The organism is Variovorax sp. Soil_C_26 (genome assembly GCF_057657075.1).
On record NZ_JBDGJC010000006.1, the window covers coordinates 276,176 to 330,242 of the forward strand.

Annotated in this window: 54 protein-coding genes; 32 read left to right on the plus strand and 22 right to left on the minus strand. The window is 69.4% G+C overall.

Features of this window, described 5'->3' with window-relative positions:
- Positions 1-116: 116 nt before the first annotated feature.
- The 4 genes from yajC (at position 117) to AC3A6G_RS19085 (ending at position 5,923) form a co-directional block, all read left to right on the plus strand.
- The gene (yajC, locus tag AC3A6G_RS19070; RefSeq protein ID WP_487860904.1) at positions 117-452 is read left to right on the plus strand and encodes a preprotein translocase subunit YajC; all 336 of its coding nucleotides are present in this window, start codon (positions 117-119) and stop codon (positions 450-452) included.
- Positions 453-539: 87 nt separating this feature from the next.
- Positions 540-2,423: a protein translocase subunit SecD gene (gene secD, locus AC3A6G_RS19075; protein ID WP_487860905.1), complete on the plus strand. Its 1,884-nt coding sequence runs from the start codon at positions 540-542 to the stop codon at positions 2,421-2,423.
- 18 nt (positions 2,424-2,441) lie between these two features.
- The gene (gene secF / locus AC3A6G_RS19080; RefSeq protein WP_487860906.1) at positions 2,442-3,401 is read left to right on the plus strand and encodes a protein translocase subunit SecF; all 960 of its coding nucleotides are present in this window, start codon (positions 2,442-2,444) and stop codon (positions 3,399-3,401) included.
- A 128-nt stretch (positions 3,402-3,529) separates the two neighbouring features.
- Complete coding sequence (locus AC3A6G_RS19085; protein ID WP_487874343.1) at positions 3,530-5,923, plus strand: DUF1631 family protein; 2,394 nt, start codon at positions 3,530-3,532, stop codon at positions 5,921-5,923.
- A 4-nt stretch (positions 5,924-5,927) separates the two neighbouring features.
- Here the strand turns inward: AC3A6G_RS19085 and AC3A6G_RS19090 are convergent, their stop codons facing one another.
- The 3 genes from AC3A6G_RS19090 to AC3A6G_RS19100 are packed head-to-tail and all read right to left on the minus strand — an operon-like array spanning position 5,928 to position 8,895.
- Positions 5,928-6,446 carry a Smg family protein gene (locus tag AC3A6G_RS19090; RefSeq protein ID WP_487860908.1) on the minus strand — a complete coding sequence of 173 codons (519 nt, stop codon included), beginning with the start codon at positions 6,444-6,446 and terminating at the stop codon, positions 5,928-5,930.
- A gap of 57 nt (positions 6,447-6,503) precedes the next feature.
- Positions 6,504-7,652 (minus strand): DNA-processing protein DprA, encoded by a 1,149-nt coding sequence (gene dprA / locus AC3A6G_RS19095; RefSeq protein ID WP_487874344.1) that lies wholly within the window; start codon positions 7,650-7,652, stop codon positions 6,504-6,506.
- 25 nt (positions 7,653-7,677) lie between these two features.
- Positions 7,678-8,895, minus strand: a complete 1,218-nt coding sequence (locus tag AC3A6G_RS19100; RefSeq protein ID WP_487860910.1) for a LysM peptidoglycan-binding domain-containing protein — start codon at positions 8,893-8,895, stop codon at positions 7,678-7,680.
- Positions 8,896-9,055: 160 nt separating this feature from the next.
- Here AC3A6G_RS19100 and def point away from each other — a divergent pair, with 160 nt between their 5' ends.
- From def to AC3A6G_RS19125, 5 genes are read left to right on the plus strand one after another with little or no spacing between them, the layout of a single operon-like run.
- Positions 9,056-9,577: a peptide deformylase gene (def, locus tag AC3A6G_RS19105; RefSeq protein WP_487860911.1), complete on the plus strand. Its 522-nt coding sequence runs from the start codon at positions 9,056-9,058 to the stop codon at positions 9,575-9,577.
- On the plus strand, positions 9,574-10,077 hold the full coding sequence (locus AC3A6G_RS19110) for a hypothetical protein (RefSeq protein ID WP_487864577.1): 504 nt from the start codon (positions 9,574-9,576) through the stop codon (positions 10,075-10,077). The genes def and AC3A6G_RS19110 overlap by 4 nt, the downstream gene beginning before the upstream one ends.
- A gap of 5 nt (positions 10,078-10,082) precedes the next feature.
- Positions 10,083-11,033, plus strand: a complete 951-nt coding sequence (gene fmt / locus AC3A6G_RS19115) for a methionyl-tRNA formyltransferase (protein WP_487874398.1) — start codon at positions 10,083-10,085, stop codon at positions 11,031-11,033.
- A complete protein-coding gene (locus AC3A6G_RS19120) occupies positions 11,033-11,773 on the plus strand; it encodes an AzlC family ABC transporter permease (RefSeq protein WP_487860914.1) in 741 nt (246 codons plus the stop codon). Before fmt ends, AC3A6G_RS19120 begins: the two co-directional genes overlap by 1 nt.
- Positions 11,770-12,114, plus strand: coding sequence for an AzlD domain-containing protein (locus tag AC3A6G_RS19125; protein WP_487860915.1), 345 nt, complete (start codon positions 11,770-11,772; stop codon positions 12,112-12,114). Before AC3A6G_RS19120 ends, AC3A6G_RS19125 begins: the two co-directional genes overlap by 4 nt.
- A 19-nt stretch (positions 12,115-12,133) precedes the next feature.
- Here AC3A6G_RS19125 and AC3A6G_RS19130 read toward each other — a convergent pair whose 3' ends face one another.
- The 6 genes from AC3A6G_RS19130 to AC3A6G_RS19155 are packed head-to-tail and all read right to left on the minus strand — an operon-like array spanning position 12,134 to position 17,699.
- Entirely contained in the window at positions 12,134-13,114 is a 981-nt protein-coding gene (locus AC3A6G_RS19130) for a Bug family tripartite tricarboxylate transporter substrate binding protein (RefSeq protein ID WP_487874345.1), read from the minus strand.
- Between the two features lie 56 nt (positions 13,115-13,170).
- Complete coding sequence (locus AC3A6G_RS19135) at positions 13,171-14,133, minus strand: MBL fold metallo-hydrolase (protein ID WP_487874346.1); 963 nt, start codon at positions 14,131-14,133, stop codon at positions 13,171-13,173.
- Positions 14,130-14,336, minus strand: coding sequence for a DUF2783 domain-containing protein (locus AC3A6G_RS19140; protein ID WP_487874347.1), 207 nt, complete (start codon positions 14,334-14,336; stop codon positions 14,130-14,132). The genes AC3A6G_RS19135 and AC3A6G_RS19140 overlap by 4 nt, the downstream gene beginning before the upstream one ends.
- Positions 14,336-15,988, minus strand: coding sequence for an FAD-dependent oxidoreductase (locus AC3A6G_RS19145; RefSeq protein ID WP_487874348.1), 1,653 nt, complete (start codon positions 15,986-15,988; stop codon positions 14,336-14,338). The genes AC3A6G_RS19140 and AC3A6G_RS19145 overlap by 1 nt, the downstream gene beginning before the upstream one ends.
- Positions 15,989-16,003: 15 nt before the next feature.
- Positions 16,004-17,134, minus strand: coding sequence for an alpha/beta hydrolase family protein (locus AC3A6G_RS19150; RefSeq protein ID WP_487874349.1), 1,131 nt, complete (start codon positions 17,132-17,134; stop codon positions 16,004-16,006).
- Entirely contained in the window at positions 17,127-17,699 is a 573-nt protein-coding gene (locus AC3A6G_RS19155) for a VOC family protein (RefSeq protein WP_487874350.1), read from the minus strand. The genes AC3A6G_RS19150 and AC3A6G_RS19155 overlap by 8 nt, the downstream gene beginning before the upstream one ends.
- An 86-nt stretch (positions 17,700-17,785) precedes the next feature.
- On the opposite strand from AC3A6G_RS19155, the gene AC3A6G_RS19160 reads away from it, so the two are divergent.
- From AC3A6G_RS19160 to pyk, 3 genes are all read left to right on the plus strand, one after another.
- Entirely contained in the window at positions 17,786-18,691 is a 906-nt protein-coding gene (locus AC3A6G_RS19160) for a LysR family transcriptional regulator (protein ID WP_487874351.1), read from the plus strand.
- Between the two features lie 63 nt (positions 18,692-18,754).
- Positions 18,755-19,948 carry a phosphoglycerate kinase gene (locus AC3A6G_RS19165; protein ID WP_487874352.1) on the plus strand — a complete coding sequence of 398 codons (1,194 nt, stop codon included), beginning with the start codon at positions 18,755-18,757 and terminating at the stop codon, positions 19,946-19,948.
- A gap of 87 nt (positions 19,949-20,035) precedes the next feature.
- Positions 20,036-21,484, plus strand: a complete 1,449-nt coding sequence (pyk, locus tag AC3A6G_RS19170; protein WP_487860924.1) for a pyruvate kinase — start codon at positions 20,036-20,038, stop codon at positions 21,482-21,484.
- A 141-nt stretch (positions 21,485-21,625) separates the two neighbouring features.
- Here the strand turns inward: pyk and AC3A6G_RS19175 are convergent, their stop codons facing one another.
- Positions 21,626-22,642: a 1-aminocyclopropane-1-carboxylate deaminase gene (locus tag AC3A6G_RS19175; protein WP_487874353.1), complete on the minus strand. Its 1,017-nt coding sequence runs from the start codon at positions 22,640-22,642 to the stop codon at positions 21,626-21,628.
- Positions 22,643-22,779: 137 nt separating this feature from the next.
- Between AC3A6G_RS19175 and AC3A6G_RS19180 the strand changes: the two genes are divergently transcribed.
- The 5 genes from AC3A6G_RS19180 (at position 22,780) to AC3A6G_RS19200 (ending at position 27,663) form a co-directional block, all read left to right on the plus strand.
- On the plus strand, positions 22,780-23,289 hold the full coding sequence (locus tag AC3A6G_RS19180; protein WP_487864585.1) for an Lrp/AsnC family transcriptional regulator: 510 nt from the start codon (positions 22,780-22,782) through the stop codon (positions 23,287-23,289).
- 26 nt (positions 23,290-23,315) lie between these two features.
- Positions 23,316-24,245, plus strand: a complete 930-nt coding sequence (locus AC3A6G_RS19185; RefSeq protein WP_487874354.1) for an alpha/beta hydrolase — start codon at positions 23,316-23,318, stop codon at positions 24,243-24,245.
- A gap of 66 nt (positions 24,246-24,311) precedes the next feature.
- Positions 24,312-25,376, plus strand: coding sequence for a class II fructose-bisphosphate aldolase (fba, locus tag AC3A6G_RS19190; RefSeq protein WP_487860928.1), 1,065 nt, complete (start codon positions 24,312-24,314; stop codon positions 25,374-25,376).
- 23 nt (positions 25,377-25,399) lie between these two features.
- Entirely contained in the window at positions 25,400-26,695 is a 1,296-nt protein-coding gene (locus tag AC3A6G_RS19195; protein WP_487874355.1) for a DUF2254 domain-containing protein, read from the plus strand.
- Positions 26,696-26,757: 62 nt separating this feature from the next.
- On the plus strand, positions 26,758-27,663 hold the full coding sequence (locus AC3A6G_RS19200; RefSeq protein ID WP_487874356.1) for a phosphoribosylaminoimidazolesuccinocarboxamide synthase: 906 nt from the start codon (positions 26,758-26,760) through the stop codon (positions 27,661-27,663).
- A gap of 18 nt (positions 27,664-27,681) precedes the next feature.
- On the opposite strand, the gene AC3A6G_RS19205 is transcribed toward AC3A6G_RS19200, so the two are convergent.
- The 4 genes from AC3A6G_RS19205 to AC3A6G_RS19220 form a co-directional block, all read right to left on the minus strand.
- Positions 27,682-28,119, minus strand: a complete 438-nt coding sequence (locus AC3A6G_RS19205) for an META domain-containing protein (RefSeq protein WP_487860931.1) — start codon at positions 28,117-28,119, stop codon at positions 27,682-27,684.
- 69 nt (positions 28,120-28,188) lie between these two features.
- Positions 28,189-29,484: a type II toxin-antitoxin system HipA family toxin gene (locus tag AC3A6G_RS19210; protein ID WP_487864685.1), complete on the minus strand. Its 1,296-nt coding sequence runs from the start codon at positions 29,482-29,484 to the stop codon at positions 28,189-28,191.
- 118 nt (positions 29,485-29,602) lie between these two features.
- Entirely contained in the window at positions 29,603-29,911 is a 309-nt protein-coding gene (locus AC3A6G_RS19215; protein ID WP_487864587.1) for a helix-turn-helix domain-containing protein, read from the minus strand.
- A gap of 127 nt (positions 29,912-30,038) precedes the next feature.
- Positions 30,039-30,959: a tetratricopeptide repeat protein gene (locus tag AC3A6G_RS19220; protein ID WP_487874357.1), complete on the minus strand. Its 921-nt coding sequence runs from the start codon at positions 30,957-30,959 to the stop codon at positions 30,039-30,041.
- A 36-nt stretch (positions 30,960-30,995) separates the two neighbouring features.
- On the opposite strand from AC3A6G_RS19220, the gene purE reads away from it, so the two are divergent.
- Genes purE through AC3A6G_RS19235 form a run of 3 tightly spaced genes read left to right on the plus strand, consistent with a single transcriptional unit; the run spans position 30,996 to position 33,732 of the window.
- A complete protein-coding gene (purE, locus tag AC3A6G_RS19225; protein ID WP_487860934.1) occupies positions 30,996-31,538 on the plus strand; it encodes a 5-(carboxyamino)imidazole ribonucleotide mutase in 543 nt (180 codons plus the stop codon).
- Complete coding sequence (locus AC3A6G_RS19230; protein WP_487874358.1) at positions 31,535-32,734, plus strand: 5-(carboxyamino)imidazole ribonucleotide synthase; 1,200 nt, start codon at positions 31,535-31,537, stop codon at positions 32,732-32,734. The genes purE and AC3A6G_RS19230 overlap by 4 nt, the downstream gene beginning before the upstream one ends.
- The gene (locus AC3A6G_RS19235; RefSeq protein ID WP_487874359.1) at positions 32,731-33,732 is read left to right on the plus strand and encodes an L-threonylcarbamoyladenylate synthase; all 1,002 of its coding nucleotides are present in this window, start codon (positions 32,731-32,733) and stop codon (positions 33,730-33,732) included. Before AC3A6G_RS19230 ends, AC3A6G_RS19235 begins: the two co-directional genes overlap by 4 nt.
- Before the next feature lie 9 nt (positions 33,733-33,741).
- Here the strand turns inward: AC3A6G_RS19235 and AC3A6G_RS19240 are convergent, their stop codons facing one another.
- Positions 33,742-35,304 (minus strand): alpha/beta hydrolase family protein, encoded by a 1,563-nt coding sequence (locus tag AC3A6G_RS19240; RefSeq protein WP_487874360.1) that lies wholly within the window; start codon positions 35,302-35,304, stop codon positions 33,742-33,744.
- Positions 35,305-35,425: 121 nt separating this feature from the next.
- Positions 35,426-36,889, minus strand: coding sequence for a D-alanyl-D-alanine carboxypeptidase/D-alanyl-D-alanine endopeptidase (gene dacB / locus AC3A6G_RS19245; RefSeq protein ID WP_487860938.1), 1,464 nt, complete (start codon positions 36,887-36,889; stop codon positions 35,426-35,428).
- A 103-nt stretch (positions 36,890-36,992) separates the two neighbouring features.
- Here dacB and AC3A6G_RS19250 point away from each other — a divergent pair, with 103 nt between their 5' ends.
- The 5 genes from AC3A6G_RS19250 (at position 36,993) to pyrF (ending at position 41,001) form a co-directional block, all read left to right on the plus strand.
- On the plus strand, positions 36,993-38,006 hold the full coding sequence (locus tag AC3A6G_RS19250; protein WP_487860939.1) for a DMT family transporter: 1,014 nt from the start codon (positions 36,993-36,995) through the stop codon (positions 38,004-38,006).
- Positions 37,999-38,718 (plus strand): tRNA (adenosine(37)-N6)-threonylcarbamoyltransferase complex dimerization subunit type 1 TsaB, encoded by a 720-nt coding sequence (gene tsaB / locus AC3A6G_RS19255; protein WP_487874361.1) that lies wholly within the window; start codon positions 37,999-38,001, stop codon positions 38,716-38,718. Before AC3A6G_RS19250 ends, tsaB begins: the two co-directional genes overlap by 8 nt.
- A gap of 3 nt (positions 38,719-38,721) precedes the next feature.
- On the plus strand, positions 38,722-39,264 hold the full coding sequence (gene rimI, locus AC3A6G_RS19260; protein ID WP_487860941.1) for a ribosomal protein S18-alanine N-acetyltransferase: 543 nt from the start codon (positions 38,722-38,724) through the stop codon (positions 39,262-39,264).
- Positions 39,265-39,286: 22 nt separating this feature from the next.
- Positions 39,287-40,069, plus strand: a complete 783-nt coding sequence (locus tag AC3A6G_RS19265) for a uracil-DNA glycosylase family protein (RefSeq protein ID WP_487874362.1) — start codon at positions 39,287-39,289, stop codon at positions 40,067-40,069.
- Between the two features lie 107 nt (positions 40,070-40,176).
- A complete protein-coding gene (pyrF, locus tag AC3A6G_RS19270; RefSeq protein WP_487874363.1) occupies positions 40,177-41,001 on the plus strand; it encodes an orotidine-5'-phosphate decarboxylase in 825 nt (274 codons plus the stop codon).
- A gap of 101 nt (positions 41,002-41,102) precedes the next feature.
- On the opposite strand, the gene AC3A6G_RS19275 is transcribed toward pyrF, so the two are convergent.
- Positions 41,103-41,837 (minus strand): helix-turn-helix domain-containing protein, encoded by a 735-nt coding sequence (locus AC3A6G_RS19275; protein ID WP_487874364.1) that lies wholly within the window; start codon positions 41,835-41,837, stop codon positions 41,103-41,105.
- 144 nt (positions 41,838-41,981) lie between these two features.
- Here AC3A6G_RS19275 and AC3A6G_RS19280 point away from each other — a divergent pair, with 144 nt between their 5' ends.
- The 6 genes from AC3A6G_RS19280 to AC3A6G_RS19305 all read left to right on the plus strand — a co-directional run bounded on the left by AC3A6G_RS19280 (position 41,982) and on the right by AC3A6G_RS19305 (position 47,820).
- A complete protein-coding gene (locus AC3A6G_RS19280; RefSeq protein WP_487874365.1) occupies positions 41,982-42,839 on the plus strand; it encodes a hypothetical protein in 858 nt (285 codons plus the stop codon).
- A gap of 14 nt (positions 42,840-42,853) precedes the next feature.
- Positions 42,854-44,821 carry an MFS transporter gene (locus AC3A6G_RS19285; protein ID WP_487874366.1) on the plus strand — a complete coding sequence of 656 codons (1,968 nt, stop codon included), beginning with the start codon at positions 42,854-42,856 and terminating at the stop codon, positions 44,819-44,821.
- A gap of 116 nt (positions 44,822-44,937) precedes the next feature.
- Entirely contained in the window at positions 44,938-45,435 is a 498-nt protein-coding gene (locus AC3A6G_RS19290) for a YiaA/YiaB family inner membrane protein (protein ID WP_487860947.1), read from the plus strand.
- Between the two features lie 17 nt (positions 45,436-45,452).
- A complete protein-coding gene (locus tag AC3A6G_RS19295; RefSeq protein ID WP_487860948.1) occupies positions 45,453-45,920 on the plus strand; it encodes a hypothetical protein in 468 nt (155 codons plus the stop codon).
- Complete coding sequence (locus AC3A6G_RS19300; protein ID WP_487864598.1) at positions 45,917-46,714, plus strand: DUF2145 domain-containing protein; 798 nt, start codon at positions 45,917-45,919, stop codon at positions 46,712-46,714. Before AC3A6G_RS19295 ends, AC3A6G_RS19300 begins: the two co-directional genes overlap by 4 nt.
- 44 nt (positions 46,715-46,758) lie before the next feature.
- Positions 46,759-47,820, plus strand: coding sequence for a serine endopeptidase (locus tag AC3A6G_RS19305; RefSeq protein ID WP_487874367.1), 1,062 nt, complete (start codon positions 46,759-46,761; stop codon positions 47,818-47,820).
- Positions 47,821-47,829: 9 nt separating this feature from the next.
- On the opposite strand, the gene AC3A6G_RS19310 is transcribed toward AC3A6G_RS19305, so the two are convergent.
- Genes AC3A6G_RS19310 through queA form a run of 5 tightly spaced genes read right to left on the minus strand, consistent with a single transcriptional unit; the run spans position 47,830 to position 51,528 of the window.
- The gene (locus AC3A6G_RS19310) at positions 47,830-48,621 is read right to left on the minus strand and encodes an SDR family NAD(P)-dependent oxidoreductase (protein ID WP_487860951.1); all 792 of its coding nucleotides are present in this window, start codon (positions 48,619-48,621) and stop codon (positions 47,830-47,832) included.
- Between the two features lie 46 nt (positions 48,622-48,667).
- A complete protein-coding gene (gene tgt / locus AC3A6G_RS19315; protein ID WP_487874368.1) occupies positions 48,668-49,840 on the minus strand; it encodes a tRNA guanosine(34) transglycosylase Tgt in 1,173 nt (390 codons plus the stop codon).
- On the minus strand, positions 49,840-50,235 hold the full coding sequence (locus AC3A6G_RS19320; protein ID WP_487874369.1) for a PIN domain-containing protein: 396 nt from the start codon (positions 50,233-50,235) through the stop codon (positions 49,840-49,842). The genes tgt and AC3A6G_RS19320 overlap by 1 nt, the downstream gene beginning before the upstream one ends.
- Positions 50,235-50,441: an AbrB/MazE/SpoVT family DNA-binding domain-containing protein gene (locus AC3A6G_RS19325; RefSeq protein WP_487864602.1), complete on the minus strand. Its 207-nt coding sequence runs from the start codon at positions 50,439-50,441 to the stop codon at positions 50,235-50,237. The genes AC3A6G_RS19320 and AC3A6G_RS19325 overlap by 1 nt, the downstream gene beginning before the upstream one ends.
- Before the next feature lie 37 nt (positions 50,442-50,478).
- A complete protein-coding gene (gene queA, locus AC3A6G_RS19330) occupies positions 50,479-51,528 on the minus strand; it encodes a tRNA preQ1(34) S-adenosylmethionine ribosyltransferase-isomerase QueA (RefSeq protein WP_487874370.1) in 1,050 nt (349 codons plus the stop codon).
- Between the two features lie 88 nt (positions 51,529-51,616).
- On the opposite strand from queA, the gene recG reads away from it, so the two are divergent.
- Positions 51,617-53,779 (plus strand): ATP-dependent DNA helicase RecG, encoded by a 2,163-nt coding sequence (gene recG / locus AC3A6G_RS19335; RefSeq protein ID WP_487874371.1) that lies wholly within the window; start codon positions 51,617-51,619, stop codon positions 53,777-53,779.
- The last annotated feature ends 288 nt before the right edge of the window (positions 53,780-54,067 follow it).

Genomic DNA, 54,067 nt, shown 5'->3' on the forward strand with positions numbered 1-54,067 from the left:
GCGCGGCAACACCGCTCCAGGCTTCTGAACGCGGCCTTTTTTCCCGGGCCGCGGAACCGCGGGCCCGACCCGCGCTTCTGACATTCCTCATACCCATCTCTCTGCTGGAGACTCCCTTGTTCATTTCCTCTGCTTTTGCCCAAACCGCGCCCGCTGCATCCGGTGGCGGCGACATGATGTCTTCGCTGGGCAGCATGCTGCCGCTGGTGTTGATGTTCGTGGTGCTGTACTTCGTCATGATCCGCCCGCAGATGAAGCGCCAGAAGGAAGCCCGCGCCATGATCGAGGCGCTCGCCAAGGGCGACGAAGTGGCCACGGTCGGCGGCGTGCTCGGCAAGATCACCTCGCTCGGCGACCAGTACCTGGGCCTCGAAATCGCGAACGGCGTCGAGATCAAGATCCAGCGCACGGCCGTGGTGCAGGTCCTGCCCAAGGGCGCGGTCAAGCAGTAATCGCCCACAAGATGGTGCCCGGGCCTTGCGCTTTGTCGTGCGGGGCCTCAAGTCACGCCGTGTCCTGTTTCTGAAAAGCGCTCTCTCATGAACCGATATCCGGTCTGGAAGTACGCGATCATCGTGGTCGTGCTGCTGGTTGGGTTGATCTATTCCCTGCCCAATTTCTTCGGCGAGGCGCCTGCTGTGCAGGTGTCCGCGGCCAAGTCGACCGTCAAGGTCGACGCGGCCACCCAGGGCCGGGTCGAGGAGGCGCTGAAGACGGCCGGGCTCGCGCCCGACCTGCTCACGCTCGAAGGCGGCTCGCTGCGCGCGCGCTTCGCGACGCCCGACGAACAGCTCAAGGCGCGCGACGTGCTCCAGCGCGCCCTGGTGCCCGACCCGGCCGATCCGGCCTACATCGTGGCGCTGAACCTGGTCTCGCGCTCGCCGGCATGGCTCACGGCGCTGCATGCGTTCCCGATGTACCTGGGTCTCGACCTGCGCGGCGGCGTCGACTTCCTGCTGCAGGTCGACATGAAGGGCGCCATCGACAAGAAGGCAGAATCTTTCGCGGGCGACCTGCGCACCGTGTTCCGCGACAAGGGCATCCGCGGCACCTCGGTGAGCCGCAACGGCCAGGCCATCGAGATCTCGTTCCGCGACGCCGCGGCGCGCGATGCGGCCCGGCGGCTGATCCAGGACCAGTTCCAGGACCTCGAGGCGGTCGACAGCGGCGAAGGCAGCAACCTTCGCCTGGTGGCGACCATCAAGCCCGAGGCGGCGCGCCGCCAGCAGGATGCGGCGCTCAAGCAGAACATCACCACGCTGCACAACCGGATCAATGAACTCGGCGTGGCCGAGCCGGTGATCCAGCAGCAGGGCCTCGACCGCATCGTCGTGCAGCTGCCCGGCGTTCAGGATACGGCCAAGGCCAAGGACATCCTGGGCCGCACCGCCACGCTCGAGATGCGCCTGGTGGACGAGAGCGCCGAAGGCCGCGCCGCCGAACTCAGCGGCGGACCGGTGCCCTTCGGCTCCGAGAAGTTCTTCGAGCGCGACGGCCGCCCGGTCATCGTGAAAAAGCAGGTGCTCGTCACCGGCGAGAACCTCACCGACGCGCAGCCCGGCTTCGACTCGCAGAGCCAGCAGCCCAAGGTCGACCTGACGATGGACGCCAAGGGCGGCCGGATCATGCGCGACGTGAGCCGCGAGAACTACAAGAAGCGCATGGCCATGCTGATCTTCGAGAAGGGCAAGGGCGAAGTGCTCACCGCCCCTTCGATCAATGGTGAGCTCGGCACCCGCTTCCAGATCTCGGGCTCGATGACGGTGAGCGAGGCCAACGACCTCGCGCTGCTGCTGCGCGCCGGCTCGCTGGCTGCGCCGATGGAGATCATCCAGGAGCGCACCATTGGCCCGACACTCGGCGCCGACAACATCGAGAAGGGCTTCAAGAGCGTGATGTACGGCTTCCTCGCGATCATGGTCTTCATGTGCCTGTACTACGCACTGTTCGGCCTGTTCTCGTCGATCGCGCTGGCCGTCAACCTGCTGCTGCTCGTGGCCATTCTCTCGATGCTGCAGGCCACGCTCACGCTGCCCGGCATCGCGGCCATGGCGCTGGCCATCGGCGTGGCCATCGACTCCAACGTGCTGATCAACGAGCGCATCCGCGAAGAGCTGCGCAACGGCGCGTCGCCGCAGGCGGCCATCCACGCCGGCTACGACCGCGCCTGGGGCACCATCCTCGACTCGAACGTGACCACGCTGATCGCGGGCATCGCGCTGCTGGCCTTCGGCTCGGGCCCGGTGCGCGGCTTCGCGGTGGTGCACTGCATCGGCATCGTCACCTCGATGTTCTCGGCCGTGTTCTTCTCGCGCGGCCTCGTGAACTTCTGGTACGGCCAGAAGAAGAAGCTCAAGACGGTGTCGATCGGTACCGTGTGGCGGCCCAAGACCGACGGCACGGCCGTGGCTGAAGGCAAGTAAAGGTCAAGGACAAGCGCCATGGAATTCTTCCGCATCCACAAGACCATCCCGTTCATGCGCCACGCGCTGGTGCTGAACATCATCTCCTTCGTGACCTTCGCGCTCGCGGTGTTCTTCCTGTTCCACCGCGGCCTGCACCTGTCGGTCGAGTTCACGGGCGGCACCGTGATGGAGGTCGCCTACCAGCAGTCGGCCGACATCGGCAAGATCCGCGAAGCCGTCAGCAAGCTGGGCTACCCCGAAGTCCAGGTGCAGAGCTACGGCACTTCGCGCGACGTGCAGATCCGCCTGCCTGCGCAAAAGGGCATGAACTCCGACCAGCAGAGCGCGCAGGTCATGGAAGCGCTCAAGTCGGTCGATCCGTCGGCCACCCAGCGTGGCATGGAGGTAGTCGGTCCGCAGGTGGGCGAGGAACTCACCACCAACGGACTCAAAGCCCTGGGCATGGTGGTGGTGGGCATCATGATTTACCTGGCGATCCGATTCGAATGGAAGTTCGCCGTGGCCACCGTGCTGGCCAACCTGCACGACGTGGTCATCATCCTGGGCTTCTTCGCGTTCTTCCAGTGGGAGTTCTCGCTCGCGGTGCTCGCGGCGGTGCTCGCGGTGCTGGGCTATTCGGTCAACGAATCGGTGGTGATCTTCGACCGGGTGCGCGAGAACTTCCGGCGCTACCGCAAGATGGGCACGACCGAGATCATCGACAACGCGATCACCTCGACCATCAGCCGCACCATCATCACGCACGGCTCGACGCAGCTCGTGGTGCTCTCGATGTTCTTCTTCGGTGGCCCGACGCTGCACTATTTCTCGCTGGCGCTGACGATCGGCATCTGCTTCGGCATCTATTCGTCGGCCTTCGTGGCGGCGGCGATCGCGATGTGGCTCGGCGTCAAGCGCGAGGACCTCATCAAGGGCACGCCGCCCAAGCGCGACGGCGGTTCGGAGGACGACCCGAACGCCGGTGCGGTGGTCTGAGGCACCGGGCCGGCCCAAAGGCAAGGACGTGGGAAGGCGATGCACCCTTGTGCTGCCGGCTTTCCCGATGCAAGCTCTCGCTTGTGACGCCCTGAGCGCCGAGCCTTCCTGCCTTCCCGATCCCTCCAATGAGCATCGCGCGGTCCGACACTTCCCTGCAGCTCGCACGCGAGACGCGTGAGCGTTTCGTGCTCGCCACCGGCGGCGTCATGGCGCCGCTGGCGCAAGCGATCCGGGACCGCCTGACCCAGCAGGCCGCCGAGGTCGGCAACGCGCGGCTGATGCAGGAACGCCGCGACGACTTCCTGGCGTTCCAGGCGCAGGCCTCGCAATGGGTCTCGCTCGCGCAGGCCGGCTGGCGCAGGTCGGCGAGCGCGCCTGCGGCGGCCGCTGCGGTTCCTGCTGCTGTGCCATCGGCTCCGAAGCTGCGGCTCGAACTCATGGGCGACGATGCGATGGAAAGCAACATCCTGTCGTCCCGCTTGGCGCAGATGCTCCACGAGCAGGCCAGCTTCGAACTCAGCGACCTGCGGCTGCGCATCCAGCATCTCGAAGGCACCGGTGAGCTCAACGCCAACGATGTGCTCCGGCCGGAGACCCTGGCCAGGCTGCTGGTGGACCAGTGGCTCGCGGCCGGGCTGAGCCGGGCGCTCTGGACGCGCGTGCAGGACACGGTGCAGCAGCGGCTCGTCGGCGTGGTCGTCAAGGCCTACGAGGACGCCAACGCCTTCCTGATCTCGCAGGGCGTGATGCCGGAGATCGACCTGAAGAGCTTTGTCCGGCGCACCGGCGGTGGCGGCGGCGGCGTCAGTGCCACCGGACCGGCCTCGGTGTCGGGCGCAGCGCAGACCGGCCGCGGCCCGGGTCCCGGTTCTCCGAACGGCGCGTTCAATGGTTCTTCTGCTTCCCCGCCGCCCCCGCAGCGGGTCTTTTCGCCGTCCACGCCTGCGCTGACCACCGGCGGCTCGCCGCTGCTGGTCGCCCGGCAGCGTGCCCAGACGGCACTGCTGAGCCTCAAGCGCTTCGTTGCCGCGCGCATCGGAACCGACCTGTCCGCCCCGCGTCCCCTGCAGCCGACGACCGGCATGGATGCCGGCGCAGGCCCGAATGGCGGCGCGGGCGCGCAGACCTTCGCTGGCATGGTCGCCGAGGCCGAAGCGGCCTATCGCGCATCGGCCACGCACTACATGCAGGCGGCTTCGGCAGAGCACCAGGCCACCCTGCTGCAGCAAACCGCGGTCGACCTGCGGCGGCGCAGCAGCGAGCTCAAGAAGAAGGCGCCCACCACCGCCGACAAGGCCACGGTGGAGATCGTCGCGCTGATGTTCCAGGCCATCCTGTCCGAGGAGCGCATCCCGTTCTCGGCGCGCGTGTGGTTCGCGCGGCTGCAGATGCCGGTGCTGCGCGTGGCGATCGCCGAGCCCGAGTTCTTCGGCAGCCTGCAGCATCCCGCGCGCATGCTGATCGACCGCATGGGTTCCTGTGTGATGGGCTTCGACGCGGCCGCCATCTCGGGCAGTGCGCTCGAAGGCGAGATCAAGCGCGTGGTGCAGGTGATCGAGCAGTACCCCGAGACCGGCCAGCGCGTCTTCAAGCTGGTGTTCGACGAGTTCGTGGCCTTCCTGAACCGTTATCTCACGCAGAGCGACACCACGCAGCGCGTCATGAGCGTGGCGCAGCAGGTCGAGCAGAAGGAGACGATGGCGATCCAGTACACCATCGAGCTGCGCAAGATGCTCAACGACATGCCGGTGCGCGATGAAATCCGCGAGTTTCTGTTCAAGGTCTGGGCCGAGGTGCTTGCGATTGCCGCGCTGCGCTACGGCGCCCAGGGCGAGCAGACCGTGATGCTCAAGCGCGTGGCCTCCGACCTGGTGTGGGCCGCGAGCGCCAAGCCCAACCGCGCCGACCGCGCTCGCGTGATACAGGACCTGCCGCAACTGCTGCAGCGCCTGCGGCTCGGCATGACCCTGCTCGGCATCATCGACGAGCCGCAGGAAACCCACATCAAGGCCATCGGCGCCACGCTGTCCGATGCCTTCCTGTCGAAGACCGAGGTGATCCCCGCCGCCAAGATCGAGGCCATGGCCGCGCGCTTGGCGCATCTGGAGGATTTCGTGAAGGACCATGGCGGCGCCTCGAACCTGCCGCTCGACGCGAACAGCATCGAGCTGCTGCTGGGCATGGACGCGGCCTCGATCGAGGTGGTGGCCGATGCGCCGGGCGGCGCCGCTTCCGAAGACATGCTGGCATGGGCCCATGCGCTCGAGGTGGGCAATTGGTTCATGCTCGATCACAACGACCGCGTGAGCCAGGTGCAGTTCGTCTGGCGCAGCGAGCGCAAGCAGCTGCACCTGTTCGCCTCGGCCGACGGCCGCAGCTTCCTGATCCAGGCCGGCCGTCTCGCCAGCTACCTGCAGGCGGGGCTGCTGGTGCCCGCCGAGGACGAGACGCTCACCGCGCGCGCCACGCGCGAGGCGCTCGCGAAGCTCGACGCCAATCCGGAGCGACTTCTGAACTAGGCGCTCAGTGTGCCGTGCGCCCTTCGCGGCTCTCGCAGAGTTCGTCGAGCACCAGCGCGTCGGGCTCGATGCCCGTGCTCCAGTGCACCATCAGCACGATGATCTTGAGGTCGTCGAGCGCGACCGGCGCATCGGGCGCCGCCATCGCGCGCTCGACCACGATCTCGCGCAGGCCGCAGGGCAGCAGCTTCGAGAGTTCGAGAAAGCGGATGAAGCCGAGGCACTCGGCACCGAGGTGCTCCTGCTCGGCCTGTGAATAGACGCGCATTGCGTCGCTCGACTGCGGCAGCGCCGCTTCAGGGGGGCCGCTCAGCGTGACCGTGGCGGTGTGGCTGTCGCCCGCATGGCGTTTGATCTGCAGTCCCTGAGTGGCCAGGCTCAGGCCGTCGAGCCATTGCAGCGCATCGTGGATCTCTTCGGGATCGAAGCCATGCGCGCTGAGCTTGCGCCCCAATTGTTCGGGTTCGGGGCAGGCATCGCCGCGCCAGTAGTTTTCGTAGACAAACACGAGCACTTCGAACATGAGGCCAATATAGCCGATGCGCGTGGCGCGCCTTCAAGGGGTTTTGCCCGGCAGCCTCTAGGCCGATGCCGTGCGCTGGAACAGGCCGCCGGGCAACCGCGCCACCAGCCCGTCGAGTTCGAGTTCGAGCATCCGGGCCTGGAGCTCGGCCGCGCTCCAGCCGGTGCGCGCGCTCAGCACGTCGAGGTGGACCGGGTCGAAGCCGAGCGCGTCGAGCAGCGGATGCGCAGGGTCGGCGCCATTGGCATCCGCAGCCTCCGCGGCCGAGCCGGAGCCCGCCTGCGCCATGCGCGGCGCGGGCAGTTCCTCGAGGATGTCGTGTACCGACTCGACCAGCTTCGCTCCCTGGCGGATCAGGGCATGGCAGCCGCGCGACTGCGGCGAGTGGATCGAACCCGGGATCGCGAACACCTCCTTGCCTTGTTCGGAAGCGAGGCGCGCGGTGATCAGCGAGCCCGACTGCAGCGCGGCCTCGACGACCAGCGTGCCGCGCGCCAGTCCGGCGATGAGGCGGTTGCGCCGCGGGAAATTCTGCGTCAGCGGCGGTGTGCCGAGCGGGAGCTCGCTCACGATCAGCCCCTGGCGCGTGATGCGCTGCGCGAGCTCGCGATGGCGCGCGGGATAGACGCGGTCGAGGCCGGTGCCGACCACCGCGACCGTGGCGAGCCGCGGCGCATCGCCCGCCGCATCGAGCGCGCCCAGGTGCGCAGCCCCATCGACACCGAGCGCAAGGCCCGACACCACCGGCAGACCGGCATCGCCGAGTGCGCGTGCAAAGGCGCGCGCATTGGCCGCCCCTTGCGGCGTGGGATTGCGGCTGCCCACCACGGCAATGCTTTGGCCGAGCTGGTTCAGGTCGAAGGCCGCAGCGCCCAGCACATAGAGCATCGGCGGCGGGTCGGCCATTTCGAGCAGTGCGGCGGGATAGCCCGCATCGCCGAGCGTGACCACCCGGCGCGTGACGTCCTCGTCCGGTGCCGATTGCAGCCATTGCCAGGCCTGGTCGATGTGGGCCTGCAGCCCTTGCGGCAGCTGCAGCAGTGCTTCGGCCTGCGCCTCGGACACCACTTCGCGCAGCGCATCGTGCCGCTGCGCGAACACGTTCTCGGGCAGGCCGAAAGCCGCCAGCAGCCGGCGCGCGGCACCGTCGCCGATGCCTGCCGTCAGCGACAGCCGGAGCCAGCCTGCGAGTTCTGCGCGGTCCACGCGGAAAAAAGAAGCGCCGAAAGCTTCAGGGGTTGACGAGGAAGTCGCCTGCCTTCGGCGTGTCGGAGATCTCGAGCACCAGCGCGTACGAGACCTTTTCGAACGTGCGGAACACCATCAGCAGCCCGATGCGCTCGTTCGGGAGCTTGAGCGTCTCCTTGCGTTCGCCGGTGCGGTCGACGATGGTTTCACCATTCTTCAGGATCGCCAGCACATGGCCGCTGTCGATGCCGTCGCGCGTGCCCTTGTTGATTGCCACCACCTGGTTCTGCGCCGCGAACTGCACCGCGTTGCCGTAGACCGAGATGATGCGGCCCTCGACCTGCGTCGAAGGGGCGCGTGGCGCATAGCTCACCAGCTGGCGCGGCGGTTCGGGCAGCAGCCGGTCGCCGGCGCGGATTTCCTCGCGCGACGCGATGATGTCGATGCTGGCCGGCACCACGGTGATGACGTCCTTTTCCTTGTCGGTCTCGACCGTGGTCGATTCGCCGCGCTGGAGCTGAGCCTTGCCGAGGTACTGTGCCTCGTAGCCGAGGATCTCGCCCGTGCCAGGGTCCTTGAGCGGCGTGGCATTGCGGAACACCCGAAAGCTCTGCAGCGGTCCGGGCTTCTCGACGAGCGGCGTGTCGGCATTGCCGCGCGCATAGGCGCGGTCGCCGCGCGACAGCAGCACGCGGTTGTCGTTGCCCGCGACGATGCGCGGCGCCTTCTGCAGCGTGTCGGCATCCACCACGATCGGTTCGCTGAGGAAGGGCTCGATCACGCTGGGGTTCAGCGTGGGCAGCGCCATGCCGGCCAGGGAATCGAAGCGCGTGCGCGGCGAGAGCTTGATCGTGCCGCCGTCGCCGCTCGCGCCCGTGCCGCGGCGCATGCTCAGGCGCGCGCGGCCGCCGCTCTTGTCGAGGTAGAGCACCTGCCCCGGATAGATGCGGTGCGGATTCGCGATCTCGTCGATGTTCATGCCCCAGAGCTCGGGCCAGCGCCAGGGGCGCAGCAGGTACAGGCGCGAAATGGCCCAGAGCGTGTCGCCGGACCTGACCGTGTACTCGTCGGGCGCGTTCGGCGAGAGTTCGGAGAGCGGCACGCCGGTCTGGGCGATCTGCTGCGCCGTGGCGCGCTGCTGCGCCGTGATCGGGTAGTTCTGGGCCCAGGCCGTGCCGCCGCCGCAGATCACCGCTAGGGCAGCCAACGTGGCGAGAACATGCGAGCGCTGGCGGGCAGGGATTCGGAACTTGTTGTTCATGTCTGGATGGGTGAGCGCCCGACGTATCCGGGCGCATACGAATCTCACAATTTGCTACGAATTCTGCGCCCGAAGCCCTTGGCAGGGCAACGTTTTCAGCCGATCCAGGCACGGGCCGTCGCGGAATTGGCGAAAATAGCGACAACTTCTTCCGTTTTCCATGGCCAAACGAATCATTCTGAGTTACCCGGACAAGCGGCTGCACACCGTCGCGAAACCCGTCCAGGGCGTCGACGCACGCATCAAGGCCCTCGTGGCCGACATGCTCGAAACCATGTACGACGCCAATGGTATCGGCCTGGCCGCGACCCAGGTCGACGTGCACGAGCGCCTTGTCGTGATCGACGTCTCCGAAGACCGCGACCAGCCGCTGGTGCTCATCAATCCCGAGATCGTATGGGCCAGCGACGAAAAGGTGCTGAACGAGGAAGGCTGCCTCTCGGTGCCCGGCATCTACGACGGCGTGGAGCGCTCCACCGCCGTCAAGGTGCAGGCGCTCGACGCCGACGGCGAAATGCGCACCATCGAGGCCGAAGGCCTGCTCGCGGTGTGCATCCAGCACGAGCTCGATCACCTGCTCGGCAAGGTGTTCGTCGAGTACCTGTCGCCGCTCAAGCGCAACCGGATCAAGAGCAAGCTGCTCAAGCAACAGCGCGAAGAGGCGCGGGAGGGCCGGGCATGATGCGCGCGGGCCGCCTGGCAACGCTTGGCTGCGTGTTGGCCGCAGCGCTGCTCGTGGCCGGCTGCGCGAGCGAGCCGACCCGCATCGCACCGGGCACGAGCGCGGCCGAAACCCTGCAGCGCCTCGGCCCGCCCACCGGACGCTACCCGCTCGCGGGTGGTGGCGAGCGGCTGCAGTATTCGCGCATGCCGGCGGGCTTCGAGGTGACCGACATCGACCTCGACGCCTCGGGCAAGGTCGTGTCGGTGACGCAGGTGCTCAGCGAGGCCCGCTTCGGCCAGGACATCCAGGTCGACCGCTGGCGCCAGAACGACGTGCTCGCGTTCTACGGCAGGCCGTTCCAGATCACCCGCGTGAGCTCGTTCGACGGCGCTGTCTGGACCTGGCGCTACAAGGCCGTGAACGAGCGGCGCATGCTCTACATCTACATCGATCCCACCGGCGTGGTGCGCCGCTATCACACGGGCGACGACCTCGAGTTCGATCGGATCCGGGATTGACCCCGCTGAAGGTCGTCTTTGCGGGCACGCCCGAGTTCGCGCGCGTCGCCCTCGAGGCGATCGCCGCGGCGGGCCATGACATTCCCCTGGTACTGAGCCAGCCCGACCGTCCCGCGGGGCGCGGCATGAAGCTGCAGGCCTCGCCGGTGAAGCAGTGCGCCGTCGCCCACGGCTGGCCCGTGGTTCAGCCGCGCAGCCTGCGGCTCGACGGCAAGTTTCCGGACGAGGCCACAGCCGCACGCGAAGCGCTTCTGGCCGCCCGGCCCGACGTGATGGTCGTCGCGGCCTACGGGCTGATCCTGCCGCAGTGGGTGCTCGACCTGCCGCGGCATGGCTGCCTCAACATCCATGCGAGCCTGCTGCCGCGCTGGCGCGGTGCGGCGCCGATCCACCGCGCGATCGAGGCCGGCGATGCGCAGACCGGCATCACCATCATGCAGATGGACGCCGGGCTCGACACCGGCGATATGCTGCTGCGCGAGGCCGTCGACATCGGCAGCGACAGCACCGCCCGGCTGCACGACCGCCTGGCCGAGCTCGGCGGACGCCTGATCGTGCAGGCGCTTGCGAACCTCGGCCATCTCGCGCGCACGCCGCAGCCGGCCGAGGGCGTGACCTACGCCCACAAGGTCGAGAAGCACGAAGCGCAGATCGACTGGAACCAGCCCGCCGAGGCGATCGTGCGACGCATTCGCGCGTTCGATCCGTTCCCGGGCGCCAACAGCCCGCTCGACGGCGAGATCCTCAAGCTCTGGGCCGCCGACGCAGTGGCCGGGGGGGGCGAGACGCCGACGCCGCCGGGCACGATCCTGGCCGTGACCGGCGAGGGCGTCGTGGTGGCGGCGCAGGGCTCGGTCGCAATGGTCACCGAACTCCAGCGCGCGGGCGGCAAGCGCCTCGGCGTGGCCGACTTCCTGCGCGGCTTCGAGCTGAAGCCAGGGCAGCGCTTCGGCTGATGTTTCTGTCCACGGCCATTCGCCGGCGCCCCGAGTTCCGCACGGGCATCCGCCACATGTCGTCGGCCGCGCTGGGCATCGGCGCGTGGGGGCTCATGACCGGCGTGGCCATGGTCAAGTCGGACATGAGCGTGGTGGAGGCGGTGGCGATGACGCTGCTGGTCTACGCCGGCAGCTCGCAGCTTGCGGCCATTCCGCTGCTCGTGGCGGGCGCACCGGCCTGGGTCGTCCTGGCCACGGGCTTCTGCGTCAACCTGCGCTTCGTGGTGTTCAGTCTGCACCTGCGGCCCTACCTCATGCACATGCCGCGCTGGCGCCGCATGCTGCACGGCTATCTCACGGCCGACCTCAGCTATGCACTCTTCACGCGGCAATACCCTGTGCCGCCCGTCGGCACCGATGCGCAGAAAGCCCAGGAGGCCTACCTCACCGGCAACTACTTCGTGACCTGGTGTTCCTGGATGGGCATGAGCCTGCTCGGCATTGCGCTGGCCAACTTCATTCCGCAGCACTGGGGCCTGGGCTTCGCCGGCGTACTGAGCCTGGTGGCGATCGTCTGCTCGATGGCGACCACGCGGCTGCGCGTTTTGGCGGCGCTGGTCGCGAGCGCCACGGCCGTGGCCGCCTATGCGCTGCCGCTCAAGCTCAACATCGTGGCCGCTATCGGCGCGGCGGTGCTGCTGTGCTTCTGGCTCGAGAAACGGGTCGGGCTCGATCCGGTGGCGGAGGACGACAAATGAGCGCAGGCGGCACCACCGACCTTTGGACCCTCGCCGTGATCGTCGGCCTGGCCGGCGTGACGGTGCTCACGCGCTGCTTCTTCTTCATTCTCGACCGCCCCTGGGGTCTGCCCGGCTGGGCGCACCGTGCGCTGCACTATGCGCCGGTCGCCGCGCTCGCGGGCGTGATCGCGCCCGAGATCGTGATGAGCAACGGCCAGCTGATCGCCACGCTGCACGACGCGCGCCTGTATGCCACCGTGGTTGGCGCCGCCTACTTCTACTGGCGGCGCGGCGTGCTCGGCACGATGCTCGCGGGCATGGCGGTGTACCTGCCGCTGCACCTGGGCCTCGGCTGGTAGGCGCGTTGCCCGTTGGCGCTCAGTCGAGCTTGACCCCGGCCGCCTGGATGATCTTGCCCCAGCGCTCGCTTTCGGCGCGCGAGAGCTTGTAGAAATCCTGCGGCGAGCCCGGCAGCGGCTCGAAGCCGAAGTCGGCGAACAGCTTCTCTACCTTCGGCGCCTTCATCGCCTTTCGCAGCTCGCTGTTGATCCGCGCCACGGCCTCGGGCGGCATGCCGGCCGGGCCGATCAGGCCGTGGAAGGCGTAGGCGTTGACGTCGCTGAAGCCGGCCTCGGCAAAGGTGGGCACGTCGGGCAGGGCGCCCGCGCGCTGCGGCAGCGCGATCGCGAGCACGCGCACCTTGCCGGCCTTGATGATCGGCAGGCCCGAGGCCAGGTCGAGCATCATGGTCGGCACCTGCCCGCCCATCACGTCGGTCATTGCGGGCGCGGCGCCCTTGTACGGCACGTGCGTGATCTGGATGCCGGCCTTCTGCTTGAACAGTTCCATCGCCATGTGGTGCGGCGAACCGTTGCCGGGCGAGGCGTAGTTGACCTTCTCGGGGTTGGCCTTCACGTAGCGCACGAACTCGGCCACGTTCTTGGCGGGAAAGTCCGGATGCACCACCAGCGCGACCGGGAAGCGGCCGATGGTGCCGATGTAGGTGAAGTCGCTCGCGGGCTTGTACGGCAGCTTGGCGAACATGTGCTCGTTGAAGAGCAGCGCTGCGTTCTCGGCCTGCATGATCGTGTAGCCGTCGGGCTTGGCCTGCATCATCGCCGCCACGCCGATGTTGGTCGACGCGCCGGGCCGGTTGTCGATGATGAGCGGCTGCCCGAGCGACGGCTGCATCGCCTCGGCCAGCGCGCGCGCGAGGTTGTCGGTGCCGCCGCCCGCCACGTAGGGCACGATCCATTTGACCGGCTGGCTCGGGTAGGCGGCCGGCTGCGCGCTGGCAAAAGGGGCGGCGCCGGCGAGCGCGAGCGCTGCGGCGAACAGGGGAAGGTGGCGTCTTTTCATCATGTCTCTCGTCTCCGTTGCTTGGCTTGTAGTGAATGCTTGAATTCCGATGCGGCTCAGGCGTCGCGCAGCGTCTGCCAGAGCGCGCGGTCGCGCTCCGCGGTCCAGACCACCGGGTGCTCGATGCCGCTCAGCTCGTCGTAGGCGCGCGAGACGTCGAAGGGCAGCACGTGCTGGAACACGGGCCAGCTGCCGAAGCGCGGCGTCATGGCGGCTTCCGCGCGCGCGAAGCAGCCCTTGAGGGTGTCGCCCGCGGCGATGCCGGCGCGCACGCTCTCGAGCAGCGTCGAGAGAAAGGCCTGGGTGAGCGCGATCGCTTCGGCGCAGGCCGCTTCGTCCTGCAGCACCGCGCCGCGTCCCGGCACCAGCACGCGCGGCTGCAAGGCCGCGACCGCGTCGAGCGTGCCGGCCCAGTCGCCGATGTAGGCGTCGCCGGCATACACGCCGCAGTGGTTCTCGACCACGTCGCCCGAGAACAGCACGCCGCAGTCGGGCAGCCAGGCCACCGTGTCGCCGCCCGAGTGGCCGCGGCCCAGCGCCATCAGCCGGAGCTCGCGGCTGCCGAGCCAGAGGCTCATCTCGCGCTCGAAGCTCAGCGTCGGCCAGGTCAGTCCGGGAATCTCCTCGACGCCCTCGAACAGGCGCGGAAAGCGGCCGACCTCCGAGTCGAAGTCGGCCTGCCCGCGCGTGCGGATCCAGTCGAGCGTGCCGTGGCTCGCGATGATCTGGTCCACCGCGTCGAAGGCGCTCGCGCCCATCACGCGCACTGCGTGGTAGTGCGTCAGCACGATGCGCTTGACGGGCTTGTCGGTCACGGTGCGGATGGCCGCGAGGAAGTCACGCGCCATGCGCGGCGTGGGCCGCGTGTCGATCAGCACCACATGGTCGTCGCCGACCACGAAGCCGCAGTTGGGGTCGAAGTCGCTGATGTAGCCGTACACGTCGCGCGCGAGTTCGCGCAGCTGCGGCTTCTGTTCGCGCGTGTCGGAGGCCGAGGCGAAGGAGGGAGGGGCGGTCATGGGGTTTCGGGTTTCGTGGGATCTGCTTCGGCGGCTGCGCGGATGCACGCCAGCAGCACGCCCTGGTCGCCGCACTGATTGGCCAGCAGCAGCACCAGCCGTGCGTTGAGGTCGGCGCTCTGCGCCTCGGTCCGGCCTTCGTGCGCGGCGAGCAGCGCGGCGTAGAAGCCGTCGGGGTCGGGGATGCGGGGTTCGGTGCTCATCATGGTGTGGCTTCGATGGCGAGGGCGCGGCGCACGGCCGCAGCGATGGCCTCGGGCGTGGCCTCGGACAGCGTTGCGGCGCGGTAGGCGTCCGGGCGCACGAGCACGAAGCTGCCGGGCGCGTGCAGGCCGAGGTGTTCGACGAGCCGGTCGTCGGCCTGCAGCGACGGCAGGCCGCTGTCGCCGCCGACCGCCAGCAGGCGCAGCGGCAGCGAGGCCGCGTTGGCTTCGGCTTCGGCGGCCTGTGCGCGCGTCGGCGCGCGCCAGAGCCCGAGGCAGCGGGTGCCTTCGGCCAGCAGTTGCATCAGCGTGGTCTCGCGGCCGCCGCCGGCCCAGCGCAACGGCAGGTTCTGCACGCTGCGCCCGCCTTCGGGCAGCAGCGGCGCCGCCGGATAGTCGTTGGCCACCGACATGCGGCCGGTGTTCACCAGCGCCCGTGCGAACGGGTGGCGCGCCGCCAGCGACACCACCGCGCGCCGCAGCGTGTGCTCGGCCGGCGAACGCGGCGCGAGAAAGCGTGCCGAGCGGCTCGTGACGGTGAGGTTTTCCTTTGCAGCGGGCTGGCGTTCAGCGTCGTAGCTGTCGAGCAGCGCGTCGCCCGCCCGCCCCTTCGCGGCCAGCGCGAGCTTCCAGCCCAGGTTCGCCGCGTCCTGGATGCCGGTGTTGCCGCCGCGCGCGCCGAAGGGGCTCACCACATGCGCCGCATCGCCGATGAAGAACACCCGCCCGTGGCGGAAGCTGTCGAGCAGGTGGTCGCGGTAGCCGTAGGGGCCGATCCAGACGAACTCGAACGCCACGTCGGGCCCGAGCTGTGCGCGCAGCCGCGCACCGGCCACTTCGGGGCGGCTGATGTGGTCGGTGTCGCAGTCTTCGGCCATCTGGTAGTCGATGCGCCAGACCCCGTCGGCCATCAGGTGCTGCCAGACGCCGCGGCCTTCGTTGAACGGCGCGTCGACCCAGGTCCAGCGCTCGGTCGGCAGCGGCTTCTCGAAGCGCACGTCGCTGATGCACCAGCGGTCGGTGCTGCGGGAGGCATGGGCCTCGATGCCGAGCTGCGTGCGGATCGGGCTGTTGGCCCCGGTCGCGTCGATCAGCCGGTCGGCCTCGAGGGTGTAGCGGCCGGCAGGCGTCTCGACCTCGAGGCGCACGCCGTCGGCCAGCGGCTCGACGTGCGCGACGCGGTGCTTCCAGCGCAGGTCGGTCAGGCCGAGTTCGAGGATGCGGTCGACCAGGAACCACTCGATGTAGAACTGCTGCAGGTTGATGAACGGCGGCTGCGCGGAGACGTTCGCGGCCTGCAGGTTGAAGCTGTAGACCTCGGCCTCACCCGAGAAGGTGCGCCCGAGCGACCAGGTGATGCCCTTGGCCGCAATGCGTTCGTAGATGCCGAGCCGCTCGAAGATCTCCAGGCTCTTCTGCGCGTAGCAGATGCCGCGCGACGAGGCGCCGCGCACGCCCACGGTGTCGTCCTCGTCGAGCAGCAGCGCGCGCACGCCGCGCTGCGCGAGGTCGCAGGCGAGCGTGAGGCCCGCGGGGCCGGCGCCGACGATCACGATCGGGTGCCGCACGACCTCTAGTCTTTCCAGTTCGGGCGGCGGCACGAAGGGCCAGCTCGGTAGTTCGTAGGCGGGTGCGAAGTTGAAGCTTTCCATGCTTTTCTACGGCGGCTACAGCGCGTGGGCGAACTCGGCGATCGCGTCGGCCGCTTTCGGCACCAGCGCGGCCTGGCCCGCGAGATAGTGGTTGCCGCCCACGATGTCGACGTTGCGGATGCGCGCGCCGCCCGCGGCCATCCAGGCATCGCGCGTGCTCGGGAAGGTCGACTGGTCGGCGGTGTAGGTCAGCAGCAGCGTCGGCACCGTGGTGCGCGCGAGGTTCGTCGGTCCGTCGGCCTGCGAGCGCGACGACCATTGCGAGAGAAAAGCGGTCAGCGACGTGGTGCGGCCCATCGCATTGGCCGAGTAGTTGACCTGCCGCGCATCGCCCCAGACGCTGCCGGCGAGCCGGTCGTTCGCGTCGAGCGAGAGGTCGACACAGCGCGGATCGGCATGCGTGCGGTAGATCACGAAGGCCTGGTCGCGCGGCGCACCCGGCGTGACAGAGGGATTGCGCAGCATCGCGAGCCGCGCCACGCACCATTGCTCGATGCGTTCGAGCCGCGCCTGCTGGGCCGCGCCGAAGCGCGCGAGGAAATCGCGGTCGTAGGGCACGCGATGGCGCGTGTCGTACATGTCGAGTTCGGGATCGACCGAGAGCGGATCGTGTTCGTCGGTCACCGACGGATCGATCCAGTCGCGCATCAGCCGCGTGCGGCCCAGGTGCGCGGCGCACAGCGCGATGCCGTCCACGGGCGGCAGGTCGTGCGGGTGCAGGTGCGTGGGGTCTCCATCGGGAAAGTGCGTGGCGGTGAGCTGCTCGGCCTGCGCCTGGTAGAAGCTCGCGAGCGCCGCGCCGCCCGAGTTGCCGACCAGCAGCACCTTCTCGTAGCCCGCGGTGCGCAGGTACTGCACGCCGGCGCCCAGGTCCTGGATCGCGCGCTCCATCAGCAGCACCGTGTCGTTGCCCACGTAGCGCGAGTTCAGGCCCATGCAGCAGATGCCGCGTTCGGCCAGCGGGCCGATCAGGTAGTGGCCCATGAAGTTGCTGGTCGGGTGCATCACGATCGCAGCAACTTTCTTCGGCCCCGGGGGCGCCCGGTAGGCGCCGTAGATGCGCGGCCGCAGCATCTGCAGGCCCGACTGGCTCTCGAGTGCCGCACCGGGCTTCACGTCGATGACGGCCAGCTGCGGTTCAGTCATGCGTCGCGTCCTTTGCCGTTGGCGCTGCCGTGCGCAGCAGCGCCTTGCGGGCGGTCCAGGCGTCGAGCGCCGCGCGCGCGCTGCGCGCATGTGCATCCATCTCGGCCTGCGGTACCGTGGGCGTGGTCAGCTCCACGCGGATGCCGTTCGGGTCGAAGAAATAGATCGACTCGATGATGTGGTGGTCGGTCACGCCGAGCACCTCCACCCCGGCCGCTTCGAGGCGTGCCTTGGCGGCCAGCAGGTCGGCCACCGAATCGACGCGCAGCGCGATGTGGTTGACCCAGGCCGGCGTGTTCGGCGAGGGCAGCGCCGCCGTGTCGTCGCCGAGGTCGAAGAAGGCGATGAACGAGCCGTCGCGCATCTGGAAGAAGATGTGCACGTAGGGGCAGTACTCGCCCGTGCTCGGCACATGGTCGCTCTGGATGATGTGGGCCAGCGGCAGGCCCAGCAGGTCTTCGTAGAAGCGGCGCGTCTCTTCGCTGTCGCGGCAGCGCCAGGCGAAATGGTGCAGTCCGCGCACAGGCGGCGCGGGCGGTGGGGCCGGATGGGCGGTCGTCGGCATGGCGTGTCTTTCGTGAAGCCGCTATTGGGCGATGCCGCCTCTTATGATGCAATCGAAATTAATTCATCCATTGATGAAATAAACATATGAATCTGACATTGCGCCAGCTGCGCGCCTTTGCGGCCGTGGCCGCGACCGGCAGCTTCACTGCCGCCGCGCAGCAGCTGCACCTCACGCAGTCGGCGCTCAGCGTGCTGGTGCGCGAACTCGAGCGCGAGATGGGCGTGCAATTGCTCGACCGCCACACGCGGCGCGTGCAGCTGTCCGAAGCGGGGCGCGAGTTCCTGCCCGCGGTGCACCGGCTGCTCGGCGACCTGTCGAGCGCGGTGGCCGGCGTGACCGACCTACGTGACAAGAAGAAAGGCCTGTTGCGGCTTGCAGCGCCGCAGCTCATGGCCTGCACGCTGATGCCGCGCGTCATGGCGGCTTACCGCGAGGCCTATCCCGACATCGACGTGCGGCTTGCCGACACGCTGCCCGAGCACCTGCTCGCGGGGGTCGTCGCGGGCGACGTGGAGCTCGCGGTGGGGCAGGACGTGGCGGTGGACGCCGCCATCGAACGCCGCGTGCTATTTCGCGACCGGCACTGGCTGATCTGCCCGCCCGACCACGCTTTTGCGAAGCGCCGCAAGGTGCGCTGGCACGAGCTCGAGCCCTACACGTTCATCGCGCCCACGCGCGATTTCCGCCAGCGCGTGCTGCCCGAGCTCGGCCCCGCGGAGCGCGCCTACATGCTGCGCCCGGGCACGCAGGAGATGTCGTACATGACCACCGCGCTCGGCATGGTTGCCTCGGGGCTGGGGCTCACCGTGTGCCCCACCTACTCGGCGCCGCTGGTGCGCGCGCACGGCCTGCAGATGGTGCGGCTCGAGGCGCCCGACTTCCACCGCGAGGTCTGCGTCTACAGCGCGGCGCGGCGTTCGCTCTCGCCCGCGGCGGCGAGCTTCGTCGGCATCCTCGAGCGCTTCGCGAAGGCGCAGCCCAGGGGTTGAGTGCGCACACCGAGCGAAACCTACAATGCAAGACGACCTGTTTTCCATCATCTCCAGAGACCCATGAACGTCATCCGATTCACCGACCTCTGCGCGCAGGGCCAGGCCGCCGGCCAGCGCGTTTTCATCCGTGCCGATCTCAACGTGCCGCAAGACGACGCGGGCCGCATCACCGAGGACACGCGCATCCGCGCCTCGGTGCCCTGCATCCGGCTTGCGCTCGATGCCGGTGCCGCCGTGATGGTTACTTCGCATCTGGGCCGCCCGACCGAGGGCGCCTTCAAGCCCGAGGACTCGCTCGCACCGGTCGCCAAGCGCCTGAGCGAGTTGCTCGGCCGCGAGGTGCCGCTGGTGTCCGACTGGGTCGACGGCGTCGACGTGCAGCCCGGCCAGGTCGTGCTGCTCGAGAACTGCCGCGTCAACAAGGGCGAGAAGAAGAACGACGAGGCGCTGGCGCGCAAGCTCGCCGCGCTCACCGACATCTATGTGAACGATGCCTTCGGCACGGCCCACCGCGCCGAGGCCACCACCTACGGCATCGCGCAGTTCGCCAAGGTGGCGGCGGCCGGTCCGCTGCTCGCGGCCGAGATCGACGCCATCACCAAGGCGCTGGCGCAGCCGAAGCGCCCGCTCGTGGCCATCGTGGCGGGCTCGAAGGTCAGCACCAAGCTCACCATCCTCAAGAGCCTGTCGGCCAACGTCGACCAGCTGATCGTCGGCGGCGGCATCGCAAACACCTTCATGCTCGCGGCGGGCCTCAAGATCGGCAAGTCGCTGGCCGAGCCCGATCTCGTCGATCAGGCCAAGGCCGTGATCGAGTCCATGCGTGCGCGCGGCGCCGACGTGCCGATCCCGGTCGACGTGGTCACGGCCAAGACCTTCGCGGCCGATGCGCCCGCGACCGTCAAGGATGCGAGCGACGTGGCCGACGACGACCTGATCCTCGACATCGGCCCGAAGACCGCTGCGCAACTGGCCGCGCAACTGCGCGAGGCCGGCACCATCGTGTGGAACGGCCCGGTGGGCGTGTTCGAGTTCGACGCCTTTGCGGGCGGCACCCAGGCCATCGCGCAGGCGGTCGCCGAAAGCAGCGCCTTCTCGATCGCCGGCGGCGGCGACACGCTCGCGGCCATCGCCAAGTACGGCATCGAGAAGCAGGTCGGCTACATCTCGACGGGCGGCGGCGCCTTCCTCGAAGTGCTCGAGGGCAAGACCCTGCCCGCTTTCGAGATCCTGTCCAGGCGCGCGGCCGGTTGAACCCGGCGGGCGGGGATCTCGTGCGGGGTGCTTCCGTCGGACACACAAAGTGTATACAGTAGCGAATACAAACGGAGACCCAATTTCATGAGCACGGACCGCATCCCCCGCCACGCCACCAAGATCGTCGCCACACTCGGGCCGGCGTCCAGCACCCCTGAAATGCTGGAGCGGATGATCCAGGCCAAGGTCAGCGTGGTGCGGCTCAATTTCAGCCACGGCACCGCGCAGGACCACATCGACCGCGCGACCATGGCGCGCGAAGCCGCCCGCCGGGCGGGTCGCGAGGTGGCGATCATGGCCGACCTGCAAGGCCCGAAGATCCGTGTCGGCAAGTTCGCGCAGGGCAAGGTCTGGCTCGAGCCGGGCACGAGCTTCGTGCTCGATGCCTCGCGCACCGAGCCGGGCGACGAACAGGCCGTGGGCCTCGACTACAAGGACCTGCCGCGCGACGTGCGCCCCGGCGACCGGCTGCTGCTGAACGACGGCCTCATCGTGCTGGTGGTCGACGCGGTCAAGGGCGAGGCGGTGCACACCACCGTCAAGCTCGGCGGCGAGCTCTCGAACAACAAGGGCATCAACAAGCAGGGCGGCGGCCTCACGGCGCCGGCGCTCACGGCCAAGGACATGGAAGACATCAAGACGGCGATGAGCTTCCAGGCCGACTACGTGGCGGTGAGCTTTCCGAAGAACGCCACCGACATGGAGATGGCGCGCCAGCTGTGCAACGTGGCCGCGGCCGAATACGGCCACAAGCCCGGGCTGATCGCGAAGATCGAGCGCGCCGAAGCGATCCCCAAGCTCGAGGAGATCCTGCGCGCGAGCGACGGCATCATGGTGGCGCGCGGCGACCTCGCGGTCGAGGTGGGCAACGCGGCCGTGCCGGCGCTGCAGAAGAAGATGATCCGCATGGCGCGCGACATGGACAAGGTGGTGATCACCGCCACGCAGATGATGGAGTCGATGATCACCAACCCGGTGCCCACGCGCGCCGAAGTGAGCGACGTGGCCAACGCCGTGCTCGACGGCACCGACGCCGTGATGCTCTCGGCCGAAACGGCCTCGGGCCGCTATCCGCTCGAGACCGTGCAGGAGATGAGCCGCATCTGCGAAGCCGCCGAGGCGGCCGAAGACCAGCAGCTCGACGCCGACTTCAGCGGCAAGTCCTACAGCCGCATCGACCAGTCGATCGCGATGGGCGCGCTGTTCACCGCGCACCACCTGGGCGCCAAGGCCATCGTCGCGCTCACCGAGTCGGGTTCCACCGCGCTGTGGATGAGCCGCCACCGCGCGCACATCCCGATGTACGCGCTGACCTCGCGCCTGGCCACCCAGCGCCGGATGGCGCTCTACCGCAATGTGCGCCCGCTGCTGATGGATTCGGAAAGCGACCGCGACACCGCACTGCAGCAGGCCGAGAACCACCTGAAGAAGCGCGGCATCGTGCAAAGCGGCGACGTCTACGCCATCACCTGCGGCGAGCCGATGGGTGCCCCGGGCGGCACCAACATGCTCAAGATCTGCCGGGCGAGTTGAGCCCACCCCCGTCCCTCGCGCACTTCGTGTCGCTCGACTCCCCCCTCAAGGGGGCGCACCCGGTGGCCTGGCAGAGCCAGTTCCACGGGTGCCTGGCCTGCCGCCGAGCCGCTCTCACCGTATAGCCGTCGTGTTCCGGCATCAGCCATTGCGGAACAGGAAGCTGTAGGCGTTCAGGGCCGGCACGCCGCCCAGGTGGGCATAGAGCACCTTCGAACCGGCGGGAAACTCGCCGAGCCGCACCTTCTCGATCATTCCGTGCATCGACTTGCCCTCGTAGACGGGGTCGGTCAGCATGCCTTCGAAGCGGGCGCAGAGGCGGATCGCATCGAGCGTGCCCTCGTTCGGCAGGCCGTACTCGGGGCCGCCGAAGCGGTGGTCGAGCACCACGTCCTGCGCGCCGATCTCGCGGCCGAGTTCGACGAGCTCGGCCGTGTTCTTCGCGATGCGCACGATCTGCTCGAAGGTCTGGGCGGGCTTGGCCGAGGCGTCGATGCCGATCACGCGGTCGGCGCGCCCGTCGGCCGCGAAGCCCACCACCATGCCGGCTTGCGTGCTGCCGGTCACCGAGCAAACCACGATGTAGTCGAACCTGAAGCCGAGCTCGGCCTCCTGCTGCCGCACTTCCTCGGCAAAGCCGACGAAGCCCAGCCCGCCGAGCGGGTGCTCCGAGCAGCCGGCCGGAATCGGAAACGGCTTGCCACCGGCCTTCCGCACATCGGCCATGGCTTCTTCCCAGCTCTTGCGGATGCCGATGTCGAAGCCTGCGCTGTCGAGCCGCACGTCGGCGCCGAGGATGCGCGACATCTCGATGTTGCCGACGCGGTCGTACACCGCATCCGAGTAGTTGACCCAGGTTTCCTGCACCAGCACGCACTTCAGGCCGAGGTGCGCGGCCACGGCAGCGACCTGCCGCGTCTGGTTCGACTGGATGCCGCCGATCGACACCAGCGTGTCGTAGCCGCCTTCGAGCGCTTCGGGGATCAGGTACTCGAGCTTGCGCGTCTTGTTGCCGCCGAACGCCAGGCCGCTGTTGCAGTCCTCGCGCTTGGCATAGAGCGCGACCTTGCCGCCCAGGTGCGCACTCAGGCGTTCGAGCGAGTGGATCGGCGTCGGGCCGAAGGTCAGCGCATGGCGGGGAAATTTCTTCAGGTTCATCGATGGACTCCAGGCTGGGGAATGCCATTGATCGTAGGAACAAGCCCCCGAAGGGTGGTTGCAAAGTTGGCGCGAAAACTGGCGCAAAACAGGGCAGGATGCGGTTGTTTGATCCGGTCTGTTTTGCAGGAGAGCCCATGCGCACAACAAAATTGCGTTCCCCGTCGCAGCCCGCCGATGCACTCGCGCCCGCGCTGGACCGTACCGACCGCGCCATCCTGCGTGCACTGCAGCGCGATGCCTCGGTGTCGAACGTGGCGCTCGCCGCCAAGGTCAACCTCAGCGCGCCGGCCTGCCTGCGCCGCGTCGAGCGGCTCAAGGCGGCGGGGCTCATCAGGGGCGTGGTCGCGCTGCTCGATCCCGATGCGCTCTCGCTCGGCATGCTGGTCATGATCGGCGTGGTGCTCGACCGCTCCACGCCCGAATCCTTCGCCGATTTCGAAAAAGCCGCGCAGAAGGTGTCGGGCTGCCTCGAATGCCATGTGGTCACGGGCGAATTCGACTATTTCATGCTCGTGCGCACGCGCGACAACGACAGCTTCAATCGGCTGCATGCCGAACAGCTGCTGTACCTGCCCGGCGTGCGGCAGATCCGGACCTTTGTGGTGCTCAAACAGGTGCTCTCGACCACGCAGCTGCCGATCTGAACCGCCGGCGTGCGCGTACAAGCGCGATGACCTCTCCGATCCTCGCGTCGATCCGCAAGCGCCGCTGCGCCATCGTTCCCTTGCTCGGCGCCCTGGCCGCGGCGGCCCTTTCGGCCTGCTCGCCGCTCAAGGTGCTAGACCGGCTGGTGCCCGAGGACACCTACCGCTTCCAGGGCGGGGTGCCCTATGCCAGCGCGCCGCGCCAGCTGCTCGACGTCTACCAGCCGCTCGCGGCCACGCCGCCCGCCGAGGGCGAGCGCCCGCTGGTGGTGTTCTTCTTCGGCGGCGCATGGACCAGCGGCGACCGCGCGAGCTACCGCTTTCTCGGCGAGGCGCTGGCCGCCCGGGGTGCGGTGGTGGTGGTGCCCGACTTCGGCCTCTCGCCGCGCCACACCTACCCGGTGTTCGTGCGGGACAGCGCGCTGGCGGTCAAGTGGGCGCTGGGCAATGCCGCCCGGCTCGGCGCCGACCCCAAGCGGGTCTTTGTGATGGGTCACAGCTCCGGGGCCTACAACGCCGCCATGGTGGCGCTGGACGCGCGCTGGCTCACCGAGGTTGGCGCGCGCCCCGGGCAGCTCGCGGGCTGGATCGGCCTGGCCGGGCCCTACGACTTCCTGCCGATCGGCGACCCGAAGGTGCGGGTCGCCTTTCACTGGCCCGACACGCCGCGCGATTCGCAACCGATCGCGCACGTGGGCGCCGCGTCGCCCCGGGCGCTGCTGCTGGCGGCCGCGAAGGACGACCTGGTCTACCCCGAGCGCAACACCCTGCGCATGGCCGAGGCGCTGCGCACCGCGGGCGTGCCGGTGACGGTGCACCTGTACGACAACCTCAGCCATGTCACGCTGATGGGCGCCTTCGCAAGGCCCATTCAGTGGCTCGGCGGGCCGGTGCTGCCGCCTGTCGTCGATTTCCTCGGGTTGCCGTCAGTCCCGTCCCACAAGGGCGGTCGATAGAATTGCGGCAGTTTCTCCCGTCTTTCCGTCTTCATTCTTCTTCCTATTTCCCCGCGAGGTAATCCCATGGCACTCGTCTCGATGCGCGAACTGCTGGACCATGCAGCCGTCAACGGCTACGGCATTCCGGCCTTCAACGTCAACAACCTCGAACAGGTCCAGGCCGTCATGGAGGCCGCCAAGGAAACCGGTGCGCCCGTGATCCTGCAGGCCAGCGCCGGTGCCCGCAAGTACGCCGGCGAAGCGTTCATCAAGCACCTGATCCAGGCCGCGATCGAGCAGTACCCGAACATCCCGCTGGTCATGCACCAGGACCACGGCCAGAGCCCGGCGATCTGCCAGGGCGCCATCGACCTCGGCTTCTCCTCCGTCATGATGGACGGCTCGCTCAGGGAAGACGGCAAGACGCCGGCTTCGTTCGACTACAACGTCGACGTGACGCGCAAGGTCGTCGAGCTCGCGCACAAGGTGGGCGTCACGGTGGAAGGCGAGCTCGGCTGCCTCGGTTCGCTCGAGACCGGCATGGCCGGCGAGGAAGACGGCATCGGCGCCGAAGGCGTGCTCGACCATGCGTCGCTGCTGACCGACCCCGAGGAGGCCGCCCAGTTCGTCAAGGCCACGCAGCTCGACGCGCTGGCCATCGCCATCGGTACCAGCCACGGCGCCTACAAGTTCACGCGCAAGCCTACGGGCGACATCCTGTCGATCTCGCGCGTGAAGGAAATCCACGCCCGCCTGCCCAACACGCACCTCGTGATGCACGGTTCGTCGTCGGTGCCGCAGGACCTGCTCGAGATCATCCGCAAGTACGGCGGCAACATGAAGGAAACCTACGGCGTGCCGGTCGAGGAAATTCAGGAAGCCATCAAGTACGGCGTGCGCAAGATCAACATCGACACCGACATCCGCCTCGCGATGACCGGCGCGGTGCGCCAGTTCCTGGCCGAGAACCCCGAGAAGTTCGACGCCCGCGAGTGGCTCAAGCCTGCGCGCGAAGCTGCCAAGCAGATCTGCAAGCAGCGCTACATCGAGTTCGGCTGCGAAGGCCAGGGCGCGAAGATCAAGGGCGAGTCGCTGCAGGTCGTGGCCACCAAGTACGCCAAGGGCGAACTCGCACAGCAGGTGGTCTGACGAGGGCGCGCGGCGGTCGTTTCATGGTGGCCGCGTTCCGCTACAAAATCTGGTGGAACCGCCTGCGCGAGCAGCTGTGGTTTCGCCCGGCGTTGTGGAGCCTGGCCGCGATCGGCGCCGCGCTGATGGCCGCACTCGCCAACGCGTTCATCCCGCCGGGCGTGCTGCCCGACATCGCGCACGACACGCTCGAAAGCCTGCTGTCCATCATCGCCGCGAGCATGCTCACGGTGACCACCTTCTCGCTCTCCATTCTGGTCAGCGCCTACGCGTCGGCCTCGTCGTCGGCCACGCCACGCGCCACGCGCCTGGTGATGGCCAACAACGATGCACAGAACGCGATTGCCGCCTTCGTCTCGGCCTTCATTTTCTCGATCATCGCGCTGGTGGCGTTGGGCGTGCGCTCTTACGGTGCCTCGGGGCGGTTCGTGCTGTTCGTCTTCACCGTCTGCGTGCTGGCCTACCTGATCCTCGCACTGCTGCGATGGATCGGCACCTTGTCCACGCTGGGCCGCATGAACCACACCATCGAAACGGTGGAAAAGGTGGCCACGCAGGCTTTGCGCGACTGGTGCGCATCGCCGGGGCTGGGCGCGCGCCTGGTCGCCGATCCGGCCGCCAACGACCTCGGCAAGCCGGTGCATGTGGCGTGGACCGGCTACCTGCAGCACATCGACGTGCCCGGCATCGAGAAAGCCGCCGAAGCCGCAGGCGCCAGGGTGCACGTGTGCGTGCGCCCGGGCAGCTTCGTGTCCCGCGCGACGGTGCTGGCGCGCCTGCTCGATGTCCCGGCCGGTCTGGACGAGCGCGCAGCGCTGTGCGACGGCGTGGCGCAGGCCTTCGTGCTGGGGCGCGAACGCACCGAGCGGCAAGACCCGCGTTTCGGGCTGATCATGCTCAGCGAGATCGCGCAGCGCGCGCTGTCGCCAGCGGTCAACGACTCGGGCACCGCCATTGCGGTGCTCGGCGCCATGACGCGCGTACTGGTCGAGGGATGCCGCCCTCGCGGCGATGACGAACCGCCGTCCGCGGCGCCGGCCGGCGAAGCGCGCCGCGTGAGCATCGTGCCGCTCGATCCGGTCGACCTGGTGCGCGATGTGGTGGAGCCGATCGCGCGCGACGGTGCGGGCTCGCTCGAAGTGGCGCTGCGCGTGCAGAAGCTGCTCGCCATCGTGGCGGCCAACACCGAAGGCGGCCTGGCTGCTGCCGCCCTCACCGAGATCGGGCATGCGCGAGACCACGCGCTTGCAGGCCTGCCCATTTCGCGCGAGCGGGAGTGGCTGCTCGCGCAGACGTTGCCGCCGCCAGCAAAGCCCTAAACTCTGCCCCCGACCCTCTCCCTCTTTCATTCCGCGTCGCCGACGCGCCAGCCGCCCCTGCCATGACCACCGTTCACACCTCCTCCATCCAGAGCCTGCCCCTGCTTGCGCGTGGGAAGGTGCGCGACAACTATGCCGTCGGCGAGGACCGCATCCTGATGGTCGCGAGCGACCGGCTCAGTGCCTTCGACGTGATCATGGGCGAACCGATCCCGGGCAAGGGCGAGATCCTCACGCAGATGGCGCTGTGGTGGTTTGACCGCCTCGGCCAGCTCTGCCCCAACCACCTGACCGGCGAGGCGCCCGAAAGCGTGGTCACGCCCGACGAGGTGCCGCAGGTCACGGGCCGCTCGATGCTGGTGAAGCGCCTGAAGCCGATCCCGGTCGAGGCGGTGGTGCGCGGCTACCTGGCCGGCAGCGGCTGGAAGGAATACCAGGAAAGCCGCTCGGTCTGCGGCGTGCCGCTGCCCGAGGGCCTCACCAATGCGGCCAAGCTGCCGCGCGCGATCTTCACGCCTGCCGCCAAGGCCGCTGCCGGCGAGCACGACGAGAACATCAGCTACGACCGCGTGGTCGAGATCGTCGGACCCAAGCTTGCGCAGCAGATCCGCGAGATCAGCCTCGAGATCTACGAGGCGGCGGCGCAGATCGCGCTCGCCAAGGGCATGATCATTGCCGACACCAAGTTCGAGTTCGGCCTCGACGAGGCTGGCACGCTGGTGTTGATGGACGAGGTGCTCACGCCCGACAGCTCGCGCTATTGGCCGGTCGAGGGCTATCAGGCCGCGCTGGCCGCGGGCACCAATCCGCCGAGCTACGACAAGCAGTTCGTGCGCGACTGGCTCGAGGCCACCAAGATCAACGGCAAGCCCTGGGACAAGACGCCGCCCGCGCCGCGCCTGCCGGCCGAGATCATCGAGAAGACCGCCGCCAAGTACCGCGAGGCGCTCGAGCGCCTCACCGGCTGACGCTTTTCGTTCCGGCTTTCAGCGGCCGGCGGCGTTGAGCGTTGCCACCGTGCGCCCACCCGCGTCGAGCAGTGCGAGCCGCCCGGGCCCGGCCAGCCGGTAGCTGGCCGTACGCTCCAGCGCCGAGATGAACTGCGCCTCGGTGGCGGCGCGCGCGGGATCGGTGCAGGCCATGCGCGTCGAGGCCAGCTGGCCGATGCGCAGTGTGATGCCGCTGCGCGTGAACGACCCCGACATGCGGTTGCAGCCGCCCGAGCCGCTCACGCGGCCGCTGGAGGCGTCGAACTGGACCTGGGCGTCGCTGCCGGGCGGCACGGGCTCGGTGCCGAGCTGCGCGAGGCGCCAGAGCGGGCCTTCGATCGGCTCGTCGAGGCTGATGCCGCTGCCGCAGCCGGCGAGGGCGGCGCCCAGAACCAGGGTCAGGGTCGCAAGGACGGGGCGGGCGAGAAAACGCATGGACGGTCTTTCCTTCTTTGCTCGAGAAATGCAACAAGTTGAATCGCCGCCATCGTATTCGACGCGGCGCTAGCCTGCCAATGCGACCGCGCCCTGCAGCCGCGCGGCCACGCAGCGCCGCACGCTCGCGGGCGTGGCGTCGTCGGCCAGCAGTGCGGGCCATTCGGCCTGCGCCTGGCGGACCGTGTCGCGCGCGATCGCCATCAGCCGCGCCGGCCGCAGCAGCCCTGCCGCGCGCAGCAGCGCGTCGAGCGCGGCCCAGTCGAAGGCGCGCAGCCTGGCGTCGATGGCGCGGTTGACCGCGTAGTCGGGTGCCGGCACGTCCTCGAAGAAGGCCGCGACGCACACCGGGTCGTACAACGGCGCCAGCACCGGTGCGACGCCGTCGGGGTAGCGCAGCGCCCAGTTCTTCAGGTGTGCGTCGCTGTTGCCGAGCAGGATGAAGGCGACGATGCGCCGCACGCATTCGCGCACGTCGCCCACCGGGTTCGGCGACAGCCGGTCCAGCACGCGCAGCATCGCGGGCCAGTCGACCGCGAGGCCGCGGCCGTATTTCTGGCGCGGCTCGTACTGCAGCACCTGCGCGAACTCCTCCATGTGGATGCGGCCACCATCGGCGCTGCGGTCGAAGCGGCGCACCGCGAGGATCTGGCCGAACGGCACCTGCTCGGGCAGGTCGGCATCGGCGCGGTCGATCACGCTGGCTTCGGCGCAGTCGAGCCCGAGCGCACCGCAAAGGCGGTAGCCCGTGTATTCGTTGGCCACCAGATCGGGATGCCGCGTGGTCGGCAGCTTCAGGATGAAGGAGCCGGCCGCGCCATGGCGCCGCACCACGTAGCGGCGGCCGTCCTGCACCGCCGAGAACTTGGTCACCACGCCCGGGATGGCCGCCGCGTCTTCGACCGGCAGCTCGACGAAACCTGGTTCGAGCACGTCGAGGCCGAGCGCGGTGTGCCAGTGCCGGACCGTCTGCGGAATGCCGTCGGCGGCCGGCACCGGCTCGACCTCGAGCGCGCCCATCAGGTCGTGTCCCGCGGCGGCCAGCAGCTCGAATTCGTCGTCGGCGCTGCAGCCGCGCTGCAGCGCCAGGCGCTCGCGGTTGTGGCCTTCGGGCAGCAGGTTCTGGAAATAGCTCGGCCAATGGCCGTCGCCGCGCGACACGCGTGCATCGCGCGCCGAAGACAGGATCGCGCGCGTGGCGGCCTCGTCGGCGCCGCGGTAGGCGAGCGACAGCGTTGGGCGCGCCGGATCGGCGATGTAGGCCTCGTCGAACGAGACGCGCAGGATGTCGCCGTACTGCGAGAGATAGCCGATGGCGCGCCGCGCCGTGCCCTCGGCGCCGCCGCCGGGCGCATGCAGGTACATCCGCAGGTAGCGGATGCCGGTGTTGAAGGCGGCGGCGGTGCTCACTGGTGCACCCTTGGCGCTGCGCGCCTTCCCGCCAAGCGGGAGCGAGCTTGCTTGGGGCGGCCCGGCGCGGTGCTCATCGGCGTTCGTCGGCGAGGCTCTGCGCGATGGACGGCGGCGCGCCCGCGCCCGGCGGCTGGCCGAGCAGGCGGCCGCCCGAGCGCACAAAGTCCTCGAGCTGCGGGCGCAGCTCGGCGGGCACGGTCATGAGTTCGAGCCCCAGCGCCCGCGCCATCTCGAGCAGGGTGGAGAGCCGCGGATCGATCTGGCCGCTTTCGATGCGCTGGACGGTCATGCGCGAGAGCCCCGCCTGCGTGGCCAGTGCGTCCTGGCTCAGGCCTGCGGCCTTGCGGGCATTCTGGAGTTCATCGGTCAAATTGCGCATCAACGTACTCTTTGTCGGAGATATGAGTATTTATGATAGCTAATTTGAGGCCGTTCAGCAAATAAAAAAGCGACTTAGAAGTCGCTTTTTATAAAGAATGCTTATTTATCTGCGCATTTTTGCCTGCTCAGCTTAGAACCACGCTGCTGAGCCGGCGCCGGTAAGTCGCCAGCACTGGATCGTCCGGCGGAATCTGTCCGTCGGCCACCTTCGGCTTCGGCTGCTCGATCAGATCGAGGACCGCGATGTAGGTCTTGCGTGCGAGCTCTTCGTTCCAGCCCTTGTCGCGCATCAGGATCTCGAGCAACTCGTCCATGGCGTCGGTCCAGCGCTGCGCATCCATCAGCAGCTGCGCGCGGCCGAAGCGGGCATCGAAGTCGCGCTTGCCGGCGGCGATCCGCGCGTCGAAATCGGCCAGCGACGGTGCGGCGCCCGAGGCCGGTGCCGCGAAATCGATGGCGTCCATCCAGCGCTGGAGCGAATCGAGGCGGCGCACCAGCGTGGTCTTGGCGATCACCGGCGCGAACGCCACCTTGGCGTCGTCGATGCGGCCCATCTGCAGCAGCAGCTTGACGTAGTCGAAGCGCGCATCGTCGTTGGCCGGATCGGCCGCCACCGCATGCTGCAGCCGCTCGAGCGCGCCCTCGGTGTCGCCTTCGGCCAGCGCCTCCTGCGCGGCGGCTTCCTCGGAGGCCGCCTCGACCTGCTCGGCGCCGGGCACATGCTTGTCGAGAAACTCGCGGATCTTCTCGGCCGGGATGGCGCCGACGAAACCGTCGACCGGCTGGCCGTCCTTGAACATCACGCAGAACGGGATGCTGCGCACGCCGAACATCTCCGACAGCTGCGACGAGATCTGCGGCACCTTGTCGGCGTCGAGCTTGGCCAGCGTGAAGCGGCCGGCGTACTCGACTTCGAGCTTCTCGAGCACCGGGCCGAGCTGCTTGCACGGTCCGCACCATTCGGCCCAGATGTCGAGCAGCACCGGTGTGGCCATCGAGGCTTCGATCAGGTCGGCCTGAAAATTTTCAAGAGTGATGTCGATCATCGGGAACAGCTGGGGGTGAAACGTAAAATTGAAACCATGAACGAAACCATTCAGGTCGGTGTGGTGATGGGCTCGAGCTCCGATTGGGAGACGATGCGCAACGCTGTCGAGATTCTCCAGCAATTCGGTGTCCGGCACGAAGCGAAGGTGGTCTCGGCCCACCGGATGCCCGATGCGCTCTTCGCGTACGCCGAAAGCGCCGCCGGCCGCGGGCTCACCGCGATCATCGCCGGGGCGGGCGGGGCGGCCCATCTGCCGGGCATGCTGGCCTCGAAGACCACGGTGCCGGTGCTCGGCGTCCCGGTCGCCAGCCGCCACCTGCAGGGGGTCGACTCGCTCTACAGCATCGTGCAAATGCCCAAGGGCGTGCCGGTCGCCACCTTCGCCATCGGCAACGCGGGTGCCGCCAACGCGGCGTTGTTCGCGGTGGCGATGCTGGCGCACGCCGATCCGGCGCTGCGCGCGCAGCTCGACGCCTTCCGGGCCGCGCAGACCGCCGCGGCCGAGGCCATGGCCCTGCCGCCGGCAGCACCCGGCACCGTCTCGCCCTTTTCGCCCCAGGGCGGGGGTGCGCTGTGAACGGCGCCGACGGCAACGGCTTTCCGCTCTTGCCGGGGGCCACGCTCGGCGTGCTCGGCGGCGGCCAGCTCGGGCGCATGTTCGTGCATGCGGCTCAGCGCATGGGCTATTTCACGGCGGTGCTCGACCCCGATCCCGACAGCCCCGCCGGCCGCGTGAGCCATCACCACGTCCACACCGACTACGCCGACGTCGACGGCCTCGCGCGGCTCGCGGGCCTGGCCGATGCGGTCACGACCGAGTTCGAGAACGTGCCCGCGCCCTCGCTCGAGAAGCTGGCGGTGGCGCGGCCCGTCGCGCCCGGCGCCCCGGCGATCGCGATCGCGCAGGACCGCATGGCCGAGAAGGCCCACTTCACGCGCTGCGGCGTGGCCTGCGCGCCCTACGCGGTGATCGAGACCGCGGCGCAGCTGGCCGCCATCGACGAGGCGCTGCTGCCGGGCATCCTGAAGACCGCGCGCCTCGGCTACGACGGCAAGGGCCAACTGCGCGTGTCGACGCGCGCCGAACTGGTCGACGCCTGGCAGGCCGTGGGCTGCGTGCCGTGCGTGCTCGAGAAGCTGCTGCCGCTCGAATTCGAATGCTCGGTGATCGTCGCGCGCGGCCGCGACGGCCATCTGGTGCACTTTCCGCCCCAGCGCAACCTGCACCGCGGCGGCATCCTCGCGGTGACCGAGGTGCATGCGCAGAACATGCCCAAGACCGTGGCGCAGGCGGTGGTCAATTCGGCCAAGAGCATCGCCGCCGGGCTCGACTACGTCGGCGTGCTCTGCGTCGAGTTCTTCGCGCTCGCCGACGGCTCGCTGGTGGTGAATGAAATGGCGCCGCGGCCGCACAACAGCGGCCACTACACGATGGAAGCCTGCGACGTGTCGCAGTTCGAACTGCAGGTGCGCACCCTCGCGGGGCTGCCGCTCGCTGTGCCGCGCCAGCACAGCCCGGCCCTCATGCTCAACCTGCTCGGCGACCTGTGGTTCCCCGACAGTGCCGAAAAGCCGGTCACGCCGCGCTGGAGCGAGGTGCTCGCGCTGCCCGGCGCGCACCTGCACCTGTACGGCAAGGTCGAGCCGCGCCGGGGCCGCAAGATGGGCCACCTGACACTCACCGGCGCCACGCTCGAGAGCGTGCGCGCCACCGCCGCCCAGGCGGCGCTGCTGCTCGGCCTGCCGGCGCTCTCGGCCGCCGATCTCGCATGATCCTCGACGGCCAGTCCCCCGACGCGCTCGACGAGGCCGTGCGCGTGTTGCGCGCGGGCGGCCTGGTCGCCTTCCCGACCGAGACCGTCTACGGGCTCGGCGCCGACGCCACCAGCGATGCGGCGGTCGCCGGCATCTTCCAGGCCAAGGGCCGGCCGGCCGACCATCCGCTGATCGTCCATGTCGCGGCCGGGCCCAAGGGCACCGAGGCGCTGTCGCGCTTCGCGCAGCCGCTGCCGCCGTTCGCGCAGAAGCTGGTGCAGGCCTTCTGGCCCGGTCCGCTGACGCTGATCGTCACGCGGCAGCCCGGCGTGGCCGCGGCGGCGGCCGGCGGGCAGGACACCATCGGCCTGCGCTGCCCCTCGCATCCGGTGGCGCAGGCGCTGCTCGAAGCCTGCGCCGAGCAGGGCGTGCCGGGCCTTGCGGGGCCCAGCGCCAACCGCTTCGGCCGCGTCAGCCCGACCACGGCGCAGCATGTGGCCGACGAGTTCGGCGATACGCTGCCCGTGATCGACGGGGGTGCCTGCGAGGTGGGCATCGAGTCGACCATCGTCGATTGCAGCCGCGGCGCGCCGGTGCTGCTGCGGCCGGGCCTGATCACGCGCGTGCAGATCGAGGCCGCGCTCGGCGAGCATCTGCAGGACCGCGAGGTGCTCGAGACCCCCGAGCCGCGCGCCTCGGGCACGCTCGAGGCGCACTACGCGCCGAATGCCAAGCTGCGGCTGATGGACGCCAAGGCGATCCAGACCGGGCTCGACGTGCTCGGCCCCGGCGCGGCGCACATCGCGGTGTGGGCGCGCACCGAGGTGCGCAACCGGTCGCAGCGCGTGCTGCAGCGGCGCATGCCCGACGATGCGGCGGCGGCGGCGCACCAGCTGTTCGCGGTGCTGCGTGAGTTCGACGCCGAGGGCGTCAAGCTGATCTGGGTCGAGATGCCGCCCGCCACGCCCGAATGGGAAGGCGTGCGCGACCGCCTGCAGAGAGCGGCCGCGGCCTGAGCCGCCGCTTCAACCGCCCGCCGCCAGCACCCCCTGGAAGAAGCCGCGCGCCGAGGCCAGGCAGAACGGCGGCGCCAGCGTGCCGTGGTAGGCCAGCGTGACCGCCTGTGCCTTGTCGGAATCGCTGCCCGGAGTGTTCTGCGCCAGCGTGCTCTTGGCCTGCGCGAAGCCCGCGCGCGCCGCTGCGTAGGCGTCAGTGGCGCCGGTGTCCTCGAGGTCGACCACCGCGAGCGCGGCCGCGGGCATGCCGCGGGCGCGGAAGTAGCCGGCCGTGGCACGCGTGCTCACGAAGTTCACCGTCGGATCGTTGGCACCGCCGCACATCAGCACCGGCCGGGCCGGCAGCCAGTTGCGCAGGTCGTTGGCGCGCGCGGCCTTGCGGAAGCCGATCGCGGGCCGGCAATCGAGCGGCGTGGCCGAATTGAGCGAGGCGGCAGTCGCGGGCAGCGCGTTGCCGGGGCACGGATTCGCCTGGATGTCGCTTGCGGCCTGCGTCAGGTAGCTCTGGCGGATCAGGTTGTCGGGGCCGTAGAAGATCGACAGCTCGGGGCTCACCGGCCCCGGCGTGGCGCCGGCCGGGAACAGCGCGAGCTGCGGCAGCTTGCCGTCGGCGATCAGCTGGGCCACGGGCGTGCGGCTCGGCAGCAGCGTGTCGATACCGTTCGCGTACCGCGCTTCGTAGATGTCGGCGGTGCTGTTGTAGACGTCGCCGAACTGCTGCTGCCAGCTGGTCGACAGCAGCGGGATGAACAGCGTGCTGCCGAGCGCGGGCCAGCCCTGGTAGGTGTAGTCGGCGAGCAGCCCGATGGCCGACGGCGCCGACAGCGGTGCCGAGGCCGTCACCGGCTTGCCGGTGGCCTGCATCTCGCGGTGCGCCGCCATCGCCACGTAGCCGCCCTGCGAATAGCCGGTGATCAGCAGCGAGCCGGCGTCGTTGGCGCCGATGCCGGCGAAAGTCTTGCGTGCCGCCGTGAGCGCATCGACCATGTCCTTGCCCTGCTGCTCGCCGTTGAGGTAGGGGTGGTACGGCAGCGTCGACCGGTCGTAGCCCGCATAGTTGGGCGCCACCACGATGTAGCCTTGCGCCGCGAACATGGCGGCGATCATCAGCCCCTCGCCGGCGGCCGGCTGCGCGGCATCGGTCCACTTCGCAAGGTTGTAGTCGCGCGCGGCGTTGGTGCCATGCGCATACAGCACAACCGGCCGCGGCCCGTTGCAGGCCACGTCGGCGCCGGAGGGCACCATGATCGCGGCGGTGGCGTTGGTGGCCTCGTTCTTGCCGCCGACGGTGCGGTATTCGAGGTAGCGCAACTCGAAGCCGCACTTGGGCGCGCCGGCCACCTGCAGCAGCGCCTTGCCCTGGTCGCTTGCCTGCAGGCTGGCGCGGAACTGGTCGGCCGAGAGCTTGGCGGTCTGCTCGGGCGGATCGGTCACGACCGAGCCGCGGCCGGTGTCGCCGCCGCCACCTGGCGGCGGAAAGACCACGCCGATGCCGCCGCCGCCGCCGCCCCCGCCGCAGGCCGAGAGCAGCAGAGCCAGCAGGGCGAATGGAAGTCGGGGCGTTTTCTTCAAGGCGGTCTCCTGATGATGGGCGTTGGAATCGAACGACCGTCCGATTCTGTGCAGCGCCCGTGCCGCACGCAAGCAGCGCCTACCCCGCAGAAGTTTTCAGTACACCGGCCCGCGGCGCCGCTCAGTTGTCCTGCGACGCCCAGTCGATCAGCGCATCGAACGCGGCCCGCGATGCGCCGGCGTTCTCGCCGTTGGCAATGGCCACGAGCACGTAGCGCCGGCCGCTCGCGCCATGCACGTACCCGGCCACGCCCGACACGTCGCGCAGCGATCCCGTCTTCAGGTGGGCCGCGCCGCCCGAGCGCAGTGCGCGCTTGCGCAGCGTGCCGTCGACGCCGGAGGCCGGCAGCGAGGACATCAGTTCGGGCATGACCGGCGAGCGCCAGGCGACCTGCAGCATCCGGCCGAGCGCTGCGGCGCTGATGCGCTCGTCGCGCGACAGCCCCGAGCCGTTGTCGAACACCGGCGGCGCCTCGCCAGTGCCGATGCGGTCGCGCCACCACTGGCCCATTGCGGCGCGCGAGGCTTCGAGCGTGCCGCGGTTCCTTTGGGTGAGCCCGAGCGTGAGGAACAGCTGCTGCGCCATCACGTTGTTGCTGAACTTGTTGATGTCGCGCACCACCTCCGCGAGCGGCGGCGAGGCGAACTCGAAGGCCGGCCGCAGGCCCGCGGGCACCCGGCCGTCGCGCATCTGGCCGCCGACGCGGCCGCCCATCTCGGCCCACAGACCGCCGATGGCGCGCAGCGCGTAGGTGCGTGGGTCGGCATAGGCGACGGCCCAGGCTTTCTCGCCGCAGGCCGCGGGCAGGCCGCCCTCGAAGCGGATGCGGTTCGGATCGCTGAAGTCGGGCCGGAGCGCGGCGCGCCAGTCGCCGCATTCGCCAGGCACGAGCGCGACCGTGGGCTGCATCGACACGCTCGCAAGCGGGGGCTCGTAGTTCACGCGCGCAACCTGTCCGCCGCGTTCGGGCGTGAAGGTCATGGCGACCGACTTGAAGTTCACCAGCAGCGCCTCGGGCGAGGCGTTGTAGGGGCGCAGCGGCTCGCCGTCGAAGGCGGCCGGGTCGGTGTCGGCCGTGCCCTCGAAGGCCGTGCGGTCGAGCACGATGTCGCCGGTCACCGTCGTGATGCCGAGGCCCTGCACGCGCCGCAACAGCAGCCATGCGCGCTCCAGCACCAGCTTCGGGTCGCCCTGGCCCTTGATGTAGAGGTTGCCGTTGAGCACGCCCCCGTACACGGTGCCTTCGACGTAGACCGGCGTGCTCCAGCTGTAGGCCGGTCCGAGCGTGTCGAGCGCGGCGTAGGTGGTGACCAGCTTCATGACCGAGGCCGGATTGACGGGCACCTGCGTGCGCCAGGCCAGCCGCGGCGGACGCTGCCCCTCGGCGTCGGCCACGAGCAGGGTGACCGAATCGCGCGGCACCTTGGCGCGTGCGAGTGCGGCCTCGACCTGGGGGGGGAATTGGGCAGGAAGCTGGGCGGCAGTGGGCGCAGGCGCTTGCTGGGCATGGGCACCCGCAGCGGCGAGCGTGGCCAGCGAAAAGGCGAAGGCGGTGTGGAGGAAGGCGGGGCGGAACAGGCGCATCGGCCGATTATCCCGGGCCGAAAAAACGGCCAGCGGCACGGTCCGGCCGCCGCGGCAAATCCCCGCCCCGGCGTGGGCGCCGGCGGCCCTCGATAATCGCCCGATGCCCGCCTTGCCCCGCTTCTCGCCCCGCACGCTCGGCATCGGCGCGGCCGTGGTCACCGTGCTGGTCTGGACCGCGTTCATCGTGATCGCCCGGGCCTCGGCCGCGCGCTCGCTCACGCCGTTCGACCTGGCGTTCGCGCGCATCACCGGCGCGAGCCTGGTGCTCGTGCCCTGGGGCGCCTGGCTGGTCGTGCGCAGCCGCAGGCAGCAGTCCGGCTCCGCCGACTCGCTGTTCGGGCTTTCGCCGTTGTCGCTGCGGGTCACGGCGAGCGCCGGCATCTTCGGCGGCGTGGCCTACGCCTCGCTCGCCTACAGCGGCTTCTTCTTCGCGCCTGCCGGCCATGCCGCGGTGCTGATGCCGGGCAGCCTGCCGCTGTGGACCACGCTGCTGGCCGCGCTGGTGCTGCGCGACCGCATCACGCCGGCGCGGGCGTTCGGGCTCGCGCTGATCGTGGCCGGCGCCTTCCTGGTCGGCGGGCGCAGCCTGCTGCGTGCCTTCGAGGGCGGCGAGGTCTGGAAGGGCGACCTGCTCTTCATGGGCGCGGCCTTCTGCTGGGCCTGCTACGGCGTGGTGGCGCGCCGCCACGGACTCGACGCGGTGCGCGCGACCATCGCGATCACCGTCTTCGCCCTCATGACCTACGTGCCGGTCTACACGCTGCTGGTCGCGTCGGGCGCGGTCGTTAGCCACATCGGCGACGCGCCCTGGGGCGAGGTCGCTTTCCAGATGCTGTTCCAGGGCGTGGGCTCGGTGGTGATCTCGGGCATCACCTTCACCCGCATGGTCCAGTACTTCGGGCCGGTGCGCACCACCATGATCACCGCGCTCGTGCCCGGCCTTTCGGCCTTCGGCGCGGTGATCTGGCTCGGCGAGCCGCTCTACTGGAACCTCGTGGCCGGCCTGGCGCTCGTGACCGCGGGCATCCTGTTCGGCGTGCACAAGGGTGCGGCCGGTGCGCGTGCGGCGCCGCCGGTCCCTGCGGTGCCTGTGGCGGGGCGATGCGATGCCTAGGCTCCTGGCTTTCGACACCAGCACCGAGCACCTGTCGGTCGCGGTGCGCCACGGCGAGCGCCTGTTCACGCACAGCGGCGCGGGGGGCGCGCAGGCGTCGAGCACGCTGATCCCGCTCGTGCTGCAGCTGCTGGCCGAGGCCGGGCTCGAACTCGCCAGCCTCGACGCGATCGCGTTCGGCCGCGGGCCGGGCTCGTTCACCGGCCTGCGCACGGCCTGCGCGGTGGCGCAGGGCCTGGCCTTCGGCAGCGGCGTGACGCTGCTGCCGGTGGACACGCTGCTGGCCGTGGCCGAGGAGGCGCGCCATGCCTTCGGCGCGCGCCAGGTGGTGGCCGTGCTCGACGCGCGCATGGACCAGATCTACGCCGCACGCTACGACTTCGAGGCGGGCGGCGCGCTCGGCGGCGACGCGGAAGAAGGCGATGGCGCCGCGCCGTTGCTGCTGGCGCCCGAATCGCTCGAGGTGCCTGCGGGCTGGTCTCTTGCCGGCAACGCCTTTACTGCCTACGGGCCGCGCCTTGCGCCCGCCGCTGCGCGCCACGAAGTGCTGCCGACCGCGGCCGCGATGCTGCGTCTCGCGCCGGCGCTGCTTGCCGCCGGCCGCACGGTCGATGCCGCGCATGCCTGGCCGCTCTATGTTCGCGATAAAGTGGCGCAAACGACCGAGGAGCGCGCGGCCATCAAGGCCGCCTCCGCCGCACCCCAGACCTGACCCATGAGCGCCGTTCTCCAATCCGTCGAAGCCCGCCTAGAGCCGCTCATCATCGAGCGGCTCGAGGCCGTCTGCGCGGTCGAGCAGACGGCCTACAGCCATCCCTGGACGCGCGCCAACTTCATCGATTCGATGGCCGTCGGCTACCACTGCCAGTGCCTGCTCGCACCGACGGCCGCGCCGGTCTCTGCCACGCCCGTGACCGGGCTCGGCGAAACCCTGATCGGCTACTTCGTGGCGATGAAGGGCGTGGACGAGGTGCACCTGCTCAACATCACCGTGGCGCCGGCCTTCCAGCGCCAGGGCTGGGCGCCGCTCATGCTGGAGGCGCTCACCGGCTGGTCGCGCGCGCAAGGGGCGCAATGGCTCTGGCTCGAGGTGCGCGAAAGCAACCGCCGCGCGCTCGACATCTACATGCGCCAGGGCTTCCGCAGCGTCGGCGTGCGCAAGGGCTACTACCCCGCGCTCGAGGGCCAGCGCGAGGATGCCGTCGTCATGAGCCTGCGGCTCAACGAGTCCGGCTCCGCCTGGGGGGCGCTGCGATGAGCGCCGCATCAAGGGTGCACCAATGAGCGCGGTGCAGACACTGCAGCTCGATGCGCGCCGCCGCGCGATGCTCGACGAAATGGGCGTGAAGGTCTGGTGGCCGATGCCCGCGGTCGCCGAAGAATCCGCGCCAGCACCGATCGAAACGGCCGCCGTGGCCGAAGAAGCCCCGCCCGTCGCGGCACCGCGCGAGCGTGCCGTGGCCGAGGCGCCTGCGCCCACTGCCAGGGCCGCCCCCGCGCCGCGCCCTGCACCCGCCGCGCAGCCGCTCGCCCACGGTGCCGCCGTGCTGGTCGAAGCGCCGCGCCGGCTCTATGCCGAAGCCGGCGCCGAAGCACAGCAGGGCGGCTGGCTGGTCGTGGCCGACATGCCGCCCGAGGCCGATGGCCGCCACGGCGAACCGTTTGCGGGCGATGCCGGCAAGCTGCTCGACAACATGCTGCGCGCCCTCGGACTGCAGCGCGGCGCCACGCCCGTGCACCTGATGCGCACGCACCGTGGCGTGGCCGCCGGCCAGCCCGGCAGCCCGCGGCCGATCGCCGAGGCCTTCGAGGAACATGCCGCCGCGCTCGCGCCCCAGGTGGTGCTCGCGATGGGCCCGCTGGCCGCGCAGAGCCTGATGCAGAGCGCCGATCCGCTCGGCAAGCTGCGCGGCCGCGCCCAACCGCTGCCGCTGGCCGGTGGCGCGGCGGTGGTGGTCGCCACCTACCACCCGGCCTACCTGCTGCGCAATCCGGCCGACAAGGCGCGCGCCTGGGCCGACCTGTGCCTGGCGGCGGAACAGCAGCAGCCGCCTGCGGCCTGAGCGCCGCGCCGGGCCGCCCCAAGCAAGCTCGTTCCCGCTTGGCGGGAAGGCGCGCCGCGCCAAGGGTGCACCAGTGACCCCGCGGGCGGGTCCGTAAAATCGGACCCATGACCTTCCTAGACCAGCTGGCCGCGGCACAGCAAAAAAACGGTTCGATGCTCTGCGTGGGGCTCGATCCGGAGCCAGCCAAGTTCCCCGGCCGACTGAAGGGCGACGCGAGCCGCATCTACGACTTCTGCGCCCGCATCGTCGACGCGACGGCCGGCCTGGTCATCGCCTTCAAGCCGCAGATCGCCTACTTCGCCGCCCACCGCGCCGAGGCCCAGCTCGAGCAGCTGATGGACCACATGCGTCGCAACGCGCCGCACGTGCCCGTGATCCTCGATGCCAAGCGCGGCGACATCGGCTCGACCGCGGAGCAGTACGCGATCGAGGCCTTCGAGCGCTATGGCGCCGACGCGGTGACGCTGTCGCCCTTCATGGGCTTCGACTCGGTGGCGCCGTACCTCAGGCACGAAGGCAAGGGCGCCTTCCTGCTCTGCCGCACCAGCAACCCCGGCGGCTCCGACCTGCAGGGCCAGCGCCTCGCGGATGTCGAGGGCCGGCCCTTCCTCTACGAGCACGTGGCCCGCCTCGCGCAGGGTCCCTGGAACCTCAACGGCCAGCTCGGCCTCGTGGTGGGGGCCACCTACCCGGCCGAGATCGAGCGCGTGCGCGCGCTGGCGCCGACCGTACCGCTGCTGATTCCCGGCGTCGGCGCCCAGGGCGGCGATGCGGTGGCGACGGTGCGTGCTGGCTGGCGCGCCGATGCGCCGATCATCGTGAACTCGTCGCGCGCGATCATCTACGCCTCATCGGACGATGACTTCGCCGACGCGGCCCAAAAGGCCGCGCGCAGCACACGCGACGCACTGGAAGCCGCGAAACTTTGACGCCCCCCGAAGCAGCTCACTTCGTGTAGCCGCCTCCCCCCACTGGGGGGCGCACCCGGTGGCCGGGCAAAGCCCGTTCCACGGGTGCCCTGGGTGGGCTGTCAGTTTCGGCGCAGGCGCGTGAACGCCTCGAACTCCCAGTTGCGCATGCCCAGCAGCAGCGTGTAACCCTCGCGGTCCTTGGCCGCGAGCTTCTGGTCGGTCTGGTGCTGCTGCGCAAAATCCTGCGCCACGCGCTGCAGCCGTTCCAGGAACGCCGGCGCCAGCGAGCGGCTGATCTGCCCGTGCACCAGCAGCAGGCCTTCGGCGGGGCCGTCGAAGCCGCCCGCGTAGTAGTCGAGCACCACGTTCTCGCGAAAGAACGACATCACCGGCCCGTGTGGGCGCCAGCGGAAGGTCTTGGCAAGCTTGAGCCGGTAGCGGTTGAGCGGCCGCAGCTCGATGATGCCGATGCGGTCGAGCTGCGCGAACAGGCCGATGCACTCCGCCTCGCTGATCCGGTAGGCCGCCACGATCTGCTCGAGCGTCCACTGGCTCAGCACGCTGATCGCCGCCAGCATCAGCTTCTTGTCCTTCACCACGGCCTTTTCCTGCTCGTGCGTGAGTTCCTTCAAGAGCGGCTGGGCGTCGGCCACGCGCCGCGCCAGCTCGGCGAAGTCGATCTTCAGCGCGTGGCAGATCGCATCGACGCGCGACAGCGGCATGTCGCTGCGGGCCAGCATGCGCTTGACGCTCGATTCGGCCATGCCGAGCGAGCGCGCCAGGTCGGCGTAGGTCATGCGGGCGCTCTTGAGTTCGTTCTTCAAGGCCTGGACGAGGTCGACGGTGGTGCTCATGGGCGGATGCGGCGGGGCCGGCAGAGGTATTAAGAAAAGATACCGAGAGGTGTGAATTCGTACCTCGTATCGATTCTGGATGCCTTCGACCGGGGCTGGCAACTAAATTCCGCCGCTCGTTCCAACCCTCTCCGAAGGCCTGCCATGCTCCTGCCCTCACTCAGCCGCCGCGAACGCGGACTGCTCTTCACCGTCCTGCTGCTCACCCTCGTGGCCTGCTTCGGGCCCGAGCTGCCGGCCGCCGATGTCGCGATCGCCGCGGTGTTCGCCGACGGCCGCAACTGGCACGGCCTGCCCAATGCGATGGACGTGCTGAGCAACCTGCCCTTCCTGCTGATCGGCGGCTGGGGCCTGTACCGGCTCAACCGCATCGACCGCACGCACCAGGCGGCGCTGGCCGTGTTCCCGCTGGCGCCGCCGGCCAACGACCCGCCGGACAACACGCTCGACTGCGCCTGGCTTTTCTTTGCGGGCCTGATCGCCACGGCCGCAGGCTCGGCCTTCTTCCACCTGGTGCCCGATGCGCCGCGGCTCGCGGCCGACCGGGCGGGCATGGCAGTGGCTTTCGCGGGGCTGATCGGCATGGCGGTCTGCGAACGCGTGAGCCAGCGCGCGGGCTGGCCGGCGGCCTGGTTCGTGCTGGGCGCGGGCCTGCTCTCGGCCGAGGTGTTCCACGAAAGCGCCAACGTGCTGCCCTGGGCGATCGTGCAGTTCGGCGGCATGGCGCTGGTGCTCACGCTCGCGCTGGCCCGGCCGATGCCGCACGCGGTCGGCCTCCGGCTCGGCGCTGTCATCTTCTTCTATGTGCTGGCGAAGGTGTTCGAACTCGGCGACCACGCGATCTACGAGGCGACGCAGCACCGGGTGTCGGGCCACACGCTCAAGCACCTGACCGCGGCGCTCGCGGGCCTGCCGGTGCTGCTGGCGCTCGGCGCGATGGAGCAAGGCTGGCGCACGCAGCTGCTGCGGCACAATCCCGACCCAGCCGCGGCCGCGGCATGAGGAGAAACCGTCGAATGACCGATCCCGCTGCTGCTGCTGGTGCCACCGCCGTTCCCGTGGCGCCCGAAGCGAACGCCCATGCCAATCAGTTCGCGCTTCTTGGGCAGCGGCGCTTCGCGCCCTTCTTCTGGACCCAGTTCGCGGGCGCGGCGAACGACAACCTCTTCAAGTTCGCCTTCACCGTCATGGTGACCTACCAGCTCCAGCTGAGCTGGATGCCGCCCGCCATGGCGGGCCTGGCGATTGGCGCGTTGTTCATCCTGCCTTTTCTGCTGTTCTCGGCCACGGCCGGCCAGCTGACCGACAAGTTCGACAAGACGAAGATGATCCGCTTCGTCAAGAACCTCGAGATCGCGATCATGCTGATCGCCGCCTGGGGCTTCGTGCGCGCCGACGCAGTGATGCTGCTGGGCTGCGTGTTCCTCATGGGGCTGCATTCCACGCTGTTCGGACCGGTCAAGTTCGCCTACCTGCCGCAGGTGCTCGACGCGCGCGAACTCACGGGCGGCAACGGCATGGTCGAGATGGGCACCTTCGTCGCCATCCTGCTGGGCCAGGTCACGGGCGGGCTGCTGGTGGCGATGCCGCAGGTCGGCCACACCGCGGTGGCCGTGGCCTGTGTGCTGCTCGCGCTGGTCGGGCGCGCCACGGCACAAGGGGTGCCGCCGGTGCCCGCCACCGACCCGGGGCTGGTGGTCAACTGGAACCCGTTCAGCGAGACCTGGCGCAACCTGAAGCTCGCGCACGGCAACATCGTGGTGTTCCGCTCGCTGCTCGGCATTTCGTGGATGTGGTTCTTCGGCGCGGTGTTCCTGAGCCAGTTCCCGAGCTTCGCGAAGGAAGTGCTGCACGGCGACGAGCAGGTGGCTTCGCTGCTGCTCGTGGTGTTCTCGGTCGGCATCGGCGTCGGTTCGCTGCTGTGCGAGACGCTGAGCCGCCGCCAGGTGGAGATCGGCCTCGTGCCGCTCGGCGCCATCGGCATGAGCGTGTTCGCGATCGACCTGTACTTCGCCTCGCGCGGGCTGCCGCCGTCGGGCGGCATGGGGCTCGCTGCCTTCGTGGGCCAGCCGGCGCACTGGCGCGTGATGGCCGACCTCGCGCTGCTGTCGCTGTTCGCGGGCCTGTACAGCGTGCCGATGTACGCGCTGATCCAGCTGCGCAGCCAGCCCACGCACCGCGCGCGGATCATCGCGGCCAACAACATCCTCAATGCGCTGTTCATGATCGGCAGCTCGGTGATCGCGGGCGCGCTGCTCGGCGCCGGCTTCACGATCCCGCAGATCTTCCTTTTCACCGGCATCGCGAATGCGGTGGTGGCGTTCTACATCTTCCTGCTGGTGCCCGAATACCTGCTGCGCTTCGTGGCCTGGGTGCTGTCGCGCTTCGTCTACCGCTTCGACATCCAGGGCGACGCGCACATTCCCACCGAGGGTGCGGCGGTGCTGGTGTGCAACCACGTGAGCTTCATCGACGCGGTGCTGCTGATGGCTGCGAGCCCGCGGCCGATCCGCTTCATCATGGACCACCGGATCTTCAAGGTGCCGGTGCTCGGCTGGCTGTTCCGGCTTGCCAAGGCGATCCCGATCGCGCCGCAGAAGGAAGACGCCGCGGCCTATGAGGCCGCGTTCGCCAAGGCGCTGGCCGTCCTGCGCGAAGGCGACCTGCTCGCGATCTTTCCCGAGGGCGCCATCACGCGCGACGGCACGCTGCAGCCGTTCAAGGGCGGCGTGATGAAGATCGTCGAGGGTGCGCGCGCCGAGGGCATCGAGCCGCCGGTGATCCCGATGGCGCTGACCAACCTCTGGGGCTCGTACTTCAGCCGCATCGAACTGCGCGGCGGCCAGAACGTGGCCATGGCCAAGCCCTTTCGCCGCGGCTTCTTCAGCCGCGTCGGCCTGCGCGTCGGCCCTGCCGTGGCCGCCCACGAGGTGCGGCCCGAGGCGCTGCAGCAGCGCGTGAGCGGGCTGCTGGCCGCCGGGTAAAAGTATCTTCTGGCGATACTACCGGCGTACAAAACCTGGACCGGTCGAAGAATTAGAGCCCCGCGGTGCGGGAGCGAACCATCATTCGCTCACCTTCACTACGCCGCGAGGCTTTCATGCAAACCACCCCTTCTTCCACCGTTTCGATCCAGCGCGACACGCGGGCCTGGCAGCTCCAGGTCTGGGCTTCGTTCGCGATCGCCGTGTTCCTCTGCGCCACCGGCCTGAGCTGGCTGCCGGGCGAGGCGCTGGACCGGGCCTTCATGGTGATGGGCTACGTGTTCTGCCTCAGCACCGCCTTCATGCTGGCCAAGTTCGTGCGCGACAGCCAGCATGCCAAGGACGATGCGGCCGCCGGCCGCGACGTGCCGATGTGGCGCCTGGTGGTCTGGGGCAGCTTCTTCACCGCCATGGGCCTCACGGGCTGGGGCTTGTTGCGCATGGAGATCAACGAGACCTACAAGGCCTTTCTCGGCGTGAGCTGGCTGTTCCTCATCAGCGCGGCCTTCACGCTCGCCAAGACGCTGCGCGACCGGCACGAGGCCGACCTGATCGAAGCGCGCCTGCAGGGCCGCCGCGCCGCCCGTGCCGAAGCCCTCACGGCGGCCGAATGAAGCCACGAAAGACCGCCATGAAAAAGTCGATGATTACCTTTCTACTGGCCGCCAGCGCCCTGTTCGCCGGCACCACGCTGCCCCTGCATGCCCAGGCCCACGACGGTGCGTCCGAGGCGTCCGCGGCCCTCTCGTTGATGCCCGTGGCGTCGGTGGTGGGAGCCGCTTCGGCCGTGGGTGCCTCGGCCACCGCGGTGGTCGCGCTGCCCGCCGCGCTCTCAGTCGGCGGCTCGGTGCTGACGGTGCTGGCCGTGGAGGCTGCGGTCGACGGCACCGTCTACCTGCTCGAGCGCGCATCGGACGGTGCGCGTGCCAGCATCAAGGTCGCGGGCCGCGCCGCCGGCGGCGTCTCGGCCGCAGTCGGCACGAGCGTGCTCGTGACCGCGATCGGCAGCGGCGCGGTGATCTCGGCCGCGGGCGAGGTGCTGGCCTTCGTGCCCAATGCCATCGGCCGCGCGCTGCTGCACAACGAGAAGCTGTCATGAAGCCGCTTGCTTTTCGCGCATTGCTGCCGCTGGTGCTCGCGATCGGGCTGCCGCTGCAGGCGCAGGCCGGCCGCTCGTGCCAGGAGGTGAAGCCGACCACCGCGATGCTGGTGCAGGGCCTGCAGCTGGCCGCGCGCACCTCGGAGCGGCTCGACGCCAGCGGCGCCCGCGTGGTGCTGCTCGCCCGCGCCGGGCAGGATCTGGGCAAGTACGGCCTGCGCTATTCGCACATGGGCATCGCCTACAAGACCGACGCCGGTCCGTGGCGCGTGGTGCACAAGCTCAACCAGTGCGGCACGGCCGTGGCCGCGGTCTACCGGCAGGGGCTCGGCGAGTTCTTCCTCGACGACCCCTGGCGCTACGAGGCAGCCTGGGCCGTGCCCACGCCGCAGGTGCAGGCACAGCTGTTGGCGGTGCTCCAGGCGCCGGCGGGGCGCATCACGCGGATGAACATCGCGCCGTACAGCATCGTGGGCTACGCCTGGGGCCAGAAGTACCAGCAGTCGAACCAGTGGGCGATCGAGACACTGGCCGCGGCCATGGAGCCCGCGACCATCGCGAGCCGGTCGCAGGCCCAAGCCTGGCTCCAGTTCAAGGGCTACGCGCCCACCACGCTGCGGCTCGGGCCGCTCGCCCGGCTCGGCGGCCGCGTGGGCTCGGCCAACGTGGCCTTCGACGACCATCCGAACGAGAAGCGCTTTTCGGACCGCATCGAGACGGTCACGGTCGATTCGGTGTTCGAATGGCTGCCGCGCGCGGGGCTCGCCGCGGCACCCACCGTGCTCGGGCTCTGACCCGCGGCGCTGCATATCCGAAAAGCAAGAACGAGGAAAAACAAATGAGCAAGTCATTGCGCCTTTCAGAGAAATGGTTTCGCCGCGGGCTCTGGCTCGTGGCGCTGGTGTTCGCGAGCTTCCTCATCGGGCTCGGCGGTACGCTGGTGGGCGATCTGCCGCAGGTCGAGCGCGCGCTCGAACTCGACGACTTCATCGACCGGCCCGCGGCCGAGCCGCTGCGCAACGCGATCAAGGCATCGGAAGAGGCCGAGCGGGTCGCCTCGCGCGAACTCGAGCAGGCGCAACTGCAGCTCAACATGGCGCGCCAGGCCAGCGCCAACGCGCGCGAGACCTTCGGCAACTGGATCGCCACGCGCCGCGCCACCGCCCAGCCCGACCAGGACCCGGAGCTGATCGCGCGCACCCGCGCGCTCGATGCGCTCAAGCAGAAGGAAGACGAGGCCCAGCGCAAGCTCAACGTGCAGCGCCAGGTCGCGCTCGACGCGCGGCAGGCGGACGAGCGGGCGCGCGAGTCGCTCGCGGTGCTCGAACGGGCGGCGCAGGAGAAGCTCGAGGCCGAGTACCGCCGCGTCGAGCTGCGCGTGTTCGGCTACCGCCTGGCGCTCACGCTGCCGCTGCTCGTGGTGGCCGGCTGGCTGTTCGTGAAGAAGCGCAAGAGCACCTACTGGCCCTTTGCCTGGGGCTTCATCCTGTTCGCGCTGTTCGCCTTCTTCGTCGAGCTGGTGCCCTACCTGCCGAGCTACGGCGGCTATGTGCGCTACATCGTGGGCATCGTGGTGACGGCGCTCGTGGGGCGCTACGCCATCGTTGCCCTGAACAGCTACCTTGCGCGCCAGAAGGCGGCCGAGCAGCAGCCCGACACGGTGCGGCGCCAGGAGCTCAGCTACGACACCGCGCTCGCGCGGCTGGCCAAGAACGTGTGCCCGGGCTGCGAGCGGCCGGTGGACCTGAAGAACACCGAGATCGATTTCTGTCCGCATTGCGGCATCGGGCTGTTCGACCACTGCGAGCATTGCCAGAGCCGCAAGAGCGCGTTCTCGCGGTTCTGCCACGCCTGCGGCACGGCGGCCGCGGCGGACGGCGCAGCGCCCCAAGCTGCCTGACGGCGCGGTTCAGGTCCAGCCGGCGTCGACCACGAAATCCTGCGCGGTGCACATGCGCGAGTCGTCGGCAGCCAGGAACAGCGCCATGGCGGCGATGTCCTCGGCCATCAGGCGCCCCGGCAGGCATTGCGCGGCCTCGATCTTGGCGCCGGACTCGGGCTTGACCCAGAGCTTGAGCTGCCGCTCGGTCATCACCCAGCCCGGCACGATCGTGTTGACGCGGATGCCGTCCTTGCCGAGGTCGCGCGCGAGCGAGCGCGTGAGCCCGCGCGCGGCCGCCTTGCAGGCCTGGTACACCGGATAGCCGGGGTCTTTGATCATCCAGCTGATCGAACCGAAGTTGACGATCGAGCCGCCGCCGAGTGCGCGCATGTCGTCGGCCACCGCCTGTGCGGCAAAGAACTGGTGCTTGAAGTTGACGGCCACGAGACGGTCGAAATCGGCGTCGGTCACGTCAGCCATGTCGTGCCGGCGGTCGTTGGCCGCGTTGTTGAGCAGCACGCCGACGGGGCCGAACTGGGTGCGCACGGAAGCGATGGCGGCGGCGAGCGCGGCGGTGTCGGTCACGTCGCAGGCCACGAAGCGCGCCGGGTGCTCACCGCGCAGCTGGTTGGCGAGCACGTCGCCAGCGGCGGCGTCGATGTCGCAGAAGCCGACCTTCGCGCCCTGTGCGTGGAAGGCCCGCACCAGCGTTTCGCCGATGCCGCTCGCGCCGCCCGAAATGAATACGGTGCGCCCCGCCAGCGAGGGGTAGCGGGCGGTGTACGTGGTGGAGGAGGGAGTGGTTGCGCCTTGGGTCATGGCACCAGCGTAGCGGATGCGGCTGCCCAAGTGAATCGGTGCGTGCCTACACCCCGCGCGCCCGGTCGGCCTTGAAGCGCGCGCGGAATTCGCCGAACGTGCCCGCCTCGAGCGCTTCGCGCACCTCGCGCATGAGGTTCAGGTAGTAGTGCAGGTTGTGGATGGTCGTGAGCATCGGCCCGAGCATTTCGCCGCAGCGGTCGAGGTGGTGCAGGTAGGCGCGGCTGAAGCCCTCGCGCCCGCCGTCGTTCCAGCTCACGCCCGAGGCGCCCGCGCACGCATGGCAGCTGCAGCTCGGGTCGATCGGCTGCGGATCGCTCTTGTGGCGCGCATTGCGCATCTTCAGGTCGCCGAAGCGCGTGAAGAGCGTGCCGTTGCGCGCATTGCGCGTGGGCATCACGCAGTCGAACATGTCCACGCCGTCGGCCACGCCCTGCACCAGGTCCTCGGGCGTGCCCACGCCCATGAGGTAGCGCGGCTTGTCCGCGGGCAGCCGGTGCGGCGTGTGGCCCATGATGTGGAGCATCTCTTCCTTGGGCTCGCCCACGCTCACACCGCCGATCGCGTAGCCCGGGAAGTCCATCTCGACCAGCGTCGCGAGCGATTCCTCGCGCAGGTTCTCGAACATGCCGCCCTGCACGATGCCGAACAGCGCGTTCGGGTTCTCGAGCCGCGCGAACTCGTGCTGGCAGCGCTTGGCCCAGCGCAGGCTCAGTTCCATCGAGATGCGCGCTTCGGCCTCGGTCGTGATGTGGCCCTGGGTGTCGTAGGGCGTGCACTCGTCGAACTGCATCACGATGTCGCTGTTGAGGATGGTCTGGATCTGCATCGAGACCTCGGGCGTGAGGAACAGCTTGTCGCCGTTGACCGGCGAGGCGAACTTCACGCCCTCCTCGCTGATCTTGCGCATCGCACCCAGCGACCAGACCTGGAAGCCGCCCGAGTCGGTCAGGATGGGCTTGCTCCATTTCTCGAAACCGTGCAGCCCGCCGAAGCTCGCCATCACATCGAGGCCCGGGCGCATCCAGAGGTGGAAGGTGTTGCCCAGGATGATCTGCGCGCCCATTTCCTCGAGGCTGCGCGGCATCACGCCCTTGACGGTGCCGTAGGTGCCCACGGGCATGAAGATCGGTGTCTGCACCACGCCGTGGTTGAGCGTGAGCGTGCCGCGCCGCGCGTGGCTTGCGGGGTCGGTCTTGAGGAGTTCGAAGGAGAGCATCAGGGCTTCGGAAAATATTTGACGCCGGGCAGGCCGTCGAAGTGCGCGTCTTGGGTCCAAAGTGCGGCGCCGCGCGCCAGCGCCGTGGCATAGATCAAGCTGTCTGCGAATGGCAAGCCGTTGTCGGCTGCCGAAAGGCACAAAGCCGCATCAAGCTCCACCACTTCACCCTGCTGCATGTAAGCCGCGGCACGCGATGCGATCGATGCGTCGCGAATGCGGCGCAGGGTCTTGTAGACCTCATACAGGACGACGACTGGGACGATCAGCAGGCTGGGCTCTGCTGCCGCGGATTGGTAAAGCTTGGCGCGGTCGGTGGAGCCGAAGACTTCGAGCCAGCACGATGAATCCAGGATCAGGGGCCCGAGGGGCGCTTTGGCGGGGGCGCGCGCCATCAGAAGCGCTCGGGGTCGTCGATGACCTCCGTCGGGATTCCACGCAATTCGGCCTGCAGTTCCTGCAACGTGGGAACGGGAATCAGTTCAATGGCCTTGCCGTGTCGCACCACGCTGAACCGTGCACCGGGTTCGATGGCCATCTGCTCGCGAATGGCTTGGGGAATCACTACCTGGAATTTGGACGAAACTGTGACGGTCGGCATATCGATCTCCATTTGGTAAGCGCAATTATATCGATCGTCAATTCGGGGTGTTTGCCCGTGCCAGCAGCATGGCATCGCCATAGCTGAAGAACCGGTAGCGCTCGGCGATCGCATGCGCATAGAGCGCCATCACGCGCTCGTAGCCGGCCAAGGCCGAGACCAGCATCATCAGCGTGCTCTTGGGCAGGTGGAAGTTGGTGACCAGCAGGTCGACGTGCGCGAACACGAAGCCCGGCGTGATGAAGATGCGCGTGTCGCCGCTGGCCTCGCCGCTTCGGGCCCACGATTCGAGCGTGCGCACGGTGGTGGTGCCGACCGCGACCACGCGGCCGCCGCGCGCCTTGCACTCGGCGATGGCGCGCTGGGTGGCCTCGGGCACCTCGTAGCGCTCGGCATGCATCTGGTGCTCGGCGATGTTCTCGGTCTTGACGGGCTGGAAGGTGCCGGCGCCGACGTGCAGCGTGACGCTGGCGCGCTGCACGCCGCGGGCCTCGAGCGCGGCCAGCAGGGCCTCGTCGAAATGCAGCGCCGCCGTGGGGGCGGCCACCGCGCCGGGCACGCGTGCGAACACGGTCTGGTAGCGGCGCTCGTCCTCGGCCGAATCGGTGTGGGTGATGTAGGGCGGCAACGGCACGTGGCCGCAGCGCTCCATCAGCATGTAGGGGTTCTCGCCCACGTCGCTCTCGAACGCGAAGCGGAAGAGGGCGCCGTCCTCCTCGGGCCAGCGGCCGAGCAGCGTGGCGCGAAAGCCCCCGGCCATCTGCAGCATGGTGCCGATGGGGGGCTTCTTGCTGACCTTCATGTGGGCGACCACCTCTTGTCCCTGCAGAACGCGCTCCACGAGCAGTTCGAGCTTGCCACCCGTGGGCTTTTCGCCGAAGAGGCGCGCCTTGACGACGCGGGTGTCGTTGAAGACCAGCAGGTCGCCCGCGCGCAGCAGCGAAGGCAGGTCGCGGAAGATGCGGTCGGCCGGCGTGGGGCCGGTGCCGTCGAGCAGGCGCGAGGCGGTGCGCTCGGGCGCGGGATGCTGGGCCACCAGATCGGGCGGCAGGTCGAAGTCGAAATCGGAGAGCGTGAAGTCGCGCATGGTGCTTGAGGGTCGGACGGACCCGTGCCAAGTGGCGGAAAGAAGGGAAACGGGAAAGCGGATGGCCGGAGCCGGGCAGAATTGTCCCATGCCCGCGTCCGCGAAATCCGCCCCGTCCCGAAAGCCCCCGGCCACCGCTGCGGGTGCCGCGGCCGGTGTGGCGGCGGCGCCGCCAGCCGGCCCGCCGGGCAGCGGCCTGAGCCAGGTCCAGCGCGCGCTGCGCAAGCTCGGCCTGGTGCGCGACATCGACTTCGCGCTCTACCTGCCGATGCGTTACGAGGACGAGACGCGCATCGTTCGGCTGTCCGACACGCGCGACGGCGACCTGGCGCAGGTCGAGGGCGTGGTGACCGAATGCGAGGTGGTGTACCGGCCGCGCCGCCAGCTCATCGCCACCATCGACGACGGCAGCGACACCTGCCAGCTGCGCTTCTTCAATTTTTATCCCTCGCAGCAGAAGCAGCTCGCGGTCGACGCCCGCGTGCGGGTGCGCGGCGAGGTGCGCGGCGGCTTCGTAGGGCGGCAGATGATGCATCCGACGGTCAAGGCCGCGGGCACCTCGCTGCCCGAGGCGCTGACGCCGGTCTATTCGACGGTGGCCGGGCTGCCCCAGCCGGTGCTGCGCCGCGAGGTGCGCTCGGGCCTTGCGCGTGCGGTGCTCGACGAGACCATTCCGGTGCAGATCGGGCTGCGCGGCGCCTGGGACCTGCGCAGCGCGCTCACCTTCCTGCACTACCCGACGCCCGACGTGGCCATGGCCACGCTCGAGGACCACAGCCATCCGGCATGGCAGCGCATCAAGGCCGAGGAACTGCTCGCGCAGCAGCTTTCGCAGATGCAGGCACGGCGCGAGCGGGCGGCGCAGCGCGCACCGGTGCTCGACGCGGCGGCCGCGCCCGCGGGCGGCAAGCGCTCGCTGCACGACGAACTGCTGGGCGTACTGCCGTTCGGCCTCACGGGGGCGCAGGGGCGCGTCGGCGAGGAGATCACGCGCGACCTCGAGCGCGAGGTGCCGATGCACCGGCTGCTGCAAGGCGACGTCGGCTCGGGCAAGACGGTGGTCGCCGCGCTCGCGGCGGCGCGCTGCATCGACGCGGGCTTCCAGTGCGCGCTCATGGCGCCCACCGAGATCCTCGCGGCCCAGCATTTCGGCAAGCTGGTCGGCTGGCTCGATCCGCTGTTGGCCGAGCGCGGGCTGCGCGTGGCCTGGCTCACCGGCAGCCAGAAGAAGAAGGAGCGCGATGCGATGGCCGCCGCGGTCGAGAGCGGCGAGGCCGCGCTCGTGATCGGCACGCACGCCGTCATCTCCGAGAAGGTGCGCTTCCACAACCTCGCGCTCGCCATCATCGACGAGCAGCACCGCTTCGGCGTGGCGCAACGCCTGGCCCTGCGGGGCAAGGCGCGCAACGGGCGTGAACCCCACCTGCTGATGATGAGCGCCACGCCGATCCCGCGCACGCTCGCCATGAGCTACTACGCCGACCTCGACGTCTCCACGCTCGACGAACTGCCGCCGGGCCGCACGCCCGTCGTCACCAAGCTGGTGGCCGAGCACCGGCGCGACGAGGTGGTGGCGCGCATCCAGGCGCAGATCACGCAGGGGCGGCAGGTGTACTGGGTGTGCCCGCTGATCGAGGAGAGCGAGGCGGTCGACCTGCGCAACGCGACCGCCACGCGCGACGAACTGGCCGACCTGCTCGGGCCGCAGGTCAACGTGGGCCTGCTGCATTCGCGCATGCCCACGGCCGAGAAGCAGGCGGTGATGGCGGCCTTCACCGCCAACGAGATGCATGTGCTCGTGAGCACGACCGTGATCGAAGTCGGCGTGGACGTGCCGAATGCCTCGCTGATGGTGATCGAGCATGCCGAGCGCTTCGGCCTCTCGCAGCTGCACCAGCTGCGCGGCCGGGTCGGGCGCGGTGCGGCGGCCTCGGCCTGCGTGCTGCTCTACGCGCCGGGCGACAGCGGCCGGGTCGGCGAGGCGGCGCGCGCGCGGCTCAAGGCGATGGCAGAGACCGGCGACGGCTTCGAGATCGCACGCCGCGACCTCGAGATCCGCGGGCCCGGCGAGTTCCTCGGGGCGCGCCAGTCGGGTGCGCCGCTGCTGCGCTTCGCGGACCTCACGACCGACACGCTGCTGCTCGACTGGGCGCGCGAACTCGCACCGCGCATGCTCGACGAGCATCCCGAACTCGCCCGGCGGCATGTGGACCGCTGGCTCGGCACCAAGGCCGAGTACCTGAAGGCTTGAGCTCGCCGCCCCTCCGGTCGCGCGTCAGCTCGGCCGCCGCGCCGGCGCGAGCGGGCAGCCCCCGCACTTCACAGGCCGCGCGAACCTCGCTACATTCGATGGCCGCTGACGCGCTCTGCGCCGGGCGCGCGCTTCCGGCACCGCCTGCAGTCCGATCCTCGGGGTCGCCCGCACTTCGACCAGCCGCCGATTCAAACCCAGCGTCCCTGCGCCATGCCGATGTATGCCGCAGGCGCCCCGTTCCTCTTCGAATCAAGGCTCACCATGATTGAAATCGATGCTGCCCAT

What these genes read in the sequence shown, in the direction of transcription:
- secD (WP_487860905.1), top strand. Translation starts at nt 540, where the DNA reads ATGAACCGATATCCGGTCTGGAAGTACGCGATCATCGTGGTCGTGCTG.
- secF (WP_487860906.1), top strand. Translation starts at nt 2,442, where the DNA reads ATGGAATTCTTCCGCATCCACAAGACCATCCCGTTCATGCGCCACGCG.
- AC3A6G_RS19085 (WP_487874343.1), top strand. Translation starts at nt 3,530, where the DNA reads ATGAGCATCGCGCGGTCCGACACTTCCCTGCAGCTCGCACGCGAGACG.
- AC3A6G_RS19090 (WP_487860908.1), bottom strand. Translation starts at nt 6,446, where the DNA reads ATGTTCGAAGTGCTCGTGTTTGTCTACGAAAACTACTGGCGCGGCGAT.
- AC3A6G_RS19100 (WP_487860910.1), bottom strand. Translation starts at nt 8,895, where the DNA reads ATGAACAACAAGTTCCGAATCCCTGCCCGCCAGCGCTCGCATGTTCTC.
- def (WP_487860911.1), top strand. Translation starts at nt 9,056, where the DNA reads ATGGCCAAACGAATCATTCTGAGTTACCCGGACAAGCGGCTGCACACC.
- AC3A6G_RS19110 (WP_487864577.1), top strand. Translation starts at nt 9,574, where the DNA reads ATGATGCGCGCGGGCCGCCTGGCAACGCTTGGCTGCGTGTTGGCCGCA.
- AC3A6G_RS19120 (WP_487860914.1), top strand. Translation starts at nt 11,033, where the DNA reads ATGTTTCTGTCCACGGCCATTCGCCGGCGCCCCGAGTTCCGCACGGGC.
- AC3A6G_RS19125 (WP_487860915.1), top strand. Translation starts at nt 11,770, where the DNA reads ATGAGCGCAGGCGGCACCACCGACCTTTGGACCCTCGCCGTGATCGTC.
- AC3A6G_RS19130 (WP_487874345.1), bottom strand. Translation starts at nt 13,114, where the DNA reads ATGAAAAGACGCCACCTTCCCCTGTTCGCCGCAGCGCTCGCGCTCGCC.
- AC3A6G_RS19135 (WP_487874346.1), bottom strand. Translation starts at nt 14,133, where the DNA reads ATGACCGCCCCTCCCTCCTTCGCCTCGGCCTCCGACACGCGCGAACAG.
- AC3A6G_RS19140 (WP_487874347.1), bottom strand. Translation starts at nt 14,336, where the DNA reads ATGAGCACCGAACCCCGCATCCCCGACCCCGACGGCTTCTACGCCGCG.
- AC3A6G_RS19145 (WP_487874348.1), bottom strand. Translation starts at nt 15,988, where the DNA reads ATGGAAAGCTTCAACTTCGCACCCGCCTACGAACTACCGAGCTGGCCC.
- AC3A6G_RS19150 (WP_487874349.1), bottom strand. Translation starts at nt 17,134, where the DNA reads ATGACTGAACCGCAGCTGGCCGTCATCGACGTGAAGCCCGGTGCGGCA.
- AC3A6G_RS19155 (WP_487874350.1), bottom strand. Translation starts at nt 17,699, where the DNA reads ATGCCGACGACCGCCCATCCGGCCCCACCGCCCGCGCCGCCTGTGCGC.
- AC3A6G_RS19160 (WP_487874351.1), top strand. Translation starts at nt 17,786, where the DNA reads ATGAATCTGACATTGCGCCAGCTGCGCGCCTTTGCGGCCGTGGCCGCG.
- AC3A6G_RS19165 (WP_487874352.1), top strand. Translation starts at nt 18,755, where the DNA reads ATGAACGTCATCCGATTCACCGACCTCTGCGCGCAGGGCCAGGCCGCC.
- pyk (WP_487860924.1), top strand. Translation starts at nt 20,036, where the DNA reads ATGAGCACGGACCGCATCCCCCGCCACGCCACCAAGATCGTCGCCACA.
- AC3A6G_RS19175 (WP_487874353.1), bottom strand. Translation starts at nt 22,642, where the DNA reads ATGAACCTGAAGAAATTTCCCCGCCATGCGCTGACCTTCGGCCCGACG.
- AC3A6G_RS19180 (WP_487864585.1), top strand. Translation starts at nt 22,780, where the DNA reads ATGCGCACAACAAAATTGCGTTCCCCGTCGCAGCCCGCCGATGCACTC.
- AC3A6G_RS19185 (WP_487874354.1), top strand. Translation starts at nt 23,316, where the DNA reads ATGACCTCTCCGATCCTCGCGTCGATCCGCAAGCGCCGCTGCGCCATC.
- fba (WP_487860928.1), top strand. Translation starts at nt 24,312, where the DNA reads ATGGCACTCGTCTCGATGCGCGAACTGCTGGACCATGCAGCCGTCAAC.
- AC3A6G_RS19195 (WP_487874355.1), top strand. Translation starts at nt 25,400, where the DNA reads ATGGTGGCCGCGTTCCGCTACAAAATCTGGTGGAACCGCCTGCGCGAG.
- AC3A6G_RS19200 (WP_487874356.1), top strand. Translation starts at nt 26,758, where the DNA reads ATGACCACCGTTCACACCTCCTCCATCCAGAGCCTGCCCCTGCTTGCG.
- AC3A6G_RS19205 (WP_487860931.1), bottom strand. Translation starts at nt 28,119, where the DNA reads ATGCGTTTTCTCGCCCGCCCCGTCCTTGCGACCCTGACCCTGGTTCTG.
- AC3A6G_RS19210 (WP_487864685.1), bottom strand. Translation starts at nt 29,484, where the DNA reads ATGTACCTGCATGCGCCCGGCGGCGGCGCCGAGGGCACGGCGCGGCGC.
- AC3A6G_RS19215 (WP_487864587.1), bottom strand. Translation starts at nt 29,911, where the DNA reads ATGCGCAATTTGACCGATGAACTCCAGAATGCCCGCAAGGCCGCAGGC.
- AC3A6G_RS19220 (WP_487874357.1), bottom strand. Translation starts at nt 30,959, where the DNA reads ATGATCGACATCACTCTTGAAAATTTTCAGGCCGACCTGATCGAAGCC.
- purE (WP_487860934.1), top strand. Translation starts at nt 30,996, where the DNA reads ATGAACGAAACCATTCAGGTCGGTGTGGTGATGGGCTCGAGCTCCGAT.
- AC3A6G_RS19235 (WP_487874359.1), top strand. Translation starts at nt 32,731, where the DNA reads ATGATCCTCGACGGCCAGTCCCCCGACGCGCTCGACGAGGCCGTGCGC.
- dacB (WP_487860938.1), bottom strand. Translation starts at nt 36,889, where the DNA reads ATGCGCCTGTTCCGCCCCGCCTTCCTCCACACCGCCTTCGCCTTTTCG.
- AC3A6G_RS19250 (WP_487860939.1), top strand. Translation starts at nt 36,993, where the DNA reads ATGCCCGCCTTGCCCCGCTTCTCGCCCCGCACGCTCGGCATCGGCGCG.
- tsaB (WP_487874361.1), top strand. Translation starts at nt 37,999, where the DNA reads ATGCCTAGGCTCCTGGCTTTCGACACCAGCACCGAGCACCTGTCGGTC.
- rimI (WP_487860941.1), top strand. Translation starts at nt 38,722, where the DNA reads ATGAGCGCCGTTCTCCAATCCGTCGAAGCCCGCCTAGAGCCGCTCATC.
- AC3A6G_RS19265 (WP_487874362.1), top strand. Translation starts at nt 39,287, where the DNA reads ATGAGCGCGGTGCAGACACTGCAGCTCGATGCGCGCCGCCGCGCGATG.
- pyrF (WP_487874363.1), top strand. Translation starts at nt 40,177, where the DNA reads ATGACCTTCCTAGACCAGCTGGCCGCGGCACAGCAAAAAAACGGTTCG.
- AC3A6G_RS19275 (WP_487874364.1), bottom strand. Translation starts at nt 41,837, where the DNA reads ATGAGCACCACCGTCGACCTCGTCCAGGCCTTGAAGAACGAACTCAAG.
- AC3A6G_RS19280 (WP_487874365.1), top strand. Translation starts at nt 41,982, where the DNA reads ATGCTCCTGCCCTCACTCAGCCGCCGCGAACGCGGACTGCTCTTCACC.
- AC3A6G_RS19285 (WP_487874366.1), top strand. Translation starts at nt 42,854, where the DNA reads ATGACCGATCCCGCTGCTGCTGCTGGTGCCACCGCCGTTCCCGTGGCG.
- AC3A6G_RS19290 (WP_487860947.1), top strand. Translation starts at nt 44,938, where the DNA reads ATGCAAACCACCCCTTCTTCCACCGTTTCGATCCAGCGCGACACGCGG.
- AC3A6G_RS19295 (WP_487860948.1), top strand. Translation starts at nt 45,453, where the DNA reads ATGAAAAAGTCGATGATTACCTTTCTACTGGCCGCCAGCGCCCTGTTC.
- AC3A6G_RS19300 (WP_487864598.1), top strand. Translation starts at nt 45,917, where the DNA reads ATGAAGCCGCTTGCTTTTCGCGCATTGCTGCCGCTGGTGCTCGCGATC.
- AC3A6G_RS19305 (WP_487874367.1), top strand. Translation starts at nt 46,759, where the DNA reads ATGAGCAAGTCATTGCGCCTTTCAGAGAAATGGTTTCGCCGCGGGCTC.
- AC3A6G_RS19310 (WP_487860951.1), bottom strand. Translation starts at nt 48,621, where the DNA reads ATGACCCAAGGCGCAACCACTCCCTCCTCCACCACGTACACCGCCCGC.
- tgt (WP_487874368.1), bottom strand. Translation starts at nt 49,840, where the DNA reads ATGCTCTCCTTCGAACTCCTCAAGACCGACCCCGCAAGCCACGCGCGG.
- AC3A6G_RS19320 (WP_487874369.1), bottom strand. Translation starts at nt 50,235, where the DNA reads ATGGCGCGCGCCCCCGCCAAAGCGCCCCTCGGGCCCCTGATCCTGGAT.
- AC3A6G_RS19325 (WP_487864602.1), bottom strand. Translation starts at nt 50,441, where the DNA reads ATGCCGACCGTCACAGTTTCGTCCAAATTCCAGGTAGTGATTCCCCAA.
- queA (WP_487874370.1), bottom strand. Translation starts at nt 51,528, where the DNA reads ATGCGCGACTTCACGCTCTCCGATTTCGACTTCGACCTGCCGCCCGAT.
- recG (WP_487874371.1), top strand. Translation starts at nt 51,617, where the DNA reads ATGCCCGCGTCCGCGAAATCCGCCCCGTCCCGAAAGCCCCCGGCCACC.